A 57,671-nucleotide genomic window follows, 5' to 3' on the forward strand; every position below is an offset into this window, starting at 1 on the left:
AGCTCTTTAGACTCTTTAGTAAAAAGAAGAAAAGGGCTCACATTAGTAGTTTGATTGGTTTCTGAGTTAACTTCATCACTCAATCTATCAATAATTTCTATTAACTCTGCTTCATCAGAAAATTCATAATTATAAGGGATTAGCCTGCTTAGAAATCTGTTTGATGCTTCTACCTTCCCTTTGGTTTGTGGACTTTTTACTTTGCACCTTCTTACTTTGAAATTAAAATCTTTAGCAAACTGTAAAAAGGTGGGGCTAATCTTTTTAGTCTTTGGATTTATTATGGCGCTCATATTATCTATAAGTATTTCTTGAGGAACACCGCCGTAGTATATAAACGTATTTATCAGACACCTTATTACATCTTCTTCTGTTTTAGTCTTACTATATGTAAATTTATGCATCCTTGATGCTGATAATACTGTGTTAAATATATTAAACTTAAACTCCTCTCCATTTCTGGAGACCATCTTTATATCTTCTTTGAAATCACATTGAAGCTGACGACCCAACTCTGTCTCAAAACGGGGATAGCCTATGCTCTTTTTATCACCTATCAAATTGTGCTTTCTCACATAATAATCAAAGTTGGAACGGCTTCCTATATTGGGGTCTTTGCGTAAGATAAATTTATACACCCCCGTTATTGTTGAGCCTGGCAAAGACAGTTTCTCCTTGATTTCTTCACGATATTTGTCAAGGACTGATCCTCTTTTTCTTTTCTTAGCTTTTTTAAAGCCTTTGTCATATTTGGATATCGTTTGTCTTGATACCCCATACTTCCTTGATAATTCGCTGTAGTTAGGTTTCATGCCCAAACTCCTTAGTTGTCGTAATGCTAATTCAAAATCCTTCAACTGAATTACCTCCGACTTTTTTACCGAAGGTAATTCTAATTTTATTTTGTAAAACTGTTAACTTTTACATTTGCATATCTGTTATATTTTATATTAGCATTAACAATTATCTAATGGATGGTGTAATAAGTCAGCTATAGTAAATACTTTTTGTCTGGAAAAGTTGCTTGCAACAAAGTTAAGAGCACTGTATCAAAGAAAAAAGGGAAGAGATTTATTTGACTTATACTATGTTTTAAGGAATAGAGAGGTTGATATAGAAAAGATAATATTCTGTTTTAAAAAATATATGGAACATGACGGTAATAATATTACAAAAAAAGATTTCATTAAGAATTTAGATAATAAATTAAACGATGCTGATTTCATTGGTGATATTTATGCATTGCTTGTGCCAAATATCCAATATAACTGTTCAGAGGCGTATTTTTATATCAAAAAAAATCTGTTAAATTTCTTGTGATAGTTAATATTAATTTTAAAAAAATATTAGAATTCTACTATTGATCATAGATGCAATTTATACTATATTAACAATAAGATAGATGAAAGGAGTGGGTAAAATTAAATTGGGTAACATTTTGGGTAACGGATATTTTTCAAATGTGGTATTTACAAGAATTATCAATAAGATAGTTCCTGCTGTTCGAGTCCGGCCCCGGGCATTTTCACAAAATTAATATACTGTTTATAATAACAATGAACTATAGGATATAGCAGATTTCTCAAAAGTTTATATCAATAATAAATTAATATGAATTGGTTAGTTTATCCTCTAGAGATTATTTCTTTGTTTGCAAACATAGTTCGTCAATCTCAACTTTTAGCTCACCACTGATGGTTTTTAATAAAATCAGTACCCTATCCTTCGGTTTTATCTTCTCAAGAAAAATGGCTTCAAATCCTTTAAAAGGCCCATCAGTAATATAAACCTTATCTCCTTTTTCATAATCTTTATTTAAAACCACAAATCCATCTTTCATCTGATCTTTGATATATTCTATAATCTCTTCAGGTACTTCAGCAGGATCACCTTCATCACCGAGAATGACTTTACTAACTCCCCTTGTATATCTAACCAACCTATAATCTTCAAGTTCAAACCTAACAAAAAGATAATTAGGAAAAAGCTCTCTTGTTACCTCTGTAAGTTGACCAACAACCCTTTTTTTCTCTTTAAATAAAGGTTGAAACACTTCATATCCAGCCCTTTCCAAATAAAATTTGGCCAGTTTTGATGATTTGGGTTTACAATATACACAACGCCATTTTTTCTTCATAAAACCCCCTTTTAACTAATAAAAATGTAAATACCAAAAACTAGAAAAATCATTAAACACATAAAGGCACTTTTATAATCACTTTTCTTTAGGAAATCAACAAACATATATAAAACAACTAGTATGGGTGTAAAAATTATTACGTGTATCGCTAATAAAAAAAATGAAATTGTTTCCAAGTTTAATATTCCCAAAAATATCTTTTTTATACCATACCATTGAATATAAAGGTCAAAACTTTCATCTTTTAAAATAAAAATAATTAAACCCACAATCATTAAGGAAATTGATATATAAACTCCTATTTCATAAATTTTTGCAACTTTTTCTTTTAAAGTTTTCAACGTACCCCCCTATAAAACATTTGAAACGCTATAACAATCAAAAATATTGTAAAAAGAATTTTTATTTTACTGTCTTTTAATTTCGGAAAAAACCTTATCCCTATTTTAGAACCCAAAAATACACCTAAAACAACAAATGAAGCAATTACTGGATTAATAAGATTCGTTTTCAAATACACAACAGATGCCGCTGCTGCTGTAAGAGTCATCATAAAATTACTAGTAGTTGTAGCTACCTTTATAGGTATTTTGGAAACAAGATTCATAGCTGGAACTTTAAATACTCCCCCTCCTATTCCAAGCATTCCAGATAGTAAACCAGCAATACCTGAAATTGTAGATGTCAAAAGTAGATTAACTGGCATATAATAGATTTCTTTATTTAATCTCTCATCAAAATACTTTCCAGAAAAAATACTTTTTTGTTTAGAAAAAAAATTAATTTTTTTTTCCTGACCACCACTTTTTATATTCTTTATATAAAAATAAGCTGTTATTAAAAGAACAGTACCAAATGAAATAAACAAGTATTTTTCACTAATTGAAACTGAAATAATTCCACCTATAATGGCAAAAATTGTTGTAACAATTTCAAGAAACAATCCTAATCTTAAATTAGTTATACCTTTTTTAACATAACTTGCTGAAGCATTACTACTTGCAAATATAACTGAAACAAGGCTCGTGGCAATGGCTACATGAATAGGAATATGAAAAACGAGAGTTAAAACAGGTACAATAATAGAGCCTCCACCAATACCTAAAAAAGCGCTTAAAAGTCCTATTATAAAGCCACTTATAAATAATAGTACAAAGAACATATCAAAACATTTACAACATTTCAGCTAATAAATCAAATAATAACCATTATTCAAGAAGGATAAATAAAAAAATAAGTTCTTCATAACCAAAAAATCGATTAACAAACTATTACAATGCGACATTACTATACATTGAACAATACCTTCCTACTCAAACAAAAATAACTTAAATAATTTAAGTTATTTTAAAAAATTAATGGAATTCAGGTTTATGAGTATCTAAAAAAAGATAATTTTTATCATATTCACGCAACTTTTTCTTACCTATATCATTTTTAAGAATATCTCTTTGTAATCTAGCAACTGACATTCTCTTTTTACCACCAGGATCATATTTAATAAGATTGAAAAAACCTTTCTCAACAGCATTTTTTGCTACAAAATATGCCTGTTCACCAAAGTAAGAACATCTATCCTCAAACTTTTTTACACGAAGCTTTTTTATTTTTTCAGCAATCTTTGCAATCCCAAAAATTCTTTGATACATTAATCCTTTTTTTAAGAGGTTAACCTGTTTATCAAAGTATTTTTTGTCGACATTAAAGGTTTTTAAAAAAAGGTTTCCATCTTCTGAAGCATGATCCAAAAGATATCTTAATGTGTAATATACTTTATTACCATTAATTGATTCTTCTGCATATTCTACTAAAAAATGAGAAAACAATCTGTTTTTACTTACCAATAAAAAGTTATGAGGAACAAAATAATTATGTGCAACAATATCCGCAGAAAGATGCGCAGCATAACCATGCACAAAAGATCTTTCATAATCACTTTTTGCATTTTTAAAAAGTTTAGACACTGTATTCCAACTATGTGTTTCAAGCTGTTTCTTAAATGCAGACAAATCTTTAAAAAGATTAAAAAAATCTGGAAATATATTACCTAGTAAAAAATTAACCGGAAATTCTTTAATCAAACTAAAACTCGTGCTCTCAAGAATTTTTAAGCCTATAGTAACATGTGTTTCAAAACCCCAAGCAAAAGCAGACAAAGGAAAAATCAAAAAAATTAAAATTATTTTTAATACCATACTTAATAACTTATCCTTTCTAAAAAAATATTCAATGTTTAATACTACTTTTCACTTTTTCAGTAAAAAATAAACATTTATAATAAATTTTTATTACTTATTGTAAATATTCTAAAAAATTGGGAAATTTCCATAAAAAAATTAGAATAAGTTATTATTCACAAATTAGTTGGCGCTTTTTTAGTATTAAATAATTAGTCCACTAGAAATTATCTTTCAAAATAATAAGCTAACCTATGTATCTTTCCTGGAGTCACCCCCTTTTTTTATAAAACCTTGCTTGAAATTGTTTATGGGATAACATATTCTGGGTTCAAATTCCCATAAAACCGCCATGGACGGCGGTTTTTTTAGAGGAACTTAAATTTACCTCAGAGCAAAATCGGATGTTTTGCGAGACTGAAGAAAATGTTCTTCCACAAACAATAACGTATAAATATTTGAAATATGACATAAATTAAACTAGCAATAAAAAAATGGGGTGATTCCAATGCATCTTTCTACTTGAAATGACCAGCATTTTAATTATAATAATTAAAAATTTCACATGGAGAGTATAATGAAAAAACGTTACTTTGAATTAAAAAAGATAGTAGTTGAAATGAATGATTCTTACGAATTTTTAACTGTAGGAGAAAGAGAAGATTTAAAAAACTATCAAAAAGAAATGAATATGTTAAAAAGCAAATTAAGTGATAAAGAGTTAGCCTGGGTTGATGAACGCTTTAAAGAATGGTACGAAAAATATATAATGATGGAAACCCTTGTATTTATCAAACCAAAATCAGGTTAAAAAACATTGTCTTCTATATATAAAATTTATCTTTTAATAAAAAACCTCTTTTAAATAAAGACCATGGGGAGGAGCAGTCCTACCTGCCTGAGATCTATCACGACTTTCAAGTATTTTTCTTATTTTAGCTACACCACCTTTATCAAGATAAATATCTATTACTGTACCAACAATATTTCTTACCATATTATGTAAAAACCCATCAGCATTTATTTCTATATTAACAAAAACATCTTCTTTTGAAATCTTAATAAAGTTAATCTTTCTCACTGGATTTTCAGGAACACTTCTTTTAAGACACATAGCACTAAAATCTTTTACCCCAACAAAACAGTTCATTAGTTCTTTTAACTTTTCTACATTTAATTCCTCTTTAATCCACCACGCCCTATTCCTATAAATCGCTGAGCGTATTGGTTGATTATATATTTTATACAAGTATGTTTTATTTTTTGCAGACTTTTGAGCATGAAAATTATAACCTACATCTTCCACTTTTTTTATAACTACATCATCAGGTAACATACTGTTTAATCCCATTAATACTGACATATTTTCAAGATACCTGGAAGCAGAAAAATGAAAAACTTGCCCTAAAGCATGAACACCTGTATCTGTTCTACCTGATCCCACTATTTTTATCTCAGTTTTATAAATTTTTGACAGCGCATCTTCTATGACTTGTTGTACTGTTCTTAAATTTTTTTGTCTTTGCCAACCAAAAAAATTAGAACCATCATATTCTACAACACATTTTTTCCTAACCTGCACAGAAAAACCCCTTTATAAATAATTCAGCAATACTACACATAAAAAGCACAAATAAAAATTAAAGACTCAATAAATAGAAAAAGTAAAACATCCTTTTTACTAGGTTTAGATACTTTCAAAATATTTTCCCAATTCCGATCATACATTAAAGTAATAGACAGTTGTTCAGAATAATAAAATATTCTATAAAAAAGTGGTATTAAAAAATCATCTAAACTTATCAAATTTTTTAAAAAACTCTTTTCTTCACCTCTGATTTTCTGGGCAATTCTAATCTTTTCACTCTCTTCAAAAAGCAAAGGAATAAATCTCAAGGCTATAATACTAGAAACAGCAATATCTTTTATATTTACTTTAAAATACTTCAATGGACGCAATAAAAAATAAATTATTTTAACAAAATCATAAGGTGGAGTAGTCACAGTCAAAAGAGATGAGATTAAAATAATTATGAAAAACCTCAAAGTATATATTATACTAAACTGCAAATTATTAAAGCTTAGCCGAAAATCCCCAGCACTTGTAAAAAAAAGCTGGAAAAAAAAAGTAAACAACAATAAAAAAACAAAAGGTCTAATAGATTTCAATAGTATTAAAATATGTATTTTTGATATTTTTGATATAACCAATAGCAAGAAAATATCAATAAGTAAAAAGTAAATATTATTTGATACCCCTACTAACAAAATCAAGCTCATTCCAACACAAAATTTCAAAAGCGAATGAAAATCATGAGTTACTGAATCTTTAGGCAGATATCTTCCAAAATAAAGCTTATTCATACCAACGACTGTTGCATAAGTAATCCTACACAACCTGTAATCATCACATCCCCAAAAGGGTTTGCAAATTTCACTTTATCATTCTCATAAAATAACTCTTTTCTTCGTGGACCTGTTACAAAAATATCTATCTTATCATAAGATAAGTCTTCTATTTTAAAAAACGTGTGCGCACCATGCCCATTATCATCAAATATTTCATCATGTGATAAACTATAATCAACCATTTTTTTCAAAAAATGTATCAGTTTTTCTGTCGTCAATTGCGACGTATGGTGCTCCAAAAACGCCGAAACATTATAATTACCATCCACAATTGCTGCAAAAGTATGTCCGTTTCCTACATCTACAGTTATTACTGGAAAATTTTCTGTACAAAAAGTAGCCCCCAAAGCAGCAACAACCGATGTATCCGAAATAGCAAAATTTTCAATGCCAAGATCATAAAATTGATTTCTCAGAGAATTCCATCTTGTAAAGTTTTCAGGAATTTTATCTTTAAGTTCAAACTTAGCATCTTTCAAACCATTTTGCAAAAAACTTTTTAAAAAGTCGATACGTACTTCTCTATCAGATACCCCTTTACAAAACCCATGATCCTGCACAGCTATCAACACCTTATCAATACTACAATGACATCTACTTTCAATAAAGTCCAAAACTTCTTTATCAACTTCCTTCAAAAATATATCTGGATTCAATACATCTTCCACAACAATAAAACCATCAGCTTTTACTTCATCGAGATTATCACTAATTGTCCTAGCGGCCTCTTTGGATATAAATACTTGATTATCTTTTAAATGTTTTTTTAACGCTTTATTTATCAAACCACCACCCACTGTGTACCCACCAACAAAGATATCACCTTTTAAACTAGATATCTTTTTTGAAAAATATTTAGTAGGAGATGGTAATATTAGTTTTAAATAATTCTCAGCATTCCTTTCTGTACTATCGTATAATAGTAGGTCAGATGTACCTAAACCTATATCAATTGCTAAAACCTGCATTTATTACGCGTCTTTATCTTCCTTTTTCGCTTCTACCTGTTTTTTATCTTCCTCAGGAGTTATATCCACAGCATTTTCAGCTTCATTTGCTGCCTTTTTAAAATTTTTAATAGCCTTACCAAGTCCCTCTCCTATTTGTGGTAACTTACCTGCTCCGAAAATTACAAGTACAATCACTAATATGATCAGAAGTTCTTGTGTCCCTAACCCAAACATAAATTACCTCCTTATTTTTTAGCATATCTACTCTTTTTATTAAAAATTATCAATATGTTTTCTTTGTTTTTTCTTTTTAATTTCTACAACTACACCCAAAATAATAAAAACTATGATCCACCAGTATGTTATCTTACTATATAACGTTTCTCCACTAATTAAAGATACTTTACACTTTAATATTCCTTTTACGCCAACAGATAATAATCTTATATCACTATTCACAGGATTAATACATGCAGATATCCCCGATTGCGTACCTCTTATCACTGGTTTGTAAAACTCATAACTCCTTACAACATCAATAGCAAAATGCTGTTTTCTACCATTCGAATATCCAAACCAACTGTCATTTGTAAGAAATACTAAAACATTAGCTCCTTTTTCCAAAAATCTTCTTATAAGAAATGTATACGCTGTCTCATAACATAAGGGTGTAGCATATTTTATGCTATTATCATTAAAAATGATATATTCGTTACCAGGTGAAAAATCTTCCGCATCCTGAAAAAAATAATATTCAATAGGTCTTAATAAATTCTTCAATGGAAAATACTCACCAAAAGGGACTAAATGGATTTTATCATATATAAATATTTTTTTATTTTTTAGAAAGAACACACTGTTATAATATTTCTTCTTTATTTCATTTTCATATCTTAAACAGCCAAAAATCAAAGATTGATTTTGCACAAAATTCTTCAAATAATCGATTAATTCTTTTTCATCATTACAAAAAGTTGGAAAAACTGATTCAGGCATAACAATTAAATCGACATCTTTTATCTCAGTTTTTCTCAGCAATCCCAACACATCACTTATAAGATCATCCTTTTTTATAGGATCCCACTTTTCTTTTTGACTATATGCAGGCTGAATTACTACAACTTTTATATCTCTTGTTTCTTTAAAATCTTTTACAAAATAATATCCAGTTAACACAAAACACAACATGAAAAGAACAGTAAAAAATAAAGGCAAATATTTTTTTTCAAAAAGTAGCTTAAACAATGCTAAATTAAATAAAATTATAAGAAAAGAAACTCCATACTCTCCAACAACTGAATATACATATTTAAAAAAAAGGTTATTGTATTGAGTTAATCCTAAATTCAACCAAGGAAATCCAGTAAATAAAAACCCTTTTGCAATTTCTAATATAACAAATATTGACGCTAACAAAAAAATATTAAACTTTTTTTTAACAAAAACAAAGAAAATGTAATAATACAAAGATAAATAGAGAGAAAATGCAATAAGTATTAATAAACCCACGGTTTTAGGTGCATTACCAAAGTCACTAATTGTAATTATAATCCACTTTAACGCAAGTACATAAAATAACAAGCCAAACAGGATGGAAGGAAAAAAAAATTTATTATTATTTCTTATCGTAAACAAAATAGGAATAAACGCTATAAAAGCAAAAGGATAAAAATCATAACCTGGTGTAGCATAAAAAAGTAAAATTGCAGATAGAATAGGAAAAATTATTATTCTGATTGTTTGCATAGGTATGCACTTTGCTTTCGCTGTTCATATATTTTTCTACAAATTACATTAAATTTCTTTTGAAAAATTCCAATCCTTTTAGGCCTACTAACTAGAAAAAAACTTTTATTGTTTCTAATAAATTCGTTTATCTCTCTATCATCAGTTAAATAAAACTGTTTATAATTATCATCATTTTCAAATTGAACTTCCCTTTCTTTCCCATATGCTATAACAGCTAGTTTATTTCTATAAAATGAAATAGAAGGTATAAAATCTTTGTACACTAAAACATTTAATTTTTTTTCTGGATCAAGCTCATTAATTTTAAAAGTCATCAATCTATATCCCTTTATACTGGGGCCTATTGTAGGCAAAATCATATAGATAATAAAAGATAACGAAATTATAGAAAAAGACACAGACTTAACAAATTTTTCATTATTTAAATTTATAATTACTGGTGCAAGCGTTAACATCACTAAAATACCATATAAAACTATAGTCTTTTTGTAAGGAAAAAGCGGTTTATAAAAAAAACCGCTAAACATTAGTACAAATACAATCAATATAAGAAAAACAAGAGAAATATATCTGATAATTTTATTATCATATTCTTTAATCCCAATATAAGCAAAAATAGATGAAATTGGAAATAATGGTAAAATGTATGTGGCAAGTTTGCTTTTAGCTATACTAAAAATCACAAAAGGTACAATTATATATGTAAAAAATACTTTATAGATTGTATTCATTTTATTTAAATTAAACATTCCTTTTAAAAAATAAAAAGAATATGGAAGAAAACCTCCAATAAATACTAAAATAAAAAAATAAAATGGTTTATAACGATGGAATCTATTGGTAGCTACCCTATCTATGGTTTGCACTTTTAAAAAATAATTTAGCAAATCTGGGTTTTTAATGATTACAACTATATACCAAGGCAACGATATACTAATAAATAATATAAAAGCAATTATTACTTCAGATATCTTAAATACTTTCCTATGATTCTTATCAAAAACTTTACCTATATAAAAAGGTAAAATAGTAAAAAGAAAAATTATGGGACCTTTGGTCAAAAAACCAAACCCTAAGGCTAACGCATAAAAAATCACATTTATCAATTGTTTTTTATAATAAATTTGTCTAAATAAAAAATATTGGGCTATTACAGTCCACATAGTTAGATATATATCTGTGGAGCTTATTCGTGAAATTACTAAAAAAAGAAAACTTGAGGCATAAATCAAAGCAATATTAAAACAATCATCATCTTGCTTGAAAAAAATCTTAGATATTTTGAATAAAAAGAAAATAGAAACAACAGCAGCTAATACTCCAAAAAACCTAGCACCAAATCCATTTATTCCAAAAATTTTCAAACCAGCTGCTATCATCCAGTATGTAAAAGGAGGTTTATGAAAGTGTTTTATACCATTGAATCTAGGCTCAATATAATCTCCTGAAACTACCATTTCTCTCGCAATTTCTGAATATCTAGCTTCAGTAGTTTCAAAAAGAGGTATAAATTTTATAGGATAAATAAGTATTAAAAAATAAAGTAACAAAAAGAAATAAACTCTTTTATTTTGATTCATTAAGTTTTCTTTTCCTTTCTTTGTGTATAAAATATAGGTTCCTTGTATATATTAAAAATCCAGTTGATTGCCCAACAATAAACACAATATCTTTACGCATAATTGCATACGTGAGAAGACATACACTCCCAACTAGACTAAAATACCAAAAAGCAATAGGAATAACACTTTTTTTCCTCTTTTCACTATAAATCCATTGAACAAAAAAGCGCATAAAAAAGAAAAATTGACCAGTAAAACCAATTGTTAGCATTAAAATTTCTGTTTTATACATTTTTTTCCTTCACCCTTATTTTTAAGTGCCTCTTAATCATCCATCTCACAGCAACAAGATCATATAACCCTTCTTTCGCTCTTTTTAAGTTAGTATATTTTGATTGTCCAAAGGCTCTAGGTCTGTGATTCACTTTAACTTCAATTACCTTTGCACCTTCAAGCCTCATTAAAGTTGGTATGAAACGATGTAACCCTCTGTACATCTTAATTTTTTTCACCATATCAGCTCTCAGTATTTTTAAAGCACAACCTGTATCTTTAATCGTTTCTTTTGTCAACCAATTTCTAACAAAATTACCTATCTTACTCCCTATCCTTTTAGCCAAGGTATCTTGTCTATTATATCTCCAACCATTTACCACGTCATACTCTCCATAATATTCAAGCATACGCGGTATATCTTTAGGGTCATTTTGGAGATCGGCATCCATAGTAATAATCACATCACCTTTTGCATTCTGAAAACCAGCAAACAAAGCAGCTGATTGACCACAGTTTTTTTCAAAAGAAATATATTTGACTCTATTATCTAAATCTGCCAGCTTTTTTATTATTAAAAGGCTGTTGTCAGTACTTGCATCATCCACAAATAAAATTTCATAATCATAATTCAATGAATTTGCAACTTCTGTTATTTCCTCATATAATCTTTTAATATTTTCTTCTTCATTGTATACCGGTATTACATAAGAAATTGTATTAATCATTCTCATCTCCACAAAATTTTGGTAGATAAATTTTAAAAGTTGTACCAACCCCTTCTTCGCTAATTACTTCAATCTTACCATTATTGGCATCAATAATTTCTCTCACAATAGAAAGCCCCATACCTGTACCTTCTTTCTTAGTAGTATAAAATTCATTAAAAATTTTTTCTTGAACATCTTTAGGGATGCCCACTCCATTGTCAATAAACTGAAAAACTATAGCATCCTCTAAGCATTCAACTACAAGTTTAATACTAGCATCATCTTTACCTTCAACAGCATCAATAGCATTTTTTATTAAATTTATAAAAACTTGCTCCAATTGTATTCTAGATATTTTTATTCTACAACCATTCCATCCACCAATCTTACTGATTTCAAGTTTTATGTAATCTTTATCAAATAAAATTCTTCTGGCATAAGTTTCAATATCCTCCATAAACTGTTCCAAGTTAATAAGCTCAACATTGTTAGGTGAATATTTAGAAAAACGAAGAGTTTGATCTATAATTCCTTTTATCCGTTCTGCATCAACAATTATCCCTTCCACTAATTTTTTTGTATGAGCATCACCCATTTTCTTACAATAATGCAACAACAAGTCAGTATTTATCATTATCGAATTCAGGGGATTTTTTATTTCGTGACTTATAGAAGCCATAAGCTGTCCAATAGTTGTTAATCTATCCACATGTAGCATATTCCTATGCATCGTGTCTATCTTATAATTAGCTTTTTTTAAAGAATGAACCATAAAATTAAAATATTTTGCTAACCTTTCAATTTCATCTCGAGTTTTTAATTTAATATTTATATTAAAATTGTTTCTCGCAACTTCCTTCATTCCATTTTCTATTATTTGGAGAGGATATACAATTAATCTATTAATTAAATATGATAATAGTCCTGTAAGAATAATTGAAAAAATAACTAATGTCACTATTACTTTTGTTACTTCTTCACTCATAAGTTTTGTTATTCTATTCACATCAACATTAATGTTTAATACTCCAATAATTTTCCCATCATCTATATGACACCTATTACAGGTCTTTACGTTCTTGTAAGGTTTATAATAAGAATAAAATGTTAAATGTTTAGTTTTAATTAATTTCAAAGCTTCTCTTTCCAAATAATTATCATATATTGTGTTTATATACTCTTGGTTGTATTTGGTAGCATAACTAGAATAAGAGCAATTAATATCTCCATTTTTACCAAAAATATGTATTCCTAATATATTTTCATCTTTACTTAATCTTTGGATTAGCTCTTTAACAGCATCTTTATCCCCATTTGCCATAAAATTATTTATTGCTCTATCAACCATTAAAGGTAGCGTTTTCACATAGTTTTTCACAATTAACATCGATTTCTTTTTTACATTAGACGCTAAATATATACCTATTAATACATTTAGCACTAAAAGAATAATAAATATTATAAGTGTAATTTTTATCTGTAAATTTACATAACGTCTTTTATTCATTGTTAATTCTAATAGAATTAATTACCTTTTCTTCCAATTCTACTATTATATCATCGGTATTATCAAAGGTCACAATAAATTGATAAAATACATCATCTTGCGTAATTAATCTACCTTTAAACCCCACCATCCTCACTAACTCTTTGATTCATTATTTTCATTTAGTATACTTTTTAAGTCATTAATATTTAATAAACAAATAATATCGTCCCTATTGCTTTTATTTATAACCACACATTTTGCCAAAACTTCAGCACCTGCCTGTTTACATATGTCTTCCACTGAATTTAATGTTGAACCTTGAGCAAAAAAATCGTCAACAAAAACTATTCTATCACCTTTTGACAAAACACTTTTTGCTACAAAAAGCTCAGTTTCAGATTGTTTTGTAAAAGAATAGCTCTTACTATAATAAAAGGAATCCATAGTTATAGGTCGTTTTTTCTTTGCAAAAATAAAAGGTTTTTTTGTTAAATAGGACAAAACAGATGCAATTGAAATCCCACTACTTTCAACTGTTAAAATTTTATCAAAAATTATATTTGATAAACTTTCTTTAAAATAAATTACAATACATTCTAAAACTTCGGGCAAAATTTGATGATTTAAAAAACTTTGCACATTTATAATATCACCATTAATTTCTGCGTTTTCTTTAAAATAGTGATAAAATTTTTTTCTGCAATCTATCAAACTATTACCTTCTATCCTCTCTGTCATATGAAAGCCCCAAACCCTCAGGTTCTACTTTAGCACCCTTTTCTAATCTAATTGTTGCAAAAACAAGAACAATAATAGTAAATAAATAAGGTAACATCTGTAAAATATGAGCAGATACATTAGTACCTATAGCTTGTAACCTTAACTGAAGCGCATTAATTCCACCAAAAAGATACGCACCAAACATTGCACGATAGCAATACCAAGAAGCAAATATAACGAGAGCTACGGCAATCCATCCACGACCTGCACTCATATTTTCAATCCATAGCGGAGTATAAGCCAATGATAAGTATGCACCTCCAACTCCAGATAACCCTGAACCAAACACAGTTGATAGAAATCTTACTTTATAAACATTTATACCTGCAGTATCAGCAGCACCCGGGTTTTCCCCTACCATTCTAATTTTTAAACCAAGTTTTGTCTTAAACAAAACAAAAGACATCACAATAACTGAAATATAACTAAAATATACCAAAATATCCTGATTAAAAAATACACCTATTATTGGGATATTTCCCAATAAAGGGATCTCTATTTTTTGAAATCCATTTAAAGGGATACCTATCATTTTTTTCCCAAAAAGTGACGTAACTCCTATTCCGAACATTGTAAGAGCCAAGCCACTTACGATCTGGTTAGCTTTTAAATAAACCGTTATCAAGCCATGGATCATGCCGGCTAAGGCAGCAAGAATAAAAGCAGCTATAACTCCTAAAAAAAGATTACCTGTAATATGAGAAACATAAAATCCCCCCAAAGCCCCAATTAACATTAAACCTTCTACACCTAAATTTATGACCCCACTTCTTTCTGTTAAAATTTCTCCTAACGTTGCATAAAGAATAGATGTACCTGCTCTAATTGTTGCATCTAACAAAATTTCAATCATCATTGCTATTTTTCTCCAAAACTAATACGGTAATTAACGAAAAACTCAGAAGATATTACGAAAAACAAAATTAAACCTTGAAAAGCATTAATAAAAGCCACTGGAAGTTGATAATTTATTTGTAAAGCATCATTTCCAACAAACAATACGCCCATTATAAAAGAAACCAACAATACCCCTAACGCACTTCTTCTTGCAAGCCATGCCACTATTATTGCTGTATAACCATACCCTGGAGATATTCCATGTTGTAACCTATATGTCACTCCAGCAACCTCACTAAAACCAGCAATACCAGAAAGTAGTCCACTTATAAACATTACAATAATAACGTTTTTCTCATAATTTATACCTGCATATTTAGCAGCATTCGGATTATTACCAATTACTCTAATTTCATATCCCCAAATTGTTTTTTCAATTAAAATATAAAATAATACTACAAAAACAAGAGCTATAAAAAAACCTGTATGCAATCTAGTATCAAAATAATATCCAAGCCTAGCCATATCAGGAAATTGCTTTGTAAGTGGGAAGTTAAATCCTTTAGGATCTTTCCACGGCCCATATACCAAATAATCCACCCACAAAATTGCAATATAGTTCATCAATAACGTCACTATAATTTCATTTACATTCCATTTAGCTTTTAAAAAACCAGGAATCATACCCCAAATACCACTAAATATACCCGCAGACAAAAACATTGCCAGCAACATCAAAAAGTGATTGTTTATTGGATAATATAACGCAATTAAGGATGCTCCAAAAGCTCCAATATAAAGTTGTCCCTCTGCTCCTATATTCCATAGCTCCATTTTAAAAGCCAATGCAACTCCAAGACCACAAAGTATCAGCGGAGTAGTCTTAACTAAAGTCTCACTAAAACCATAAAAAGAACCCAACGACTCCACAAACATATCTTTAAACACATTATAAGGATTCAACCCATTTGCATATAAAAAAATCCCTACAACTATAAAGGAAAGTAAAATTGCAACAAAAGGTGCTATCAATAAAACACCCCTGTTTTGTTCGCTCCTTTTAGTGATTTTAATTCTCACTTTTATGCCCTGCCATTAATAGTCCTATTTCTGTTATTGAAGTTTTTTCAGGATTTACAATTCCAATAATCTTACCTCTAAAAATCACACCAATTCTATCTGACAACTTAAAAAGTTCATCTAAATCTTCTGATATTAAAATTGTTGTAACCCCCTTTTCCCTTTCTTCAAGTAAAACCTTATGTACATATTCAGCAGAACCTATATCAAGTCCTCTCGTAGGATACAAAGCTACAAGAATCTGAGGATGTTGAGACAATTCACGGGCAATAATAACTTTTTGTATATTACCACCGGACAAAAACCTCACGGCTTGATTTAATGAAGCCACTTTTATATCAAAATTTCTTATCTTCTCTTCTGCATTTTCTCTAATTTTTTTAAAATTTAAGAAAAAACCTTTTCTAAATTTATCATCCTTAAAATTCTTTAAAACCAAATTTTCTTCAACACTCATATCAGGAGCTATACCCATTGTCTTTCTGTCTTCAGGTATATGTGCAATACCTGCAATATATTTACTTCTAGCACTGGAATAGGTCATATCCAGTCCATTTATTTCAATTAAACCTTTCTCCACCTTTTTTAATCCCGTCAAAACCTCTGCTAAAGCTTTTTGGCCATTACCAGCCACACCAGCAATTCCAAATATTTCGCCTTTAAAAACTTCAAGACTTAATCCATCTAAATCAGACAACCCCTTATCATTCCTCACATGTAAATCTTGTAGCTTAAGTATAACTTTTTTATCAGCTGGTCGTTTTTTCTTAGTTAATACAATTTCTTCTTTTCTCTCAATCATTAATTTAGCAAGCATATTCTCGTCAAATTGACCTTTATCAAGAGTTTTTATTACCTCACCTTTTTTCAAAATCGTCACTCTATCTGAAATATCCATCACTTCTCTCATCTTGTGAGAAATAAATATTATAGATTTACCATCTTTTCTTAACTCATATAAGAAATCAAATAGCTTTTCACTTTCTTGTGGAGTTAAAACAGCAGTAGGCTCATCTAAAATAAACAATTTACAATCTCTTAAAAGTAACTTTATTATCTCAACCCATTGTTGTTTACCTATTTCTAGCTTCCAAATAGGTTCATCAATAGAGATTTTTAAATTAAATCTTTCTATAATTTCGTTAATTCTTTTTTTTACATTATAGCTATTTAATATCATTGGTGGATTGTTTACAGAAAAAAACAAATTTTCATAAACTGTGTGGTTTCTAACCAACATAAAATGCTGATGAACCATTCCGATTCCAAGTTTTAATGCATCTGCCGGTGAATCGATAGTAACCTTCTCGTTTTCCCAATAAATGTGACCACTATCAGGTCTATAAAGACCTGTTAAGATATTCATTAAGGTACTTTTACCTGCACCATTTTCACCTAATAGAGTATGTATTTCTCCTTTTTTAACATTAAAGGATACTTTATTATTCGCAGTTATTTTACCAAACTTTTTTGTTATTTCTTTTAATTCTAATAAAATATCTTTCATAATTTAATATCAAAAATTTAGGGGAGCCTACGCTCCCCCAGGAATTTTGAATTTTTATTTAGGAATAACTCCCTGCACACCTTCAACGAAAAAGCTCATTCCTAAAAGTTCTTTATCACTAAATATTTTCCCTTTCGGTAATATAACCCTACCATTTTGATCTTTAATTTCACCTTCAAACACTTTGAACTTTCCACTAATAATATCATTTTTTACTTTATCAACAATTTTTTTCACGTCAGCAGGAACTTTATCACTAATTGGCGCTAATTTTACTGCCCCCTTATCCATCCCCCACCATATTTGTTCGCTTTTCCAAGTACCTGTATGAACAGCATTTGCTACATATTTGTAAATCGCAGCCCAGTTCCAAACAGGAGCCGTTAAAAAACCGTTGGGTGCATATTTCCTCATATCTGAATTATATCCTATAACAAATTTCCCCCTAGCCTCTGCAGCCTGTAATGTTGCTGGAGTATCTTGATGCATTGCCAATACATCTGCTCCCACATCTAACAAGCTTTCTGCAGCATTTCTTTCTGTCCCAGGATCAAACCATGTCTGAGTCCAGACCACTTTTACAATAGCTTTTGGATTAACTTTCCTCACTCCAAGAGTAAAAGCATTAATACCTCTGATGACTTCTGGAATCGGATGGGCAGCTACATAACCAATTATGTTGCTTTTTGTCATAGCACCTGCAATCATTCCAGTAAGGTACCTAGGTTGATACATTCGGCCAAAATAAGTCCCTACATTTTGAGCCGTTTTATACCCTGAACAATGCATAAACACCACATTTTTAAATCTTTTGGCCACTTCAAGAGTTGGATCCATAAACCCAAAACTCGTTGTAAAAATAAGATTATGACCTGTTCTTGCTAACTTCATAATAACTCGTAGTGCATCAGCTCCCTCAGGAACCGATTCAACATATGTAGTTTTTTTCACATATGGTAATTCCTCTAAAGCTTTCCTCCCTTGATCATGTGCATACGTCCATCCACCATCTCCAACAGGTCCAACATAAACAAAGCCAACTTTTAAATCCTTACTCCATCCCAAAGATAACAAAAACATGAAAATTAACACAGATAAAAAAAGTTTCTTCATAACTCCTCCTAAACACAAAGATTCTTATTATTCACAAAAACTCTTAACCATCAGTTAGTTACTAATAATGCAACAGCTACCTTAAAACATGTAGTTTATACCAGCAATACTATAAAAATTCCACCAGTTTTTTTTATAAATATAAAAAATATTAAATCATAGAAATTATATCAGAAGAAGTGTCAACCAATCGTTAACCATCATTTCGCAACTTTAACTTACTCAAAAATTATCTAAACTAATATCAAGATAATTCATAAGTAATCTATTCTCTTATACCACTATCATAGTTTTTCACACTACAGCTTTCATAGTGCAACTTTTTAACATCCCCACTCTCTTTCTACTTCAATTTGAGGTAGAATTTTGTATTTTTTTTCAATATCTTTGCCACCAATATCAATTTTAATAATTACATTATCCCCTTCAAAACATTTATTTTCAAGCTTTAAATAGCTGTTATTTCCAGAAGCACTATATATACCTTTGTTAACCGTAATCCCATTCATCTGGAATATTTGTAAACATTTATTGTCGATACTAATTTTAAAATCAGTTTTTTTATGAACAACAATTATTACATTTTCTAATTCATGAATTTCTTGAGGAAATTCAAAATCTTCATTTTCACTTAATCCCAACAAAGGTATTAGTAAAACAAATAATATAATTTTTATACATATAATAATTCGCATATTTCACCCCAAAAAAAGAGGGGAAATTACTCCCCTCAAATTATGCCTTAACTACTTTTACATGTGTATCATAAAAGGAAGCACTACCACCAATTTTGTCTGTTAGACACATGTTTTTCAGTACAGGATCAACAAGCATCGCAGCATTTGGACAAAGTCCAGTCGCTCTTCTTTTATCCCCTTTAATAACTTTTCCATCTACTACAACATCGTATGAGCCGTATGCCCAATGTCCATAGTGCCAGCTAATTGCAACAGTTCCTGGCTTGATCGCTTCACTCACTTTTACTTTACCAATCATCTCAATTTTCATACCATTTTTCAAATCCCATACACCATTAGGGTTAGTTGATGAAATAATTTTTGCTGTATCACCATCATTCAAACCGAGTCTATCTGCATCTTTACTATTCATCCATATAAAGTTTTCATCAAGATACAAGTCTAGCATCCAGTAGTCACCTGAAGTTCTGGACTGTCCACCTGTTATCTCTTTATAACTTATCAAATGTAAATCATACCCATCCTGTTTTAAAGGTCTATCAAACATGTCAGCAGCAGGTACATAAACTGGATAACCATAAAATCTTTTACCTGTCATAGAATCTCTCGTTTGCGCAACACTCTCCACATAAAGACTTATATCTTTTTTGTACTGATAAGCCAGTTTATCACCCTTATGTGCTTTACTTGTATGCTCAAATCTTCCACCTCTGTTCAATACATAAACAATCTTCTTCCAGTTTGGACTCTCCTTCACCTTAGCTACATCAAAAGCAGCTTTTGTTAAATGTTTTCTAGCGTTGAAGAAAATATCAATCTCTTTTGCATCAGCATCTGGAACAGGTGTTCCTTCCATAGCAATATTCTCAGCAAGTTTTAGATAAAAATCTTCTTCTCTGTAATTATCTAAACCAGGGCCAAATCCATCTTTACCAAAACCAGGTAACTTCAGTTGCTCAGCAATTGCATACATCAATGTTTCCATACCAAGATGGACTTCCTGACCATATACCTTAGCTTTATCAGTCATAGGATTTACAACAGGTTGTCTGATTTTGGAAACTTTCACTGTGTTGTCAGGTGTTGGATGTGAAAATCCCCATCTTTCCCATATAGCTTTATCTGGAAAAATGTAATCACAATACATAGTTGTTTCACCAATAACAATATCACTACCAATTAATAGAGGTATCCTATTAACATCTTTAAGCAATTCTATAAACACATGACCAGCTGGAGAAGCAAACGCGGGTGTACCTTTATGTATCATAAGACATTTTACATCATAAGGATAACCATCATATGCTGAAGGTATAATCTCTTGATAAACATTCCCGGTAAAAGGGTAAAATGGTCTTTTAGCTGGATATCCATTGAAAAATGTTGTCTTTTCATATTTTGTTTTTTCACGAGTTACAGGATATCCAAATGTCCCAAGTTTATTTTTAACAAGTTTTTTCATATTAAAAGGATTACCTTTTTTGCCACCATACTCATGCCAATGTCCACCACCTACAGAAAGACCACCAGCCCAATCAACATTTCCTATAAGTAAGTTAAGAGCTATTATTGCTGTTGCATTGTAATACCCATTTGTATGTTGAACTGGACCACGATAAAAATCTATAGCTGCCTTTTTACCATAAGATGTAAATTCTCTTGCTAATGTAATTATTTGCTCAACTGGAACATCACATAAATCAGCCCACTCTTTAAGAGTTCTTGACTTTGTAGAATCATAATAAATCTGAAACGCTGATTTTACCCTTATACCGTTTATTACTGTATCTACAAAAAGATCTCCAAAGACAGCATCCCCTTTCTTCTTACCAGCAACAGGCTTTCCATCTTTCATAACAACAAAATCACCAGATAAACCAATTTCTGATGGCTTAAGGATAGCACCTGGGCCATCTTTTTCTATTTTCACAAGCCATGTTGAATTTGTAAAGGTTGTCTCATTTATCGTATAAGCTGCTTTGTAATTTGCCGCTGATAGATATTTCTTATCATATCTCCTGGTCTCAATAATGTATCTACCCATTGCAAGAGCAAATGCTGCATCAGTCCCTGGCCTTATTGGCACCCAATAATCAGCTTTTGCAGCAGTCTTAGACATACGTGGGTCAATCACTGCAATTTTCATATTTTTTTCAGTATAACCTGCAGTAAGCTTTTCAGATATAGGTGGTGGACCAAAATTGGCTTCAAAACCACCTGTACCAAAATAAATAACAAATTTACATTCCATCAAATCTGGTTTTAAATGATGTTTACCATTAAACATTTCACCAAAACCAATATGGTGAGATTGTTCACAAATTGTGGTATGCTCATAGAAATTTACTGAACCAAAACAATCTTTCATAAATCTCTTCATAAATTCTTTACGGCCATGCTCAATACGACCTGCCATAAAAACAAATTTGTTGTTGTAAGGCCCTGCATCCGGATGGTCAGGATTTGCAAATAAATCCATTTTACCTGCGTACTTTGACTTAAAGTCTGACCAGCTCATTTTCTTTTCTGCAAGAGCTTTAGTATCTTTTGCCATCTGCTTCATAAGTTTTGGATCACGCACTTTGAAAATATCTTTTAAACCTTCAACCCTTCTATTCTCTTCACCTGGCACATCTTTAAAAAGGTATCCACCTTCAACAATTTCTTTTACAGCTTGCTCAAAAGGAATAGCTTTCCACTTATTTTCACCTCTCTTACCAGCTCTTTTTAAAACCTTCACAATTCTATATGGATCATACAATGTTTGCACACCTGCTTGCCCCTTAGGACATATTTTACCATCAATTCTTGCAGCTACATCCACTGGAGTATTGTAAGGTAAATTTTCATACATATTTTGAGCAGAATATGGATTACCATCTATTTTATGTAATACACCATCATAAACCTTACATTTAATATTACATGCTGTGTGACACTGCAAACAAACAGAATAAATTACATGCTCTGGTTTTGCTAACACATATTTTGAAAGTTCACCTTTCTTTGACATCTCATCTAACTTTTTCTGAACACAGCCAAGCTGTGACATAAGCATAACAGAACCACCTAAAAAAGCAGACGATTTTAAAAAGCCTCTTCTATTAACCTCTATTTTATCCACAATAGATTTTTTACTCATAAATTACCTCCACATTAAATATTTAAAATTATTTTATTCATGACATTTTTTACAAAGCTCTATATCATCAGCTACATATTTTGTAGTAGGTTTTGTACCTTCACCCGCAAGGAACGTATAAACATTCGACTCTTTTGCTTTTTGATATACAAGACTTTCCGGATCATTAATATCACCGAAATAATTTGCACCACCCAAACATGTTGTCACACATGTAGGAAGCATGCCCATCTCAAGCCTATGAAGACAATAATGACATTTTCTACAGCTACCTATTGGTAAATTCTCACCAACCCTTCCATATTTATGACCATATTCAAAAATTGGTCCTTTTTCATAGTCCATAATTTTTGGGGTACCTTTAGTATAATAATTACCCTTATCAACTGATATAGCTGAATATGGACAGGCATCAACTGCTGCACCACCACAGCTTTGACATTTTGAATAATCAATGACAACGATGCTATCTTCTCGTTTGTAAATTGCACCAGCTGGGCAAGCTTTAATACATGGGGCATTATCACATTGCATACAAAGTCCAGGCATAAATATTCTCATAACATTTGGGAATTCCCCGTCTTCAGCTTCTTTCACCCAACGATAATTTACACCTTCTGGAGTTTTATTTTCAGCTTTACACGCCACAGAGCACGAATGGCATCCAGTACATTTTCTAACATCCACCAACATAACCCACTTTCTTTTGTTAGCTGGTTTTAAAAGCGCTCTTTCCAAGTCCTTTTGCATACGCAAAATTATAGATTCGCTCATAATTTAACCTCCTGAAATTAATCACTTTAAGAATATGCATATTTCATGCCAAAATATTGCGAATAAAAATCCTTTATTATGAAAGATAATTAAAATCATCATGTAAAGTTTCTTATCATAATCGTTCAATTTCTTTACATTTGAACTCTATCGATTACGTATTGACATATCGTGATACATAGATATATTTGCCGCCATGTCTATGGAAAAATTTTTGAAAGCAATTTCTGACAAAAATAAACTAAGGATTTTAAACCTGATTAATTATCAAGGTCAATTATGTGTGTGTGTGATCTTGAAAATGTTTTAGAATTAAAACAATCAACTTTGTCCACACACCTCTCTAAATTGAAACAAGCAAATATTTTAGTTGATATGAAAGATGGTAAATGGACATATTACAGAATAAATGAACATTTAGAAAAATCAAAAAAAATTATCCTCAATGAAGTGCTAAATAACTTTTTAAAAAGTGAAACTGCACTTACAGATTTAAAAAAACTTTCATCAAATAAAAATAGCTGCATACCTGCAAAAAAGATTTTAGTGGTAGATTATGACAATTCTTTATATAGTCAAATTATTGAAATCGAATTATCAAAAAAAGATAACATAACCTGTGTAAGTGCAGGAATTGCACCTGCTCCAGAGGTAAATCCTTTAATAAAGAAATTATATCCAAAAGAGTATGCAGAATTAAGATTTTTCACCAAAAATGTAAGTAACTTTAAAAAATATTACTTTGATCTTGTCTTAATTTTAAAAGACTTTGATAATATTGAAAATTTAAATATTAAATTTGGTCAAATTGAAACTATCAATTTGAATGATATAAAAAATCTCAAACCAAAAGATATGAGAAAAAAACTGATTGAAAAATGTGAGGTGTATTTATGAAAAAAAAGCTTCTTTTTTTGTGCACAGGAAATTCATGTAGGAGTCAGATGGCAGAAGGATACGGGAGGTTATACCTTGGTGATAGATTCGATGTTTATTCGGCAGGCATCGAAAAACATGGACTCAATCATTACATGATAAAAGTTATGGAAGAAGATGGTGTGGATGTAAGCAATCACTACTCAAAAACTCTAAATGACCTTAGTGACATTGATTTTGATGTGGTAGTTACAGTTTGTGGCCATGCCAATGAAACATGCCCAGCTTATCTTGCAAAAGCAAAGATCATTCACAGAGGATTTGAAGATCCTGTAAAGGCAATAGGAAGTGAAGATGAAATTCTTCAAGTTTTTAGAAAAGTTAGAGATGAAATAAAAAATTATATTAAAAACGAACTGAGTAAATTGATATAGGAGAAAAGTCTTATGGAACTGGTATCAAAGAAACTATCTTTTACTGACCGCTATTTAACATTATGGATTTTCATTGCAATGATTTTTGGTGTAGGGGTTGGTTATTATGTCCCATCTGTTGTAAATATTATAAACAAATTTCAGATTGGCACAACCAATATCCCGATTGCTATTGGATTGATTCTTATGATGTACCCACCCTTTGCAAAAGTTAGATATGAAGAATTGCCTGATGTTTTTAGAAATTTAAAAATCCTCTTTATCTCTCTATTACAAAACTGGGTTATTGGTCCGATTTTAATGTTTTTTATAGCTATTACTTTCCTTAGGAATTACCCTGAATATATGGTTGGACTGATAATGATTGGCCTTGCAAGATGTATAGCTATGGTAATTGTATGGAATGAGCTTGCGAAAGGAGATACAGAGTACGCAGCTGGACTTGTTGCTTTCAACTCAATCTTTCAGGTGCTTTTTTACTCTGTTTATGCATGGATTTTTATAACCATTCTTCCCAAATATTTCGGGTTGCATGGAGCAGTAGTAAATATAACTATATCGCAGATTTCCAAAAGTGTTTTTATCTATCTTGGTATACCATTCATCGCTGGAATGCTCACAAGATTTATAGGTGTAAAAATTATGGGTAGAGAAAAGTATCATCAGGTTGTAATACCAAAAATCAGCCCTCTAACTCTTATTTCTCTGCTTTTTACAATTGTGGTAATGTTTAGCCTCAAAGGGAAATTAATTGTGCAGCTACCAATGGATGTGATAAGAATAGCAATTCCATTACTTTTATATTTTGTAATAATGTTCTTTGTATCATTCTATATAGGGAAAAAGATAGGTGCTGATTATAGCAAAACCACAACCCTTGCCTTTACATCTGCAAGTAACAATTTTGAACTTGCTATAGCTGTTTCTGTGGCTGTCTTTGGAATAAACTCCGGAGCTGCCTTTGCTGCCGTAATAGGACCTCTTGTAGAAGTGCCTGTTATGATTGGACTTGTAAATGTGGCTTTATATTTTCAAAAACGTTACTTCCAAAATTTATAACGTATATGATATTATGATGCAAGCATGCATTATAGTGTGCTCGCATCATATTAGTCTAAAAAAACATCAACTGTTAGCAGATTTTATTCCATATTTTTTGAGTTTTGCATTAAGAGTAACTCTGCTTATACCAAGTAATTCTGCTGTATTACTCAAATGATAATTTGTCATTTTTAGTGCCTTTCTAATCAATTTTTCTTCCACTTCTTCAACACTCTTTTCCAGAAGTTTGTATTTATATTTACCTGTAAAATACTCTGTAATATCTTGAACATCTTTTTTTTCAATTTCACCATCAATCTTCATATCTTCCACTTTTATTAGATTATCCCTTGTAATCAAAACTGCTTTTCTAATCACATTTTCTAGTTCTCTTACATTTCCTGGCCAATTATATTCCTTTAATATTTCAAAAACTTCATTTTCTATGCAGCATATTCTTTTATTTAATTCCTTTGAATATTTTTTTGCAAAATAAATTGCAAGCTCCTTTATATCGTCTTTGCGCTCTCTCAATGGAGGCAAATGGATATTCACCACATTTAACCTGTAAAACAAATCCTCTCTAAATTTCCCTTCTCTAATCATTGATTTTAAGTTCTTGTTTGTAGCAGCAATAATTCGGACATTTACATAATGGAACTTACTGCAACCAAGTTTTTCAATTGTACCGTCCTGTAAAACTCTTAAAAGTTTTGCCTGCAAATCTATAGACATATCTCCAATTTCATCAAGAAATATTGTGCCATTATGTGCTAACTCAAACTTCCCAAGTTTTCCTTTTTCTGCACCTGTAAATGCACCTTTTTCATAACCAAAAAGCTCACTCTCCAATAGCTCTTCAGGGATGGCTGCACAGTTAATTGGAATAAAAACAGATTCACTTCGTTTACTATACTGGTGAATTATTTTTGCAATAAGTTCTTTACCTGTTCCACTATCACCTGTAATTAATACTGGATAATCGGTCCTTGCCACATTTGCTACCAAGACCATCACATCTTTCATAACAGGTGAAGAACCTATAAAAATTTTTTCATGATATTCATAATCATCTATCTTACAACTATTTTCAGGACAACATTCTCCCAAGTCAGTTCTTTTCAATTTATTTATAATTTTAATCAACTCATCGGGATCAACAGGCTTAACAAGATATTCAATAGCTCCCATTTTAATACTATCAAGAATCAAATTACTGGTTCCATAAGCTGTCATAACCACCACAGGGAGATTAGCATCTATCTTTTTAGCTTCCTCCAACACATCTAAGCCATTTATTTCTCCAAGCTTGTAATCAAGAAACATAATATCAAACTTGATACTTTTTAGATGATTTAATGCCTCATCCATATTCAATGCAGTATATACATCAAAATGATCACCTAAGACTCTTTTCAAACTATAACACAGAGCATTATCATCATCCACAATAAGAACTTTAGCAGACATATGCATCCCTCAATCTTATTATAAATTTTGCACCATTTTCCCTCCCCCTTTCAAAAACTAACTCCCCATCCATTGCAGTAATAATCATATCACAAATAGCTAACCCAAGACCAGTCCCTGATGATTTAGTTGTATAAAATGGCATAAATATTTTACCTTCACTTTCTATAGAAATACCTTCACCATTATCCTCAAATTCAATGATTATATCACTATTATCTCCTGTAACTTTCATTATTATTTCGTTTGCCTTAGCTTCAATTGAGTTATTTATAAGATTTAGTAACACCTGAAGCAACTTCTCTTTGTCAGTGTAAATCTTTTTTAAATCATAAAGAATCTTTAAAGAAACATTATCAAATCTTTTCATTACATATTGTCTCAATTCATAATTTATACTTTCTACTTCTACTTCAGCTTTTCTAACATCTATAGGTTTTGAATACTCCAAAAATTCATTTATTCTTTTCACAAGCCTATTTGCTTCACTTTGAATAACTTTTAAATCTTCAGAACAACTATTGTTTGCGGCAGAACATTTTTTCAGCTGATAAACAATAAGATTTATCGTCATAATAGGGTTTTTTAGTTCATGAGCAAGACCTGCAGCCATCATTCCTATTGACGCAAGCTTTTCATTTTTTCTAACCTTTCTTTCCTCTTCATAAAGTTTATTCAAAGCTGCGGCCAATCTTTCTGACATATTGTTTAATGTATCTGATAATTTTTTAATCTCGTATGAAGCATATTCTGGCACAGAGGTTTTAAAAGGCAATTTATCATAATCTAGTTCATTTATCTGATTTATAAAATTGTTCATAGGTCTAATCAAAATTTTTGTTAGATAAAGCCCTAACATAACCCCAAAGAAAATAATCGCAAAATTAATCATTGCTAAATTTAAAAGATTATTCTTAATTTCATTAATTATAAACATTTGATCTATTAAAAATACCAAATATCCAATAGGCTCGTCTTTTATCTTTATTGTTTTTACCCTTTTAAAATTTACCTTATCAAAATCCTGAAGTGTCTTTGCATCTCTTTTAACCTTTGAATCCAAAACATATCTTTTGTTATTATCAAAAAGGTAAATATCACTTATGTATGGAGAATTCTCTGTTATTTTTTTTAAAGTCTCAAAAATAGTATAAACATCATCATAAAGTATTGCTTCAGTTAAGTTATACTCATTGATTTTAAAGTTAGAATCGATAATGTGTTCAATATTATTTTTCAAAAAACTGTTCAAATAAACAAAAAGGACTATTAAATTTATAATTACAGTACCTGCACCTAAAAAGCCAATGAGTAAACTAACTCTGTGTTTTAATCTTTGTGGTAAAAAGCGGAATAATTTTCGTATCATTGTTAATCAGCCAACTCTAATTAGCTCCTTTCAAACAATAATTCTAAGGGATTGCGTCAAAACTTAGTCCGTATAAGGACAGCTCCCTAATAAATAAAACCGTTTCATGCTTCTTTTGCAAGAAATGATATTTTTCAAAACCATAAAAAGTGTAAAGCTAATTGTTTAACGTATTTAAAAACTCCCGCATAATTAAAACTTTTTTTAAAAGTTTATAATCAGGTTCAACAAATTTATCTATTTTTAATTTTTTTAGAATCTTAACACCTTCTTCATTTTGATGCATATTAAGTAATACTGTTTTTAGTCTTTGTTTGATATTTTTATCAAGATAAGTTGAAACAACAAAAGGTGGAGACAAAAACTCATCAGATTCATGTACTATCTTGATATTTTTAACTTTTTCTGGTTGTGAATGTGACACATATTCAAAAACAAGGCTATCCACAGCAGCACCATCCACAACACCTTCGTTGACAAGATAAATTGATTTATCATGACTGTTTGTAAAATAAATACGAAAAAAAAACTGCTCTGGTTTTATTTTCTCTTTTCTTAAAATCAAATATGTAGGATAAATATAACCACTATTTGACAATCTATCAGTAAACGCAAAAACCCTTCCTCGTAATTCATCAATATTATTTATCCCATAATTTTTATTTACAATAATGTATGATTTATATGTACTTTTACCGTTTACTACTGGAACAGCAGCAATCTCGTATTTTTTATTATTTAGATAAATCAATGCTCCGGTACAAATAGATGCAAAATCAACTTGGCCAGTTTCAATAAGTCTATTCATATCAGCATAATTCCTTCTAAAAATAGCATTTATCTTTACTCCAAGCTTTTTCGCAATATAATTGCCAAAATCTTTGTACAAAAAATATGTTTCATCAGGAGAAATCATTGAGGCTATCCCAAAATTTAGCTCTGCATTAGAAATTAATGGAATAAACAAAAAAACACATATTATTAAATTAAGAAGATTTTTTCTCATTTTACTTTCTTATATAATTTTCCGGAATATAATCACAGAAAGGCTCTTCTTCCATATAATCACCTGTTACAGCGTAAGCTCTTGCCCTACACCCACCACATACTCCGAGATATTTACATTTTCCACATTTACCTTCATAAGATTTAAAATCCCTTATATCATTAAACAGTTTTGATGTATCCCATATCTCTTTAAAACTTTTTTCAAAAATATTTCCTGCACTAATAGGAAAATATGAACAAGGGTATACATCACCCTTAGCACTAATAAAACAAATGGACTGTGCAGCTATACACCCCTTACCACCACCTGTGGAAAATTTAAGACTTCTTCTTTTTGTATCTTTGCCTTCCTCTTTACTTCTTTCGTGCCAAATTCTGTAATACTGCGGTGCACAAGTAGGTCTAACTAGAATATCTTCTTCATCCCTCTCCATTTCATAATGCCAATTAAGTATATCCTCATAATCCTCTTTACTTACAAGCTCTTTCATTATCTCTTCACCTCTACCTGTAGGAACAATCAAAAACATATACCAGGCAGTGGCACCGATTTTCTTCGCAAGTTTATAAACATTCTCTATATCGTGCTGATTCCTTTTTGTAAAAGATGAATTTATAATAAAAGGAATTTCGTATTTTTTAAAATATTCTGCAGCCCTCATAACTCCATCAAAAGCACCTGGTTGACCTCTAAAATCATCATGTATTTCCTTTGTAGAACCATCAAGACTCAATGATACAATTTTAATACCACTCGCCTTAATCTTTTTACATACTTCATCGTCCACCAATACACCATTTGTAGCCATACACATACGAAAACCAAGTTTCGTACCATATTTTGCAATATCAAAAACATCTTTTCTTAAAAGAGGTTCCCCACCTGAAAGAACAATAACTGGATTTGCAAAGGTTTTTATATCATCAAGGAGTTTATAACATTTATCTAGAGTAAACAATCCTTCAGGCGAATGAATATCAGAGGATGAACGGCAATGAACACAGTTTAAATTACACTTTTCTGTAATCTCCCAAGCCATCCATTTTAGTTCCCAATTATTTTTCATTATTCTCTCCATAAATTTTATATTTTTCGATAATATAATTTATATTCCCAACAACATCAATAATATTTAAGCCTATCTCTTTCGAAATCTTACTAACTATATTTGAAACACTATTTTTAACACTACATTTATGCTCGATATCTTCATACCCCATAATTCTTGCATATTTTTCAATATCTTTTTTATTGACAAAATGAAGAGGTCTCACAATAAAAAACATTCCTTTAAAGTAACTTCTACAAATTGGCAAAGATTCTAATTTTTTATAATAAAACATATTCCATAAAAACCTTTCAGCAAAATCATCTGCATGATGGGCAAACAGTATGTATTTGATCCCTTTTTCTTTACAAAATTTGAAAATATATTCACGCCTAATTCTTGAACATTGATAACAGTCAATGGGAAAACGAATTCCTTTATCTACCTCAATATTTATAACGTTTTCCAATGCTAATTTTGTTTTTATATCACCCGAAATCCCAACATGTACAGGATAAATCTTTGCTGATATCTCATTTTTTTTATAATATTCTTCCATAACTTTCCATAGAACCCAAGAATCAACACCACCTGATACACCGACAACCAGATCGTTTCCAACAAACGAAACAATCTTATTAACCTTTAAAATACTTCCTATAAGCCTTTTTTTAATCTTTTTAAATATCAAAGACAATAAAACCCTCTAAGAAACCCTCGTCTTCTTTTACACAAAACATGTGTTTTGTAACCGCTTTAATTTCAATCTCAATAAAATAACTATTTTTATAAACATCAAAAAATGCTCGATTTTCTCCAAAAATATTTAATTTGAACAAACTTTTTTTGATATACAGGTAAAATATCAAATCATTTAATAAATCATACACAAAATCCTCAAAATCATCAAAATCTTTTTCTACTACTTGGTTCGATTTTAAACCTTCGTCAAAATTAATATTTTCATCAAAAACCAAATAATAAAAACCTTCAATAAGATTATCAATAAAATCTTTTCTATTTTCACCAAATACTTTTAGTCCAACATCAGCCGTAGTTTCGATAATTTCAAATTTTTTCACATCAATACACAAAAAGATAATTTAATCTATATACAAAATATCCAGTAACATTCAATCTTTTTAAACCGTAAGAATCTGGTAAAGGAATACCTTTCATCTTTTTCAAAGCTCTAACCGCCTCTTTATCAAGATAAGGATAACCGCTGCTTTGCAGTATTCTAATGTTTGTTATAGTACCATCCTTTAAAATAGTAAACTTAATTTTTACAGTACCCTCTTCTCCTCTTTGAGCTGAATTTCTAGGATAATGCCATACCTGATATAATCTTCTTTCAAACTTTTTAAAATAAGAAGCATATTTATACTTCATCATTCTAACATCTACATCATCTTCACCTTCCTTTGAACCAGCTTCACTCTTTTCGGCATATTTCGAAATAATGGATTTCGGATTTAAAATACTGGCAACCTGATCTTTTGTTAATTTTTTATCTTTCCCCTTATCAAATACCTGCTTTTTTTCTTCTCTTTTTTTCTCTTTTTTCTTCTCTACAGTTTTCTGCTTATTTAAATTTAGTCCTTTCTTCTCCTTTTTCTTCACCATTTCTTTACTTTTTTCAGGTATCTTTTTCTTCTTAGGAATTACAATCTTTTTTTTCTTTTCAGGTAATTTTTTCCTTTCTACAATATTGTTATCTTTTTTAGGAATTTTTTCTGTTTTTTTCTCTATCCCTTTCTTTTTTAAAATTTTATCTTTTTCAGATAAAATTTTCTTTTTCTTCTTATCATTTTTTTGAGGTATATCCTTTTTTTTCTTAACAATATCCACAAAAATAGGCTTTTCATTTTTGATTTCAGGCTTTTTTATTTTTATGAAATAAAATAGGGACATATGGATAGCAATTGAAACAATTAAAAAAATTAAAAACGTTTTTCTCATAATCTATCAGTATATACGAAAAAATAAAAAGATTTAAGTTCAAAAATAAAAGAGGCGGCTATATAGAGCCGCCTCTTTTAATCAACTAACTTTGGTGCTCCTTTCAAAATATCCTCACTAATATTATCCTCAAACTTTTTCATATTTTCTATAAATTCTCGCGCAAGTCTTTTTTTAGTTTCGTCATAAGCATTTTTATCATTCCAAGCCAATCTTGGGTTTAAAACATCTTCAGGCACATCAGGAGCATATTTTGGAACTAAAAATCCAAAAATATCATCCTCTACAAATTCAACATTTTTTAATTTTCCATCAAGAATAGAGTTGACAATGTTTCTTGTATGCTGAATCTTAAATCTTGTTCCTACACCATAAGGACCACCAGTAAGACCTGTGTTAATAAGCCAACAATCTACATCATATTTTTTAACCTTTTCGCCAAGAAGTTTTGCATACACTGCAGGGTGGTAGACCATAAATGGTGCACCAAAGCATGCACTAAAAGTGGTTCTAGGTTCTTTTACACCCCTTTCGGTTCCAGCAACTTTAGCTGTGTATCCAGAAATAAAATGATACATTGCTTGATTAAAAGTGAGCTTTGCCACAGGTGGTAAAACACCAAAAGCATCATAGGTAAGAAAAATTATATTTTTAGGATGACCACCTTTTGAGTCTTTTACAACCCTAGGAAGATGTGAAAGAGGATAACTTGCTCTTGTATTTTCCGTGAGTGAGTCGTCATCAAGATCTACTCGTCTTGTTCTAGAATCAAGAGTTACATTTTCAAGTATTGTACCAAATTTCCTAGTACATTCATATATTTCAGGCTCAGCTTCCTTTGAAAGCCTTATAACTTTAGCATAGCAACCACCTTCAATATTGAAAACCCCCTCATCACTCCAACCATGCTCATCATCACCAATCAAATAACGGTTTGGATCAGTGGAAAGAGTAGTTTTCCCGGTTCCTGAAAGGCCAAAGAAAAGTGCTACATCATCAGAATTTCCAACATTTGCTGAGCAATGCATTGACAAAACATTTTCTTTTGGGAGCAAATAATTCATAACCGTAAAAATAGATTTCTTTATCTCACCTGCATAGCTTGTACCACCAATTAAAACAAGACGTTTTTTAAAATTTATTATGATGAAAGTCTCTGAGTTTGTCCCATCAATCTCAGGAATGGCATGAAATCTAGGAACATCAATAACAGTAAAATCTGGAGTAAACGACTCATGAATATTCAAGTCAAATTCCCTTATAAACATATTTCTAGCAAAAAGATTGTGCCAAGCATATTCAGTTATAACTCTTACCTTTAATCGATGTCTCTCATCAGCACCTGCATAGCATTCTTGAACATATACTTCTTTATTTTGCAGATATGCCTGTAATCTATGAAATAATCTCTCAAAGTGTTCCTCACTAATCGCTTTGTTACCACTTCCCCAATAAACATCTTTCCTCACATCGTCAGTATCAACTATAAACTTATCATTTGGCGATCTTCCTGTGTGGTGACCAGTTCTTACCACTAAAGGACCAAGATGAGCAATTAGCCCTTCTCTCCTTTTTACAGCTTCTTCATATAACTGAGGTGTGGTAAGATTCCAATGAATCCTCGCAAGATTCACAAGACCATGTTCTTCCAGGCCTGAAAACTCTGTTTTTGACATGACATCCTCCTGCACGATTTTTTGTTGAAATATAACTGTTTTAAACTATAATCGGAAAAATGAATATGGACAACAATTTTTTTACAATTGAAGTTGATGAAAAATTTGTAAAAAAAGAAAAAGAAAAAGCAAGACAATTGCGTAAAAAGCAGTGGTGGAAAAACAAAATTGCAAAAGGTATATGTCACTACTGTGGAAAAAAGGTTGACCCTAAAGAACTTACAATGGACCACATAGTCCCTATTATAAGAGGTGGCAAAAGTACAAAAGGGAACGTAGTACCAGCATGCAAAGAATGCAACAATAAAAAGAAATACATGCTCCCCATTGAGTGGGATGAATATCTGAAAAAACTAAAAAATAATGGAGAGATAGATGACAGGTAAAGAGATTAGAGAAAAGTTTTTAAAATTTTTTGAAAGCAAAGGGCACACAATTGTTCCATCATCATCATTAGTGCCCCATAATGACCCTACGCTTCTTTTTACAAACGCAGGGATGAACCAATTTAAAGATGTTTTTCTTGGCAGAGAAAAAAGGGATTACACAAGGGCATGCTCTTGTCAAAAAGTTGTAAGAGCAGGTGGTAAGCATAACGACCTTGAAAATGTTGGGCGTACGGCAAGGCATCACACTTTCTTTGAAATGCTAGGAAACTTCTCTTTTGGTGACTATTTCAAAGAAGGTGCCATAGAATACGCCTGGGAATTTTTAACAAAAATTTTGGGACTTCCGGCAGATAAACTTTATATCACAATCTACAAAGATGATGATGAAGCTTTTAAGATATGGCACGAAAAAATCGGTGTGCCTGCAGATAGGATTTACAGAATGGGTGAAAAGGACAATTTTTGGTCAATGGGTGATACTGGGCCATGTGGTCCTTGTTCGGAAATTCTCATAGATCAAGGAAGCGATATAGGCTGTGGAAGACCGGACTGTGACCCGTATTGCGATTGTGATAGACATCTTGAGCTGTGGAATCTTGTTTTTATGCAATACAATCGTGATGAAAACGGAAATTTAAATCCTTTACCAAAACCAAGTATTGACACTGGAATGGGATTGGAAAGAGTAACGGCAGTTGTCCAGAAAGTTAAAAGTAATTTTGATACAGATCTTATTAAGCCAGTAATTGAATATGCTGCCAAAATTTCTGGCAAAAAATATGGTGAAAACGATGAAATAGATACATCTTTGAGAGTTCTTGCTGATCACGCAAGAGCCACTACATTTCTAATCTCAGACGGTGTTCTCCCTTCTAACGAAGGTAGAGGATATGTATTGAGAAGAATAATGAGAAGAGCTATGCGTCACGGAAAAATGCTCGGATTTAAAGAACCATTTTTTTATAAAGTGTGTGAATATGTATCGGATTTTATGAGCGATCCGTATATCGAGCTGCTTGATAAAAAATCTTATGTCTCAAAAATCGTAAAGTTTGAAGAAGAAAGGTTCAATAAGACCCTTGAAACAGGACTTCGCATTACCGAAGAACTACTGGAAAAATATAAAGATGAGAAAGTAATTCCTGGAAATGAAATATTCAGATTGTATGATACTTACGGTTTCCCTGTGGATTTGTTAGAAGATATAATGGAAGATAACGGATTCAAATTAGATATGTCAGGCTTTGATTCTGAAATGAAAAAACAGCAGGAAAGAGCTAAAAAGGCCTGGACAGGTAGTGGTGATATTCAAGTTGCCGATGTTTATAAGAAACTTATCTCAGAAATAAAAAGTGAATTTATCGGTTATGACACATTGAAATCTGATGGAAAAGTTCTTGCCATAATAAAAGACGACAATATATCAGAAACTGCAGAAAAAGATGAAAAGGTTGAAATAATTCTTGACAAAACCCCATTCTATGCAGAAAGCGGTGGTCAAGTAGGTGATAAAGGGATCCTTTATGCTGAAAATCTGAAAATTGAAGTTTATGACTGTAAAAAAATCGATACATTGATTGTCCATCATGCAGTGATAAAAAATGGTACATTAAAAACCGGTACAACTGTAACAGCAGAAGTTGATGAAGATTTAAGAAAAAATACCGAAAGAAATCATACAGCAACTCATTTACTACACAAGGCTCTACAGGAAGTACTTGGTGATCATGTTAGACAGGCAGGCTCTCTCGTATCACCTGATAGACTCAGATTTGATTTTACTCATTTTGCACCAGTAGACGATAAAGAAATTGAAAAAATTGAAAAAATTATCAATGAACAAATTATTGCAAACAAAGCTGTGAGAAAAACTATCAAGCCTATAGAACAAGCTATAAAAGAAGGTGCTATGGCTCTTTTTGGTGAGAAATATGATAAAGAAGTACGTGTAGTCGAAATACCTGAATTTAGTAAAGAGCTTTGTGGTGGTTGTCATGTTGAGCATACCGGTGATATAGGGTTATTCAAAATAATTAATGAGACAAGCGTAGCTGCAGGTGTAAGGAGAATCGAAGCTGTAACAGCCTTAAACGCAGTAAAATTCGTTAATAATATCATCAAATCTGCAAAGGTAACAGCCTCTTTATTAAAAACCTCCATAGACGAAACACCTAAAAAAGTGGAAGAACTTATTGAAAACCATAAAAATTTACAAAAAGAATTAAATCAAATCAAAGATAAGCTCAACGCTTCCAAAGCTGATGAGCTTTTAAATAACGTTAAAGAAATTAACGGTATAAAAATTTTAACAGTAAGAATGGACAATACAGAAATAAATTCCATTAGAAATTTTATAGATATGGCAAAAGCCAAACTAAAAAGTGGAATAGTTCTTGTAGGTTCTGTCAGTGGAGAAAAAGTTACCTTTATATGTGGCGTTACTAAAGATTTAATTAATAAATATAAAGCCGGAGATATCGTTAGAGAAGTTGCCAAAATAGCCGGTGGTAGTGGAGGTGGTAAACCAGAGTTGGCTCAAGCAGGTGGCAAAAAACCAGAAAAAATACAAGAAGCTTTAAACCAAATTTATAATCTAGTTTAGTTTTCAACTAATAACCAATTCTTTATTATCTTAATAAACTATTTTTAAACTGTAAGGAGGGATTCACCCTCCCTCTCTTTTACTCTTTGAAAAACTAACTTAGGAATATATCCTTGAACATACTACAGAAAGGTAAAGAAAAAATTAAAGGAAATATTAGACTAAAAAAATCAGGTGAAGTTAGGAAAACTGCAAAAATCTAAAATCACACAATCTTATAAAACAATATTTTATAAAAATAGTTCTTGCATATTTAATTTAACTAACATATAGTTAGTGAATTTTTAACATATATACTTTTATACTTTACATAGGAAATCATAATGTTGGTAGAAGATTTTATAAGAATTTTAAACAATTCAAATATTATTGGGTATTATATTTATCAAAACAACGGTATAATCGTAGAAGCCAATGATTGTATGGCAGCAATTCTCGGATTTAACAAAAAAAGTGAATTATTAGGTAAAAATATAAAAGATTTTTTGTATGAAAATAGAAGTGAAATGGAAACAATTATTCGTAAAAGAACTCAGGGAGAAAAACTCCTCAAAGAATACCATAAATATACATTCATAGGAAAAGATGGAGCTTTAGTATATACTGATGCAATAACATACACAGTCTCTTATAAAAATAAATTCTCAGGCTTTGCTCTCGTAGTTGATAAAACAAAGGAATTTTCATATTTGAAACTATATAAGTTTCTATCTTATATTAATAAATTAATCATCGAATCATCAGACGAAAAAGAAGTTTTGAAAAAAACCTGTGATATCTTAGTTGATATTATAGGATACACAGTTGTTGGGTTTGGTATAATAGATAGAAAAACTAAAAATTTGAATATGCTCTACAGTAGATCTAAAAATATTGAGGCAGCTTTTGATTTAATAAAACTTCATATAAATGTAGAAACCACCTCAAACTCAAGTCAAGGTACTGTATTCCATGCATATAAAAAAAACAAAATCGTTACTTTCAATAATGTACAAAATCGTAAAAATATGCTCACTTGGAAAAACTTTTTTAAAAAATATAATATCCATTCGGCATGCTCTATACCTATAAAAAAAGATGGTAAAATTAAATATATTTTGCTTATTGATGATAGCTATAAAGACTCCTTTGATGATAAACATTTATCTTTAATGACAAGGATAAAACTTGATTTAGAGTTTCTAATACAAAAAGTAAATAGACTAAAAAAAATAGAGCTTCTTGATAAAGCAATAGAATCATCCCACGAATGGTTCATTATAACAGATAATGACGGCTATATTACATACTGCAACGATTCAGTTGAGCAAATAAGTGGATACAACAAAAGTCAATTAATTGGTAAAAAAACAAATATTTTTAAATCTGGACTACATGACCTATCTTTTTATAAGAATCTTTGGGATACAATAAAAAGTGGTAAAATTTTTTCTTCCCGAATAATTAACAAAAGAGAAGATGGAAGCTTTTATCATCTTGAGAAAATCATAGTGCCCATCAGAGAACATGGAGATATAGTAAATTTTGTTGATTTATCAAAAGATGTAACTCAACTTGTTTATCAAGAAAAAAAACTAGAGTTTCAGCTAAAAATCTACAACACTCTTTATAATATGCTAAGTATGTATATCGAACTAATTGATACCAAAGATTTTACAAAAAAATTACTCAAAATAATTTCTGAAAAATTAGATATTCCCCTAGTCATTTTGTTTAAACAGTATAAATCTGAAAAGACAGATTTAAGTTTTTATATTAAAGAAAATTCTGACTTAAATGAATCAGTGATTAACAATTTGACAAACTATATATTAACACAAAACCTTTTTAATAAGGAGATTATTTGTATTAAAAATCTTGATATAAATTATTTTTCTATAATTCTTTCCTTAAATAAAAACGATTTTTTATTTGAAGGGTTAATATTAATTATACCTTGGGAATACGAAAACTTTACAGATTTTTTCGAACTTTTATTGAAAGAAGTAAAACTTTTAGTAAACCACTTAGAACAAAAAAATAAATTGAGTATCATTAATAATGCACTTAAAAACAGTTTTGACATGGTAATCATAACAGATCCAGATTTTAATATTTTACAAATTGAAGAGAATATGAGAGAAAAGTCTTTTATCAAAAATACGAAAAAGTTACAAGGCAAACATATTAGTGAATTCTCAGATATATTTGAAGATAGCATAGTTTATAAAAATCTAAAAACTACGATCATTAAAGAAGGATCTTTATCTAAGTTTGTTAACTTCTATGACATCAACGGAAACATTAAGAAATTCTACACAACTATAGTTGCCCATTTTGAAAATAAAATCCATAAGAACTTTATCTTTTTATGCAATCAATTGTCAAATGAAACAAAACTAATCGATGAGTTAGACAAATTCCTAAACTACGACTCTACAACAGGATTAATTAATGCAAAAAGTTTCCAAAAGAATGTTGTTGATTATTTAGATTCAATTTTTAATAAAAATACTATTTTTGGAATAGTTATCATAAACCATCTAAATTTTGGAGAAATCAATAGAGCTTTCGGTTTTAATGCAGGAAATTTAATCATTAGTGAAATAGGTGAACGAATAAAAAAAGTTTTAAGAAATTATGATATAATAGCTAAACTAGAATCTGATAGATTTGGCATTCTTTTAAAAGATTTAATCAATGAAAACGATATAATGATTGTCATTAATAAAATAAAAAATGAGTTATTAAATCCCTTTCACATAAAAGAAAGTACAATTCAACTCAACTTTACTTTTGGAGTAGTTATTTACCCAAAAGATGGTAAAAATTATGATGAATTAATACATCGTACCCATATAGCTTTATTGGATGCAAAATTTAAAAAAGATAAAATAGGATTTTATTCAAAAACATTGGAAATCAGCTCAAAAAAACGGTTAGAGTTAAAAACTCATTTGAAAAAAGCTTTAGATAATAATGAAATAAGAGTTTTTTATCAACCATATGTTGATAAAGATGGAAACATCGTAGGTGCAGAATCTTTACTTAGATGGTTTAAAGATGGAGAATTAGTTCCAACTGGAAGTTTTATAGAATATTTAGAATCTATAAATTTAATTATTGATATAGAACATTTTGTTTTTGAAGAAGTTATTAATTGCACAAGAAAAATACCTATTCCTTTTAAATTTGCTATCAATATTTCCAAACAGACTTTAACAAACTCATCAACTATAACTAAGTTATCATCTTTATTAAACAATAATGATATTAGAAAATCTAGTTTAATATTTGAAATTGTAGAGCGTATTTATGTGGATGATTTTGACGAAGTCGTAAAAGTCATCAATTCTATCAGCAAGTTAGGCATCGATTTTTCTTTAGATGATTTTGGTACTGGATTTTCATCTTTAACATTGTTAGCTAATTTACCATTAAAATCCTTAAAAATAGACCTAATGTTTGTTAGAGAAATCCCACATAATGATAAAATATTAAATTTAATTAAATCAATTATCTTTATGGCAAAACAGCTAAATTTAAAAGTCATAGCTGAAGGAGTAGAAACTAGCGAACAATTCAAAATATTAAAAGAGCTTGGATGTGATTATTTTCAAGGTTTTTACTTTTACAAACCTATGTGTAAAGAAGATCTCCTCTCAATATTAGAAAACATTTGTAATAAATAATTTAAACAGGAGTTTATTATGAAACTATATTATTTCTTTTATGTTTCTATAATATTTTTGATTTTAATTGGAAATCTTATTAAAAGTATATATTACCAAATAGGTTATGACATTTTGGTGTTATCATTTTTTTTTATGACTTTTTCCTATTATAAGAAAAAAAACAAAAAACATAATTATAATTATAACAATAATGTAATAGCAGAAAAAATTAATACAGAAATCTTTGAGTTATTAAAATCTCAGACGATAATTACTTTAAAAAATAAAGAAGTAAATAATATAACAAAAGAGCTATTAAAAGACATTGCCTCAAAAATTGAAAAGGAAACTGTTACTGTAATAAACAGATTCTATAATATACTTGAAGAACTAAGCTTAAATACAACTAATATCGAGAAAAGAACTAAAGAAATAGAAGGAAAAATCATCCATAAATTGCACGCTTTAATCCAATTTAAATTACAAAATCAGTTGTGTAAAAATAACCATGAATGTATTAAGTCAGGAGTATGTATAAATATGAAGAATAAAAAAATGATATTAGACGAAATAAAAAAACAACAACTTGAAGAACTAAGCAAAATGATAACTCCTGAAGAAGTAAATGAAAGTATTGAAAGTTTTTCAAATGCTGTCAATCAATTTAAATTAATAGAATCTATGACCAAAAAAATCACTGATATTGCTGACAAAACAAATTTATTATCACTAAATGCCTCCATCGAAGCTGCAAGAGCAGGAGAACACGGAAAGGGGTTTGCCGTTGTTTCAGATGAAATCCGTAAACTAGCAGATATATCGGGTAAAGTTGCAAAAGAAATCAGGAATGTTATCAAAAAAACAACTGATAGTATAGCTGTTTTTGAGAAAAAGTTTGAAAAAGTTAGTGGTAATAGTTTAAAAGTAAGAAGCGATTTTAAACAGCTAAATGAATCATTGATTAATCTAACGATGTCTTTAGAAGAAATTTCAGAAACTACAAAATTCTTAATTTCTGATAACAGCACAATATACCAACAAATTAATGATATTATAACAAGTTTACAATTTGAAGACCTCACAAAGCAAATGACTTATCATGTAATAGAATTAGTTGATGAAAGAAATAAAGAAATCGATAACTTTATGGAACTAAAACTACAATCCTTATTGAAGGATATAATAAGTGATGAAAACATTGATTCTTTAAAAAAAGAAATTATGGATATCTTGACATCTAAAGCTACAGTAGAAGATGAAAAACGTATAGCTAAAAAAATATTTACAAACTCAGAAGAAAAAAAACAAGAAAAAGATGATGAAAAAATCGTGTTTTTCTAAACTAATAAAAAGCAGTTTCTCAATAAATAAACTTTTATACCAATAAATTTAGCCAATCTATATTTTTACATTTTTTTATTAAGAAATATGCTTATCTTTTAAATATTCTATTGCTAATTCAAATTCTAAAGGCTTAGAATAATAAAAACCTTGAGCAATATTACATCCAATAGTTTTTAAATAATCAACTTCTTCTTTAGTTTCACAACCTTCTGCCACAATAGATAGCCCTAACTTTTCAGCTAATAACTTTGTAGAAAGTACTATACCTTGATTTTTCTCATTTTTTTGTATATTCCTAACAAAAGTTCTATCAATTTTCAGCTCTGTGAAAGGAATTGCCTTTAACTGTGCTAGCGATGAATATCCTGTCCCAAAATCATCAATGGAAAGTTTAAACCCCTTCAGTCTAAATCGTGTTAATGAACTTAAAACTTTATCCATGTCATTAGCCAAACCACTCTCCGTAATCTCCAAAACAACTTGGTTAGGAGAAATACCACTTATATTAACTTTATTAACGAGTTCATCAAAAAACTTATCATACTCCAACAAATTAACAAATATATTTATAGACACATATATATTTGAACTTATTTCACAACTCCTTTTCATAAATTCAACTGCTTTATCAAATATTTGCATAGTAAATAAATATTGCATTTCTAAATCAGACTCAATTATAGATATAAACTTAAAAGGTGATACTATACCATCCTCTTTATGAAACCATCTTGCTAAAGCTTCAAAACCAACAATTTCATTATTAAACAAATTAATCTGTGGCTGAAAGTACAAAAGAAACTCTTTATTCTTTATTGCAAATAATATTTCATCTTTATTATATAAATTATCCTTTTCAATGCTTTTATGAGTTTTAGATGATTCAATCTTTTCTAACACAACACTCTTAAAATTCTCCATCAATCTACGCAAAACAGAAAAATTGAATGGTTTTGAAAAAACACCTAAAACTGGAATATTATAATGCTTTACAAGATTCTCAACACTTTCTAATATAGAATTATCCATACCGCTAATAATGGCTACGCTTTTAGCAAATTTTTTACTATTCAACTCTTCTAAAAATTTTACACCATCAATACCTGGTACATTTAAATCTGTTAAAATAATATCGAAAATCAACCCATCTTTTTTATATTTATTAAGCTTTTTTATAGCTTCTAATCCATCATTGGCGCCATCAACAAACCCCACACCTGCATTCATTACCACATGTTTAATTACATCAAACTGAATAATATCATCTTCTAAAATAAATACATTAAAGATATCACTCATATGTTTCCTCAACTACTTAAAAACTACGTTGCAAACAGTATTTAAAATAATAACTAAACTTATAGTTTAACACAAACAAATAAAGAATTACTCTATTTTCTAATATAATTCCTCAACAACGCATTGTCAAACACTTTAACTATTACTCAACACATTTAACACATAATGAACCAATATATCTGGATTTACAGGCTTTTCTAAAATAACTGAGACATCAGTTTTATCGCTTTTAAGTTTATCTATTGTGTCTAAATCTGCTGTTAACATAATAATAGGTAACTTTTTATAATCATAGAGCTTTCTTATTCGGTCAACAAATTCAAAACCATCCATTTTCGGCATATTAGCATCCAAAATTATAACATCAATTTTCTTATCAAGCTTTTTAAGCCCATCAAAACCATTTTCAGCTTCTATAATATTAGCATTATAACTTTCAAGTATATCCTTAACAATTATCCTGTTCATTAAATTATCATCTATTATCATTATATTATAATTATTCAGATTATAGTTCATTTCTTTATAAATCCATATTTACACACAATTACATTTATTTTATAATAATAGAAATAAAAAAAAAAAAATCAACAAATAAAAAACTATCAAGCATAGTTCATAATAACGTATTTAAAATCTGATTTGTCCTGTTGAAAACAATACATGGTACATGCTAAAAACTATAGTAATCGAATATTAGTAACTAAGTTTAATAATTCATTATACACAACAGTAAACATTATTAACCCTTTTTCCAAATAAACTTTAAAAAAATGATAACTTGACTTTTATTTTTAAACAAATAAAGTTCTAAACAATGGACACATATGTAATTACATTTGCAAATAAAAAAGGTGGTAGTGGGAAAACAACTGTTACTTTAAATATAGGAGCTATCTTAGGAGAGAGAGGATATAAAGTATTATTGATAGATCTCGACCCACAGGCCCATCTATCTTATTGGAGTGGAATAGATTTCAATAAAGATTTCTACTCAATTTATGACTGTTTATTAGATAAATGTCCAATTTCTGAAACAATATATACTCCAAGGCATAGATTGTATAATATTATTCCAATATCAAATAAGTTTGATAAAAATATTATTTCCGCATTGATAAACATGAAAAACTCCGAATTTAGATTAAAAAGAAAACTCTTAAACTATAAAAGAAAATATGATTATATACTTATAGATACATCTCCTACTCTTGCATTAATGACATTAAATGCTTTAATAGCATCAAACTTTGTAATAGTACCGGTTATACTAAATTTTTTAGCAATAGAAGGATTTTCTCAGCTAATGAGTAACTTATACAATATTAATAAACTTTATAACCCTTATCTTCAATTACTAGGAATTATCCCAAACCAGTTTGACATCAGAAGTAATCATGCCAAAAAAATGCTTTCAGATATTTCGGAAAATTTTGATAAAAAAATAATATTTCCTAAACTGCGAAATGATATAAAGCTAGCTGAAGCACCAGAATACAGACTCCCAATAAATTTATATGCTAAGAAAAGCAAAGCAAATATGGATTTTAATCTAATTGTTGACTACTTATTAGATGTTTTAAAACAATACTCTTAAAAAAAAGTTAAAGTATTTTTACTTTTATCCGAAGTATGATATATAATTTAGAAAAGTATTTTACTTTATACCACACAAAATTTATATGGAGGTTTGAATGAAAAAATTAGCAAAACCTAGTGACAAAAAAAGTACGCTATCTAAGAAAAAAACTATCAGTGATTCCACTATAAATAAAGAAGCAAGAAATGTAGCTAAAGAAAGGGCAAAAGCTAGGATACTAGCAAGGCAACAACAATTATCAGAAAGAATTGCAACAGCTTCAGAACAACTATCAGCCGCAGTTGAAGAATCAATGGCTGCTGCTGAACAACTTTTAAAAAATATGGAGCAAATTTCAGCAGGTGCTGAAGAATCAAGTGGCGCATGCGAAGAAGCAAGAGCAGGTGCAGTACAAATAGATAAATCTGTCATTGTTATAACAGATAAAACTGAAAAAATTATATCTGATATCGAAGAAAATCAAAAAATACTGACAAGTGCTGTTGCAAATATCCAAGAATTATTAAAAGGAATTAATGAAAGTGTAGAAGCTGGTAAAGAAACAATAATAATGATAAATGAACTTAATAAAAAATCTAATGAAATTGGTAATATTGTGCAGGCTGTTGTAAGGATTGCAGACCAAACAAACTTGTTAGCACTCAATGCTGCTATCGAAGCAGCAAGAGCTGGAGAACATGGAAAAGGGTTTGCTGTAGTAGCAGATGAAGTCAGAAACTTAGCTGAAGTCTCTGGTAAAAGTGCAAATGATATTAAAGACGTTGTCAGTAATATCCAAAGATCGGTGAGCGAAGTAGTCAAAGAAATTGACGAGTCCGGGAAAACAGCAGAATTGCTAGCAGAAAGTGGTAATTCAGTTTCAGAATCATTAAATGAATTGATTACAGCATTTCAACAAATGATAGATGCAGGAAATAACCTAAAAAAAATAGCTGAACAATTAAAAGTTAATTCAAAAAAAATGTTGGAAATGATGGAGCAAGTTGCCACTGCTTCTGAGCAAATTTCAGCTGCATGTGAAGAATCAAGAAAAGCGACAGAAGAGCAAGTTAAAGCCTTTGAAGAAATATCTGTAGCAGCAAATGAATTATCTGAGATGGCAGACGATTTAAAAAATTCTACAGATGCAAACAAGTCGTCAGATGAATTGGTAGCAGCAGCTCATCAATTATCAGCAAACATTGAACAATCAGCTGCAGCTGCACAAGAAATGGCTGAAGGTATTGAACAAATAAAAGAAGGAGCTTCTCTACAAGCAGAAACAGTTGGAGAAGCGCTGGAAGTAACTGAAGAAGCTTTAAAAAGCATAAAGCAAGCTAAAACCGATGCTGAAATATTAATTAAAAACATAAAAAATAGTATGGATCTTTTAAATAAAAATAACGAAAAAATCATTGGTTTAGAGAATGGTATAGAAAAATTTATGGTAATAAATAATGAATCATTTAAGAAAATAAAAGAACTTGAAACTTATACCAAAAAAATTGATAAAATAGTAGATTCTATTTCAACTGTTACTATACAAACAAATATGCTTGCTGTTAGTGGCTCCATTGAAGCTGCAAGAGCTGGTGATTATGGTAAAGGTTTTTCTGTAGTTGCCAGCGATATTAGAGTTTTAGCCAATGAGTCTGCTGAAAATGCTGATAAAATAAAAGATATGGTTAAAGAACTTCAAGAGCAAGTTACTTTAAGTCTACTAAATGTTGAACGTTCTACAAAAATTGCAAAAGGTGAAGTCCTAAAAGCAAAATCAACAAATGAATCACTTAAAGCAGCATCTGACTCACTTATTATATTAAATGATGACGCCATAGATATTGAAAAACTAATTGACCAATCAGTTACTGCTTTAGAGCAAGCAAAAGTTGGGGTTGAACAAATAGGGTCAGGTGCAGAAGAAGCTGCTCAAGCCGTCCAAGAAGCCGCAACGGCATCTGAACAACAAGCTAAAGGGCTCGAAGAACTATCTCGTGCAATTGAAGAAATAACAAGTATTGCAGAAGAAATGCAAGCTGACATGATTTAATAAAATTTGAAACTCTTATTAGAGGTGCATATGATAAATGAATTCAACCAAATAATTTCTTTTAACATAAAAGGTGAAATTTATGGTGTAAATGCAGACTGTGTAAATGGAATAATTCGAGTCCCTGAGTATACTAAGGTACCTAAAACTTCTCCTGAATTACTTGGAATTATTAATTTAAGAGGTGAAATAACACCAATTATAGATTTAGCTTTAAAATTAGGCTATGAAGAACCAGTAAATATTACTGAAAATTCTAGGTCTATTATCGTAGAATATAATAACGAAAAAGTAGCAATAACTGTTGAAGAAGTAAAATCTGTTATTAGCAAAGATGCTTTTGAATCTGAAGATTTACCACCAGTTATTGATTCAAAACGTGAAAAAAAGTATATTAGCAGAGTTATAAAAATTAAAAAAGATAACTCTCTCGTTCAATTACTTGATATCGAAAAAATGATGGATATTGATTGCCAGATAGATAAATCAAGTTCTTTTAACAATCAGCAACAACAAAAAAAAGAAGAAACTGATATCCAACACATTGAAGAAGAAAAATTTATAAGTTTTTGGATTGAAGATGTTGAATATGCTGTAAAAATTGACCAAATCAGAGAAATTTTAAGATATCAAGACATCACTGAAGTTCCTGGTTTACCTAATTACTTTTTGGGTCTTTTGCCGTTAAGAAATGAAACTATCCCCGTAATTTCAGCAAGAAAACTATTTAAAAAAAATGATAAAGACTTAACTGATGATACGAGAATTTTAGTTTTAGAAATTAACAACATGAAAATTGGGCTTCTTGTAGACAAAGTCAGTGAGGTTTTATCTGTTGAAAAAAAATATATTGAAGATATTTCAGGACTATTCTCCCATACAAACACAAAAGAAGTCAATAGTGTAATAAAACTTGATAAAGGAAAAAGAATATTACTAATTCTAGATTCGAAAAGAATTTTCAATGAAGAAGAACTAACTAATATTATAAGTAAAATCAGTGAAAATCAAAATGAGGGAGAAAAATCAATGGAAAATTTATTAGAAACAAAACCTGATGACATAGTGCAAGTAGTTACATTTAAAGTAGAAAATGAAATTTATGGATTTTATATTGAAATGGTTCAAGAAATTAATAGATACACCAATATTACAAAAGTACCAAAAACTCCAAAATTTATTGATGGAATAATTAATTTACGCGGCGAAGTAATACCTTTAGTGGATATTCGTAAAAGATTTGATTTAGAACCTAAGGAAAGAGATGAATTTACAAGATTGATTATTGTAAATATAGATGATTTAAAAGTAGGGTTTATTGTTGATTCTGTAGAAGAGGTTTTAAGAATTTCTAAAGATAAAATAGACAATGTACCAGCAGTTCTCTCAGCCTCTATAGATAGTAATTTCATCACCAATGTGGTAAAAGACCAAAACAAAATGATAATGATTTTAAACGCTCAAAAAATGTTTAGTATAGAAGAATATAAAAAACTTGAAAAAATTAAAGAATCCAGAAATATATAATAAATAAGTGTGCTTTTAAAAAATTTATGAGGGACATATGAGTAAAATTAAAGTCTTAGTTGTTGATGATTCAGCTTTAATGAGAAAAAAAATTAAAGAAATGTTAGAAACTGACTCAGAAATTGAAGTGACAGGTATTGCTAGAAATGGTGAAGATTGTATTACAAAAGCAAAAGAGCTTAATCCGGATGTTATAACACTTGATGTAAATATGCCAATAATGGATGGAATAACAGCATTGAAAATACTTGTAGAAGAAGAAATTTGTCCTGTAATTATGGTAAGTTCCCTCACTCAAAAAGATGCAGAAATAACATTTGAAGCTCTAGAAATAGGAGCTTTTGATTTTGTCCCAAAGCCTGGCGGTACAATTTCATTGAACATAGACCAAATTAGAGATGATCTAATAAGAAAAGTCAAAGCAGCCGTAAAAGGAAAATTTAAAACTCTAAAACGTAAAGTCGATAAGACTAAAAGATCTATTGTAAAAAGTAGATTTTTCAAAAAAAGTGATCCCAAATTAGGATTTAAAGCTGTATGTATAGGCATATCAACAGGTGGACCAAAAACAATTTTTGATGTATTACCTCATCTACCAAAAGATATTAATGCAGCTATTTTCTTAGTCCAACACATGCCACCTGGTTTTACAGCTTCTTTTGCCAAAAGACTCGATAATTATTGTGAGATAAAAGTGAAGGAAGCTGAGGCTGGAGATATAGTTGAACCAGGCATATGTTACTTAGGTAAAGGTGGATATCATTTAACCATCTTTCAACGACTAAACAAAAATATCGTACTTAGATTACCCAACAAGCCAGAACATCTTTTTAAACCTAGTGTAGATGTTATGATGGACTCTGTTGCTAATACCTTTCAATCTGACACAATTGGAGTGTTAATGACAGGGATGGGAGATGATGGTGCTGATGGTATGGTGAAAATAAAAAAACTAGGTGGTTATACCATAGCAGAAAGTGAAGAAACTGCAATTGTATTTGGTATGCCAGCAGAAGCAATTAAAAGAGGTGGAGCAGATATTGTGCTTCCTAGTTATGAAATTGCTGGTGAGATTATTAGAGCATTAGAGCAAGGATGCTAAGCTTATAGTTTAACCTTGAGACATATTTCTTTATAAACTCAATTATGAGGAGCGTGTCAACATGAAAGTTGAAGAATTAAAAACGAAAATCAAAGTTACTTTCCCTGATGAATGCGAAATTTTTGTTGTAGAGAAAGCAAAAGAAAAATTATTAAAATCATTAGATAACGAGAAATTGATTGAAATTGATTTAACTAAAATAAAGAGTATTGATACAACATTTGTTCAGCTAATTTTAAGTTATCTAAAAACACTAAAAAATGAAGAAAAGAAATATAATATAAAAGGTATATCAGAAAAGGCTATTCAGGTTTTTGAGTTATATGGAATTAATTTGAATGATTAATATTGGGAGGTTTTAATGACTAAAAAAATTTTGGTTGTAGATGACGCTGTAACGATGAGACGGTTGGTAACAGCAACACTAAAATCAGCAGGTTTTGAAGTTGTAGATGCTGCAAATGGTAAAGAAGCATTAATGAAACTTGAAAAAGATAGATTCAACCTGATAATTACAGATTTAAATATGCCTATAATGGACGGAATAACTTTTATTAAAGAAGTAAAAAAGAATCCTAGACATAAATTTACTCCAATAGTTATGTTAACCACTGAATCAGGTGCAGACAAAAAAGATGAAGGAAGAAAAGCAGGAGCCAAGGCCTGGATAGTTAAACCCTTTAAACCAAACGATTTACTTGGAGTTGTAAAAAAAATTGTACCTTTTTAATAGTGTTACTGAGTAAATATTAAAGGTAAAGTGATAATCAGTTTTTTTCGAATATAAATATTTATCATTGCTTTTGGAGGCTTTATGGATGTAAATGACATTAAAAGAAAACTTAAAAGTGAAGATGAAAATGAAAGAATTTTTGCATTACAAGATGTATTAATTGAAAATATATCAGATCTTGTACCTGAAGTTGTAAAGTTGGTTGAAAATGACAGTTCTCAAATTGTAAAAGAAACAGCTGTTGATGTTTTAAAAAACATAAATATTGCCAATTACTATGAATATATATCAAAAATGTTTGAATCCACAGATGCTTACGTAAGAAATGCTGCTATTGAAATTTTTGGAGCTAAAGGTGAGGAAGTAGTTCCATATCTAACATCAATAATGGATCATAAAAACAAAGAAATAAGAAAATTAATTCTTGATAGTCTTGTTGCCACAGGATCAGAATATGCTTATCCTGCTCTCGAAGCAGCTCTTAATGATCATGCATCGAATGTTAAAATCACAGCAGTTGAGTATATTGGTACATTGCAACACACAAATGCAAAAAATAAAATCTTAGATATTTTCCTTAAAGCTGAAGAACCAATGCTTAAAATCGCCTGCCTTGAAACATTGACGAATATTGGAGATAAAGAAACTGTAAACAGTGTTTTGAACTATTTTGATTTAAATGAAGGAAAAATTGATAATTTTTATAAACCTTTCATTTTTAAAATGATTGGATATCATGGTGATTGCACTCATATTGATAATTTATTAAACTATTTGAATTACAAAAATTTATCATTTATTAGAGAAATTTTAGGTGCATTAAATAAGCTAATAAAAAGATGTAAGATATTAAGTATTCCAAAAGAAGCAATCTCTTTTTTGAAAAAGATCATAAATAGTAATGACTCAGATATCGAAACTAAAGTGGAAATAGTTAATATTTTATCATCTCTTCAATTTGACAATAAAGAAAAATTCTTTGAAGACCTATGCGATAATAAAGATAAAGAATTAGTTATGATCGCATTTGATGTATTGTTTAGTTTAAATAAGGAAAAAGCCATAAAATTGTTAAATAAAAAAATCAAAGTATCAACTTCAGATGAAAAAGAAGTACTATTAAACATAAAAGAGGAATTGATGGGTGAAAAAAAATGATAGCAATATCTACCTCTGAGCTAAAAGATTTAATAAATTTAATTTACAAAAAAACAGGTATCAAATTTGAAGAAAAAAAACTTTATTTTATTTCAAAACGTATCGAAAAAAGAATGGAAAAAAAGGGTTGTACCTCAGTCAGAGAATATTAGATATTTAAAATTTAGAGATAAAAGTGGAGATGAATTCCAAGAATTAATGAATTTACTTACTATTAATGAAACATATTTTTTTAGAGAGTTCCCTACATTACAAGCATTTGCCGAACATTGTTTACCTAAAGTAATTGATAACAAAAAAAAATCAGTAAATAACAAAATAAATATATGGTCTGCAGGATGTTCTACAGGAGAAGAACCTTATACACTTGCCATAATATGCAAAGAAATGATTGATAATTTTGAAGAATGGGAAGTAAGAATACTAGCAACAGATATAGATAAAACTGCATTATCACGTGCTAAAATTGGTAGATATAGCAATAGAAGTATAAGTAAAGTGCCTGAAGAATATTTTGAAAAATATTTTTATTACGACAATGGTTTTTACTGTATTGCTGATGAGATTAAAACACTTGTTACATTTGAACATTTAAATTTGATGGATACTTTAGCTTTGCGGAAAAAACGCGGATTTGACTTTATATTCTGCAGAAACGTTCTAATTTATTTTGATGAAATATCAAGAAGACAGGTAGTAAATCATTTTTATATGGCATTGAACAAAGGAGGTTATATTTTTCTAGGTCATAGTGAGTCTGTTGGAAGAATTACCTCAGCATTTAAGCTCAAAAAATATGGAGAACATCTTGTTTACATTAAGGAGTGAAAGATGAAATTAAAAATTTTGGTAGTAGATGATTCAGACCTTGTAAGACATTTTCATTCCAACATTTTAAAAGCAAGCGGTTTTGATACTGACACTGCTGTTGATGGTATGGATGCCTTAGAAAAAGCTTTAGCCAATAACTATTCATTAATTTTGTCAGACTTAAATATGCCAAAAATGGATGGATTAACTTTTATAAAAGAACTGAGAAAAGCTGGTAATGAAACTCCTGTAGTAATTATTACAACTCAAGAAGAAAATGAAAATAGAATTGCAGGACTCAAAGCAGGGGCAAATCTTTATATCGTAAAACCAGTAAAACCACAAGACCTTATTACAAATGTAAAAATGTTATTGGGAATATTATCTTAAATTGCATTAGTATGACGTAAACTATCATAGTTGTTGTTGTTAGGAGGACAACATGAGTGAATTTAATATGGAAGAATTTGCAAGAGCATTTTTAGAAGAAGCAACCGAGTTATTAGAACAAGCTAACAATGATGTTTTGAAAATAGAAAGCAACCCAGACAACGAAACTTTAAATTCATTATTTAGAGCAATACATACAATAAAAGGAAGTGCTGGCGGTTTTGGATTTGATGAAATCTCAAATTTTAGCCATCATTTAGAAACATTGTTGGATAAAATGAGATCAAATGAAGTGGAAATTACTCCTGGAGTTATTGATATAATTTTAGAAGGTCTAGACATAATTTCTGAAATGATCAGTGCTGCAAAAGATAATAAAGAATACAACTTAAATCAAACTGATATTATAGAAAATATAAATAAAATCTTGAAAAAAGATAATATTGAAGATTTCAGAGAAAAAGAACCGGCGTTAGAAGAAAAAAAATATGATATAACAGTAAATAATATTAGTGACAATAGAATTAAAGATTTTCTACTTACAAATAAAAATATTGAATCTCCTTGTTATCAAGTCAAACTAGCAATAGATAGTGAATTTTTAGAAAATGGTTACGATCCTTTAGCATTTATTATAAATTTAAAAAAAGAATCAAAAAAAATGTTAGTTATAACAGATACAGATGTTATTCCAGAGTTAAATGAATTTGATCCATTAAATCTTTATATCAATCCTGTTATTTATACTTTTACAGATTTGAACAAAAATGAAATTAAGGATATGTTTTTTGATCCTGAATGTGTTAAAGTTGATATTATATCTTTACAATATGAAGAAGAGAAAAAATTTGATGATGGAAATCTTGTTAACTTTGAAGGGCTTGACAAAGATTTGTTAATAGAACTACAAGACAGTATTGAGGATTATTTCAGTTCAATCGAAAACATTATTATTACTTTAGAAAAGGAAAAAAATATAGATAAAGCCAAGATAAATGAACTTTTTAGAGTTTTTCACAATATAAAAGGTGATGCTGGTTACGTAGGATTTAATTTCATTGAAAATTACGCTCATATGATTGAAAATATTCTAGAAATGTTTAGAAAAGAAGAGCTTGCTTTTGATGAAAAAGCAACAGACTTAATTTTAAAAAGTATTGATGAAATAAGGCTTGTTTTGAACCATGCCATCAATGGTAAGCAAATAGTGATTCCAGCAAATTATAGATATTTAGAAAAACTATCTAACACATTAGAAAAAGATTCAGCAAAATCTTCAGATATTGAAGGTATTGATATCTTCTTACAACAAACTGAACAAATGATGGAAATTATAAATCTTGCCACTGAAGGTGAAACAATAGATAAGAACATGTTAATTCGAGGAATTACTGGATTAAAAAATGCTGCATCATTCATGAAATTTTCAGACTTACTTAATTTAATAGAAAAATTAGACGAAAAACTAAAGAATAACCAAGACATAAAAGAAGATATTACAACCATTAAAGACTATTTAAACAAACTCAACTCACCACCAAAAAAACTTGGTGAAATTTTAATTGATGAAGGTGCTATCACAGAAAATGATTTAAAAGAAGCATTACAAGAACAAAAGCCAATAGGAGAAATATTAGTCGATAAAGGTAAAGTTGATAAAGAAAAAGTTGAAATTGCATTGAAGAAACAGAAAGTTATGGAAGAATCGTATAAAAAGAAAACTAGTGATATCGGATCAATTCAAAAACATTTTGAATCAAAAACAATGAAAATCGATCAAACAAAAATAGACAAATTCACTAATACAATTGGTGAAATGATAGTTGCAAAAAATAGTTATGAATACCTTGTTAACAAACTAGCCAAAAATTATAATTTACCAACAAACATAATAAAAGAATTTAAGGATAATGTTTATTTGATATCAAGAATTGCTCAAGATCTTCAATCTGATATAATGTCTTTAAGAATGATTCCAGTAAAACAAATCTTTCAGAAATTCCCTCGAGTTATTAGAGATATTTCAAGAAAACATGGGAAAAAAATAGACCTTATTATAACAGGAGAAGATACAGAAATTGACAAAAAAGTCGCTGATTTACTAAATGACCCTTTGATACATATTGTTAGAAATTCCTGCGACCATGGGATAGAAACACCTGAAGAAAGAGTTTCTAAAAACAAACCTGAGGTAGGTACGCTTGTATTAAAAGCTTTTCAAGAAGGTAGTTTTGTATACATTGAAGTTAGTGATGATGGCCGAGGAATAGATAAAGATAAAGTTTATAAAAAAGCATTAGAAAAAGGACTTATTTCACCAGATGAAACTCTAACAGATGATGAAATCATAAATCTTATCTTTAAACCAGGTTTTTCTACAGCTGCAAAAGTAACAGATGTCTCTGGCCGTGGTGTTGGAATGGATGTTGTCAGAACATCTATCGAATCTCTTGGAGGAAGTATTGATATTAAAACAAAAAAAGATGAAGGAACAAGGATAATTTTAAAGATACCTATGACCATCGGAGTCTCCACTGCTTTATTGATAGATAATAACGAAGAACAATATGCCATACCGATCGAAGATATTATTGAAACATTAAAGGTTTCAGCAGAAGAGATAAGAGATTTACATTATGGCTATGGTATTTATTACAGAAATCATGTTTTGCCGATATATTCTTTATCTGAAATTTTGGGAGAAGAAAAAACAAATTTTAAAGGCGAAATTAGTATAATAGTTTTAAAAACAGAAAACAGACAATTTGGTTTAATCGTAGACAACTATAACAATATCATCGATATTGCAGTAAAACCTGTTCCTAAATATTTATCTCACTTATCATATATAGGAGGTATTACAATTTTAGGTAGTGGTAAAGCTGTTATTCTTATTAACCCAAATAAACTTATAAATTAACCATTTAAAGAACAACACGCTATACGTAAAAACACTGAACGATATATTGTACAGTATTAAAATATCAAAAAAATTCTACTTGAGATAAATCTTCTTCGTTTGCTTTAATTTGGTATATATCATTCTCAGTATATCCTTTTATAAACTCATTAGATGATCTAATACTGTCAGTTATATTGTCATTAATTCTATTAAGTTCGTTATTGAAATATTGTATCATATCTATAAGAATATTTTTTATTTCCTTTTCATATTGTTCAAAAAGTTTACTATAATCCTTTCTATGGAATATAGCTTTTAATTCTTTCAACTGACTTTCTAATTCGTTATTACTTTCTACTAAATCATTAATTTTCTTATCAACATTCATTTTTTCATAATCAGAATAAGATGATCTACTTTTTTCCAAAATAACATCAATTTCATCACTCAGTTGTTTCCAAATATTTATAGTACTAAAAAGAATCTCAATAAGTTCTTGTAGTTTATTATGGGTTTTGTTCATTGAATCTACCAGACTATATAATGAATCGTTACCAATTTTAGCTATTTCAATAGAAGTAACTACAATTAAGATGTTAAAAGATTTACTAAATTTCTTCAAATCTAAAATATTACTTTGAGTTATCATTAACGTTTTTGATACTTCATTTATATTTTTAGATATGTCATTTATAATATTAAATAAGTGATCACTCTCTTTAAAAGTTTCACTAAAAATCCTCTCTGTTATAACAGTCTTACTAAGAATATTTTGGGTGTCAGAATTTAGATTATAAATATATGAACTCAACTCATCCTTGATGTTACCTAAGATTTCGACAATATCATCTTTAATACCGTTTAAAATTTCAACAGATCTTTCAAAAATCTTTAACTTTCTTCCCTGTTGATAAGAAGATTCATCTTTATAATCTAAATTGCTCAATGCTTCCTCTATTTTAGCAATTTGCTGGACAAAAATATCATGAAACTGTGAATATTCTATTAATTTTGATACATCTGTAATAATAGGTATATTTTCGATCTTCTTTATATTATCTTCATCAATAAATTGAAAATTATCTTGCACAGAATCCAATATTTTCAGTGTGTTTGTAAAATCTTCATATATTTTGTTAAAATTATCTCCTACTTCTTTTAACAAAAATTTTGCCTTATCAGAGTGCTTTTTTATCTCTTTACTAATATATGCAATAGTTGCTCCTTTTTCACCTAAATTCAATGTTTTACATATAGTGTTATATGACAGTATTTCTAAATCATCCGTAATTCCCATAAAAGTAGAAGTAGCAATTTCTATATCTTTTTTCAGTTTATTAATATCAATTTCACTTACTTTCTCCATTAATGATTTTTGAATTTCTTTTATTATATTAGATAAATCAGATACAAAATGATTAATATTTGAATCAATATAATTATTTAGCTCCACTATCTTTTTAAATTTCTTATCATTATAAGTTATTATTTCGCTTATCAAAGCAACTATTTCTGTAAAAATATTATTTATGCTATTTACTAATCCTTGAAAACTCATACTTTAACCCTTTTAAAATATCTATTAATTTAGATTTGTTTATTGGTTTATAAACAATCTTATCAAAACCAATAGATTTTAAGCTACTCTCCTGAACTATATCTGCCGTAAAAGCAATAAATTTTAATCTCTTATTACTACACATAGATTTAATGTCATCTAATAAACTCTCCCCCCTTTCTCCATTTTCTAATACAAGATCTATAAAAACAGCGTCAGGAATATCTTCTTCACATTCAACATTTTTTAACTCATTTCTGGCTTTAGCAGCCGATAAAAAAACTTTGTATTTGACGCCCA

The 57,671-nt window shown here is 29.6% G+C and carries 54 protein-coding genes and 1 pseudogene (1 of these 55 running past the window's edge); 20 read left to right on the forward strand and 35 right to left on the reverse strand.

The window, feature by feature from the left end; all coding sequences use genetic code 11:
- On the reverse strand, positions 1-857 hold an 857-nt coding region (gene istA / locus OWK30_RS05675; protein ID WP_423324422.1), incomplete at its 3' end, for an IS21 family transposase.
- Positions 858-993: 136 nt separating this feature from the next.
- On the opposite strand from istA, the gene OWK30_RS05680 reads away from it, so the two are divergent.
- Positions 994-1,320, forward strand: a complete 327-nt coding sequence (locus OWK30_RS05680; protein WP_423324619.1) for a nucleotidyl transferase AbiEii/AbiGii toxin family protein — start codon at positions 994-996, stop codon at positions 1,318-1,320.
- Positions 1,321-1,639: 319 nt separating this feature from the next.
- Here the strand turns inward: OWK30_RS05680 and nusG are convergent, their stop codons facing one another.
- The 4 genes from nusG to OWK30_RS05700 all read right to left on the reverse strand — a co-directional run bounded on the left by nusG (position 1,640) and on the right by OWK30_RS05700 (position 4,335).
- A complete protein-coding gene (gene nusG, locus OWK30_RS05685; protein WP_423324424.1) occupies positions 1,640-2,137 on the reverse strand; it encodes a transcription termination/antitermination protein NusG in 498 nt (165 codons plus the stop codon).
- 11 nt (positions 2,138-2,148) lie between these two features.
- Positions 2,149-2,481 (reverse strand): DUF1634 domain-containing protein, encoded by a 333-nt coding sequence (locus tag OWK30_RS05690; protein WP_423324426.1) that lies wholly within the window; start codon positions 2,479-2,481, stop codon positions 2,149-2,151.
- Entirely contained in the window at positions 2,478-3,302 is an 825-nt protein-coding gene (locus OWK30_RS05695) for a sulfite exporter TauE/SafE family protein (RefSeq protein ID WP_423324428.1), read from the reverse strand. Before OWK30_RS05695 ends, OWK30_RS05690 begins: the two co-directional genes overlap by 4 nt.
- A 193-nt stretch (positions 3,303-3,495) precedes the next feature.
- Positions 3,496-4,335 (reverse strand): zinc dependent phospholipase C family protein, encoded by an 840-nt coding sequence (locus tag OWK30_RS05700; RefSeq protein WP_423324430.1) that lies wholly within the window; start codon positions 4,333-4,335, stop codon positions 3,496-3,498.
- Positions 4,336-4,894: 559 nt separating this feature from the next.
- Between OWK30_RS05700 and OWK30_RS05705 the strand changes: the two genes are divergently transcribed.
- Positions 4,895-5,128: a hypothetical protein gene (locus OWK30_RS05705; RefSeq protein WP_423324432.1), complete on the forward strand. Its 234-nt coding sequence runs from the start codon at positions 4,895-4,897 to the stop codon at positions 5,126-5,128.
- 33 nt (positions 5,129-5,161) lie between these two features.
- On the opposite strand, the gene truA is transcribed toward OWK30_RS05705, so the two are convergent.
- The 18 genes from truA to OWK30_RS05795 form a co-directional block, all read right to left on the reverse strand.
- Positions 5,162-5,899 (reverse strand): tRNA pseudouridine(38-40) synthase TruA, encoded by a 738-nt coding sequence (truA, locus tag OWK30_RS05710; protein WP_423324434.1) that lies wholly within the window; start codon positions 5,897-5,899, stop codon positions 5,162-5,164.
- 32 nt (positions 5,900-5,931) lie between these two features.
- Complete coding sequence (locus tag OWK30_RS05715) at positions 5,932-6,681, reverse strand: energy-coupling factor transporter transmembrane component T family protein (protein WP_423324436.1); 750 nt, start codon at positions 6,679-6,681, stop codon at positions 5,932-5,934.
- A complete protein-coding gene (locus OWK30_RS05720) occupies positions 6,678-7,694 on the reverse strand; it encodes a DUF1786 family protein (RefSeq protein ID WP_423324438.1) in 1,017 nt (338 codons plus the stop codon). Before OWK30_RS05720 ends, OWK30_RS05715 begins: the two co-directional genes overlap by 4 nt.
- A 3-nt stretch (positions 7,695-7,697) precedes the next feature.
- Complete coding sequence (tatA, locus tag OWK30_RS05725; protein WP_423324440.1) at positions 7,698-7,910, reverse strand: twin-arginine translocase TatA/TatE family subunit; 213 nt, start codon at positions 7,908-7,910, stop codon at positions 7,698-7,700.
- A gap of 39 nt (positions 7,911-7,949) precedes the next feature.
- The gene (gene lnt, locus OWK30_RS05730; protein WP_423324442.1) at positions 7,950-9,422 is read right to left on the reverse strand and encodes an apolipoprotein N-acyltransferase; all 1,473 of its coding nucleotides are present in this window, start codon (positions 9,420-9,422) and stop codon (positions 7,950-7,952) included.
- Positions 9,404-10,975: an ArnT family glycosyltransferase gene (locus OWK30_RS05735; protein ID WP_423324444.1), complete on the reverse strand. Its 1,572-nt coding sequence runs from the start codon at positions 10,973-10,975 to the stop codon at positions 9,404-9,406. Before OWK30_RS05735 ends, lnt begins: the two co-directional genes overlap by 19 nt.
- A gap of 16 nt (positions 10,976-10,991) precedes the next feature.
- Positions 10,992-11,279, reverse strand: coding sequence for a lipid-A-disaccharide synthase N-terminal domain-containing protein (locus OWK30_RS05740; RefSeq protein ID WP_423324446.1), 288 nt, complete (start codon positions 11,277-11,279; stop codon positions 10,992-10,994).
- Positions 11,272-11,994: a glycosyltransferase family 2 protein gene (locus tag OWK30_RS05745; protein WP_423324448.1), complete on the reverse strand. Its 723-nt coding sequence runs from the start codon at positions 11,992-11,994 to the stop codon at positions 11,272-11,274. Before OWK30_RS05745 ends, OWK30_RS05740 begins: the two co-directional genes overlap by 8 nt.
- Complete coding sequence (locus OWK30_RS05750; RefSeq protein ID WP_423324450.1) at positions 11,981-13,477, reverse strand: sensor histidine kinase; 1,497 nt, start codon at positions 13,475-13,477, stop codon at positions 11,981-11,983. The genes OWK30_RS05745 and OWK30_RS05750 overlap by 14 nt, the downstream gene beginning before the upstream one ends.
- Entirely contained in the window at positions 13,470-13,607 is a 138-nt protein-coding gene (locus tag OWK30_RS05755; RefSeq protein ID WP_423324452.1) for a hypothetical protein, read from the reverse strand. Before OWK30_RS05755 ends, OWK30_RS05750 begins: the two co-directional genes overlap by 8 nt.
- A 5-nt stretch (positions 13,608-13,612) precedes the next feature.
- On the reverse strand, positions 13,613-14,197 hold the full coding sequence (locus OWK30_RS05760) for a phosphoribosyltransferase family protein (RefSeq protein ID WP_423324454.1): 585 nt from the start codon (positions 14,195-14,197) through the stop codon (positions 13,613-13,615).
- Entirely contained in the window at positions 14,175-15,095 is a 921-nt protein-coding gene (locus tag OWK30_RS05765; RefSeq protein ID WP_423324456.1) for an ABC transporter permease, read from the reverse strand. The genes OWK30_RS05760 and OWK30_RS05765 overlap by 23 nt, the downstream gene beginning before the upstream one ends.
- 2 nt (positions 15,096-15,097) lie before the next feature.
- Positions 15,098-16,156, reverse strand: coding sequence for an ABC transporter permease (locus OWK30_RS05770; protein ID WP_423324458.1), 1,059 nt, complete (start codon positions 16,154-16,156; stop codon positions 15,098-15,100).
- Positions 16,146-17,663: an ABC transporter ATP-binding protein gene (locus OWK30_RS05775; RefSeq protein ID WP_423324460.1), complete on the reverse strand. Its 1,518-nt coding sequence runs from the start codon at positions 17,661-17,663 to the stop codon at positions 16,146-16,148. The genes OWK30_RS05770 and OWK30_RS05775 overlap by 11 nt, the downstream gene beginning before the upstream one ends.
- Positions 17,664-17,717: 54 nt before the next feature.
- The gene (locus OWK30_RS05780; protein ID WP_423324462.1) at positions 17,718-18,776 is read right to left on the reverse strand and encodes a BMP family ABC transporter substrate-binding protein; all 1,059 of its coding nucleotides are present in this window, start codon (positions 18,774-18,776) and stop codon (positions 17,718-17,720) included.
- A 323-nt stretch (positions 18,777-19,099) separates the two neighbouring features.
- On the reverse strand, positions 19,100-19,471 hold the full coding sequence (locus OWK30_RS05785; protein ID WP_423324464.1) for a hypothetical protein: 372 nt from the start codon (positions 19,469-19,471) through the stop codon (positions 19,100-19,102).
- Between the two features lie 40 nt (positions 19,472-19,511).
- Entirely contained in the window at positions 19,512-22,616 is a 3,105-nt protein-coding gene (locus tag OWK30_RS05790; RefSeq protein WP_423324466.1) for a molybdopterin-dependent oxidoreductase, read from the reverse strand.
- A gap of 33 nt (positions 22,617-22,649) precedes the next feature.
- Complete coding sequence (locus OWK30_RS05795; protein ID WP_423324468.1) at positions 22,650-23,390, reverse strand: 4Fe-4S dicluster domain-containing protein; 741 nt, start codon at positions 23,388-23,390, stop codon at positions 22,650-22,652.
- A 279-nt stretch (positions 23,391-23,669) separates the two neighbouring features.
- On the opposite strand from OWK30_RS05795, the gene OWK30_RS05800 reads away from it, so the two are divergent.
- From OWK30_RS05800 to arsB, 3 genes are read left to right on the forward strand one after another with little or no spacing between them, the layout of a single operon-like run.
- On the forward strand, positions 23,670-24,287 hold the full coding sequence (locus tag OWK30_RS05800; protein ID WP_423324470.1) for an ArsR/SmtB family transcription factor: 618 nt from the start codon (positions 23,670-23,672) through the stop codon (positions 24,285-24,287).
- On the forward strand, positions 24,284-24,700 hold the full coding sequence (locus OWK30_RS05805) for an arsenate reductase ArsC (protein WP_423324472.1): 417 nt from the start codon (positions 24,284-24,286) through the stop codon (positions 24,698-24,700). The genes OWK30_RS05800 and OWK30_RS05805 overlap by 4 nt, the downstream gene beginning before the upstream one ends.
- Positions 24,701-24,712: 12 nt before the next feature.
- Positions 24,713-25,759, forward strand: coding sequence for an ACR3 family arsenite efflux transporter (gene arsB, locus OWK30_RS05810; RefSeq protein ID WP_423324474.1), 1,047 nt, complete (start codon positions 24,713-24,715; stop codon positions 25,757-25,759).
- A gap of 66 nt (positions 25,760-25,825) precedes the next feature.
- On the opposite strand, the gene OWK30_RS05815 is transcribed toward arsB, so the two are convergent.
- From OWK30_RS05815 to pckA, 8 genes are all read right to left on the reverse strand, one after another.
- Positions 25,826-27,211: a sigma-54-dependent transcriptional regulator gene (locus OWK30_RS05815; protein ID WP_423324476.1), complete on the reverse strand. Its 1,386-nt coding sequence runs from the start codon at positions 27,209-27,211 to the stop codon at positions 25,826-25,828.
- Positions 27,201-28,580, reverse strand: coding sequence for an ATP-binding protein (locus OWK30_RS05820; RefSeq protein WP_423324478.1), 1,380 nt, complete (start codon positions 28,578-28,580; stop codon positions 27,201-27,203). Before OWK30_RS05820 ends, OWK30_RS05815 begins: the two co-directional genes overlap by 11 nt.
- A 157-nt stretch (positions 28,581-28,737) precedes the next feature.
- Complete coding sequence (locus OWK30_RS05825) at positions 28,738-29,586, reverse strand: substrate-binding domain-containing protein (protein WP_423324480.1); 849 nt, start codon at positions 29,584-29,586, stop codon at positions 28,738-28,740.
- Position 29,587: 1 nt separating this feature from the next.
- A complete protein-coding gene (locus OWK30_RS05830) occupies positions 29,588-30,655 on the reverse strand; it encodes a radical SAM protein (protein ID WP_423324482.1) in 1,068 nt (355 codons plus the stop codon).
- Positions 30,645-31,334 carry a PP-loop family protein gene (locus tag OWK30_RS05835; protein WP_423324484.1) on the reverse strand — a complete coding sequence of 230 codons (690 nt, stop codon included), beginning with the start codon at positions 31,332-31,334 and terminating at the stop codon, positions 30,645-30,647. Before OWK30_RS05835 ends, OWK30_RS05830 begins: the two co-directional genes overlap by 11 nt.
- Positions 31,318-31,719: an archease gene (locus OWK30_RS05840; RefSeq protein WP_423324486.1), complete on the reverse strand. Its 402-nt coding sequence runs from the start codon at positions 31,717-31,719 to the stop codon at positions 31,318-31,320. The genes OWK30_RS05835 and OWK30_RS05840 overlap by 17 nt, the downstream gene beginning before the upstream one ends.
- Position 31,720: 1 nt before the next feature.
- Positions 31,721-32,599: an energy transducer TonB gene (locus OWK30_RS05845; protein ID WP_423324488.1), complete on the reverse strand. Its 879-nt coding sequence runs from the start codon at positions 32,597-32,599 to the stop codon at positions 31,721-31,723.
- 77 nt (positions 32,600-32,676) lie between these two features.
- Positions 32,677-34,275 (reverse strand): phosphoenolpyruvate carboxykinase (ATP), encoded by a 1,599-nt coding sequence (pckA, locus tag OWK30_RS05850; protein ID WP_423324490.1) that lies wholly within the window; start codon positions 34,273-34,275, stop codon positions 32,677-32,679.
- A 65-nt stretch (positions 34,276-34,340) separates the two neighbouring features.
- On the opposite strand from pckA, the gene OWK30_RS05855 reads away from it, so the two are divergent.
- The 4 genes and pseudogenes from OWK30_RS05855 to OWK30_RS05870 form a co-directional block, all read left to right on the forward strand.
- Positions 34,341-34,661: an HNH endonuclease gene (locus tag OWK30_RS05855; protein WP_423324621.1), complete on the forward strand. Its 321-nt coding sequence runs from the start codon at positions 34,341-34,343 to the stop codon at positions 34,659-34,661.
- Positions 34,651-37,266 carry an alanine--tRNA ligase gene (gene alaS, locus OWK30_RS05860; protein WP_423324492.1) on the forward strand — a complete coding sequence of 872 codons (2,616 nt, stop codon included), beginning with the start codon at positions 34,651-34,653 and terminating at the stop codon, positions 37,264-37,266. Before OWK30_RS05855 ends, alaS begins: the two co-directional genes overlap by 11 nt.
- 323 nt (positions 37,267-37,589) lie before the next feature.
- Positions 37,590-40,937: an EAL domain-containing protein gene (locus tag OWK30_RS05865; protein WP_423324494.1), complete on the forward strand. Its 3,348-nt coding sequence runs from the start codon at positions 37,590-37,592 to the stop codon at positions 40,935-40,937.
- 570 nt (positions 40,938-41,507) lie between these two features.
- Positions 41,508-42,260, forward strand: a pseudogene (locus tag OWK30_RS05870) (methyl-accepting chemotaxis protein); the annotation flags it as partial.
- A gap of 78 nt (positions 42,261-42,338) precedes the next feature.
- Here the strand turns inward: OWK30_RS05870 and OWK30_RS05875 are convergent.
- Together OWK30_RS05875 and OWK30_RS05880 are read right to left on the reverse strand one after the other, a co-directional pair.
- The gene (locus tag OWK30_RS05875) at positions 42,339-43,562 is read right to left on the reverse strand and encodes an EAL domain-containing response regulator (protein WP_423324496.1); all 1,224 of its coding nucleotides are present in this window, start codon (positions 43,560-43,562) and stop codon (positions 42,339-42,341) included.
- 135 nt (positions 43,563-43,697) lie between these two features.
- Positions 43,698-44,081: a response regulator gene (locus OWK30_RS05880; protein ID WP_423324498.1), complete on the reverse strand. Its 384-nt coding sequence runs from the start codon at positions 44,079-44,081 to the stop codon at positions 43,698-43,700.
- A gap of 298 nt (positions 44,082-44,379) precedes the next feature.
- On the opposite strand from OWK30_RS05880, the gene OWK30_RS05885 reads away from it, so the two are divergent.
- The 11 genes from OWK30_RS05885 (at position 44,380) to OWK30_RS05935 (ending at position 55,831) form a co-directional block, all read left to right on the forward strand.
- Positions 44,380-45,159, forward strand: a complete 780-nt coding sequence (locus tag OWK30_RS05885; RefSeq protein WP_423324500.1) for a ParA family protein — start codon at positions 44,380-44,382, stop codon at positions 45,157-45,159.
- Between the two features lie 97 nt (positions 45,160-45,256).
- Positions 45,257-47,191 (forward strand): methyl-accepting chemotaxis protein, encoded by a 1,935-nt coding sequence (locus OWK30_RS05890; RefSeq protein ID WP_423324502.1) that lies wholly within the window; start codon positions 45,257-45,259, stop codon positions 47,189-47,191.
- A 30-nt stretch (positions 47,192-47,221) separates the two neighbouring features.
- The gene (locus tag OWK30_RS05895; RefSeq protein WP_423324504.1) at positions 47,222-48,718 is read left to right on the forward strand and encodes a chemotaxis protein CheW; all 1,497 of its coding nucleotides are present in this window, start codon (positions 47,222-47,224) and stop codon (positions 48,716-48,718) included.
- 37 nt (positions 48,719-48,755) lie between these two features.
- Positions 48,756-49,820 (forward strand): protein-glutamate methylesterase/protein-glutamine glutaminase, encoded by a 1,065-nt coding sequence (locus OWK30_RS05900; RefSeq protein ID WP_423324506.1) that lies wholly within the window; start codon positions 48,756-48,758, stop codon positions 49,818-49,820.
- A gap of 61 nt (positions 49,821-49,881) precedes the next feature.
- Positions 49,882-50,166, forward strand: a complete 285-nt coding sequence (locus OWK30_RS05905; protein ID WP_423324508.1) for an STAS domain-containing protein — start codon at positions 49,882-49,884, stop codon at positions 50,164-50,166.
- A 15-nt stretch (positions 50,167-50,181) separates the two neighbouring features.
- Positions 50,182-50,550 carry a response regulator gene (locus tag OWK30_RS05910; protein ID WP_423324510.1) on the forward strand — a complete coding sequence of 123 codons (369 nt, stop codon included), beginning with the start codon at positions 50,182-50,184 and terminating at the stop codon, positions 50,548-50,550.
- Between the two features lie 84 nt (positions 50,551-50,634).
- Complete coding sequence (locus tag OWK30_RS05915; protein WP_423324512.1) at positions 50,635-51,711, forward strand: HEAT repeat domain-containing protein; 1,077 nt, start codon at positions 50,635-50,637, stop codon at positions 51,709-51,711.
- Positions 51,708-51,863, forward strand: coding sequence for a hypothetical protein (locus OWK30_RS05920; protein ID WP_423324514.1), 156 nt, complete (start codon positions 51,708-51,710; stop codon positions 51,861-51,863). Before OWK30_RS05915 ends, OWK30_RS05920 begins: the two co-directional genes overlap by 4 nt.
- 46 nt (positions 51,864-51,909) lie before the next feature.
- Positions 51,910-52,539, forward strand: coding sequence for a CheR family methyltransferase (locus OWK30_RS05925; protein WP_423324516.1), 630 nt, complete (start codon positions 51,910-51,912; stop codon positions 52,537-52,539).
- A gap of 3 nt (positions 52,540-52,542) precedes the next feature.
- On the forward strand, positions 52,543-52,911 hold the full coding sequence (locus tag OWK30_RS05930) for a response regulator transcription factor (protein WP_423324518.1): 369 nt from the start codon (positions 52,543-52,545) through the stop codon (positions 52,909-52,911).
- A 52-nt stretch (positions 52,912-52,963) separates the two neighbouring features.
- The gene (locus tag OWK30_RS05935; RefSeq protein ID WP_423324520.1) at positions 52,964-55,831 is read left to right on the forward strand and encodes a chemotaxis protein CheA; all 2,868 of its coding nucleotides are present in this window, start codon (positions 52,964-52,966) and stop codon (positions 55,829-55,831) included.
- Positions 55,832-55,895: 64 nt separating this feature from the next.
- On the opposite strand, the gene OWK30_RS05940 is transcribed toward OWK30_RS05935, so the two are convergent.
- Both OWK30_RS05940 and OWK30_RS05945 read right to left on the reverse strand, forming a co-directional pair.
- Positions 55,896-57,371, reverse strand: coding sequence for a hypothetical protein (locus tag OWK30_RS05940; protein ID WP_423324522.1), 1,476 nt, complete (start codon positions 57,369-57,371; stop codon positions 55,896-55,898).
- On the reverse strand, positions 57,346-57,671 hold the 3' portion of the coding sequence (locus OWK30_RS05945) for a response regulator (protein WP_423324524.1). Its footprint extends 67 nt past the window's final position; 326 of the gene's 393 nt are visible here — the last part of the coding sequence; the start codon falls outside the window, past its right edge; its stop codon occupies positions 57,346-57,348. The genes OWK30_RS05940 and OWK30_RS05945 overlap by 26 nt, the downstream gene beginning before the upstream one ends.

The sequence above is a fragment of the Deferribacter abyssi genome (assembly GCF_049472655.1).
Taxonomy (GTDB): Bacteria; Chrysiogenota; Deferribacteres; order Deferribacterales; family Deferribacteraceae; genus Deferribacter; species Deferribacter abyssi.

Bases quoted from the DNA above. Each gene is read 5' to 3' on its own strand.
- OWK30_RS05925 (WP_423324516.1), top strand. From the start codon at position 51,910: ATGAATTTACTTACTATTAATGAAACATATTTTTTTAGAGAGTTCCCT.
- OWK30_RS05825 (WP_423324480.1), bottom strand. From the start codon at position 29,586: ATGAGAAAAAATCTTCTTAATTTAATAATATGTGTTTTTTTGTTTATT.
- arsB (WP_423324474.1), top strand. From the start codon at position 24,713: ATGGAACTGGTATCAAAGAAACTATCTTTTACTGACCGCTATTTAACA.
- OWK30_RS05715 (WP_423324436.1), bottom strand. From the start codon at position 6,681: ATGAATAAGCTTTATTTTGGAAGATATCTGCCTAAAGATTCAGTAACT.
- OWK30_RS05890 (WP_423324502.1), top strand. From the start codon at position 45,257: ATGAAAAAATTAGCAAAACCTAGTGACAAAAAAAGTACGCTATCTAAG.
- OWK30_RS05935 (WP_423324520.1), top strand. From the start codon at position 52,964: ATGAGTGAATTTAATATGGAAGAATTTGCAAGAGCATTTTTAGAAGAA.
- OWK30_RS05875 (WP_423324496.1), bottom strand. From the start codon at position 43,562: ATGAGTGATATCTTTAATGTATTTATTTTAGAAGATGATATTATTCAG.
- nusG (WP_423324424.1), bottom strand. From the start codon at position 2,137: ATGAAGAAAAAATGGCGTTGTGTATATTGTAAACCCAAATCATCAAAA.
- OWK30_RS05940 (WP_423324522.1), bottom strand. From the start codon at position 57,371: ATGAGTTTTCAAGGATTAGTAAATAGCATAAATAATATTTTTACAGAA.
- OWK30_RS05745 (WP_423324448.1), bottom strand. From the start codon at position 11,994: ATGAGAATGATTAATACAATTTCTTATGTAATACCGGTATACAATGAA.
- OWK30_RS05795 (WP_423324468.1), bottom strand. From the start codon at position 23,390: ATGAGCGAATCTATAATTTTGCGTATGCAAAAGGACTTGGAAAGAGCG.
- OWK30_RS05820 (WP_423324478.1), bottom strand. From the start codon at position 28,580: ATGATACGAAAATTATTCCGCTTTTTACCACAAAGATTAAAACACAGA.
- OWK30_RS05760 (WP_423324454.1), bottom strand. From the start codon at position 14,197: ATGACAGAGAGGATAGAAGGTAATAGTTTGATAGATTGCAGAAAAAAA.
- OWK30_RS05895 (WP_423324504.1), top strand. From the start codon at position 47,222: ATGATAAATGAATTCAACCAAATAATTTCTTTTAACATAAAAGGTGAA.
- OWK30_RS05765 (WP_423324456.1), bottom strand. From the start codon at position 15,095: ATGATGATTGAAATTTTGTTAGATGCAACAATTAGAGCAGGTACATCT.
- OWK30_RS05790 (WP_423324466.1), bottom strand. From the start codon at position 22,616: ATGAGTAAAAAATCTATTGTGGATAAAATAGAGGTTAATAGAAGAGGC.
- OWK30_RS05805 (WP_423324472.1), top strand. From the start codon at position 24,284: ATGAAAAAAAAGCTTCTTTTTTTGTGCACAGGAAATTCATGTAGGAGT.
- pckA (WP_423324490.1), bottom strand. From the start codon at position 34,275: ATGTCAAAAACAGAGTTTTCAGGCCTGGAAGAACATGGTCTTGTGAAT.
- OWK30_RS05815 (WP_423324476.1), bottom strand. From the start codon at position 27,211: ATGTCTGCTAAAGTTCTTATTGTGGATGATGATAATGCTCTGTGTTAT.
- OWK30_RS05915 (WP_423324512.1), top strand. From the start codon at position 50,635: ATGGATGTAAATGACATTAAAAGAAAACTTAAAAGTGAAGATGAAAAT.
- lnt (WP_423324442.1), bottom strand. From the start codon at position 9,422: ATGCAAACAATCAGAATAATAATTTTTCCTATTCTATCTGCAATTTTA.
- OWK30_RS05900 (WP_423324506.1), top strand. From the start codon at position 48,756: ATGAGTAAAATTAAAGTCTTAGTTGTTGATGATTCAGCTTTAATGAGA.
- OWK30_RS05750 (WP_423324450.1), bottom strand. From the start codon at position 13,477: ATGAATAAAAGACGTTATGTAAATTTACAGATAAAAATTACACTTATA.
- OWK30_RS05855 (WP_423324621.1), top strand. From the start codon at position 34,341: ATGGACAACAATTTTTTTACAATTGAAGTTGATGAAAAATTTGTAAAA.
- OWK30_RS05865 (WP_423324494.1), top strand. From the start codon at position 37,590: ATGTTGGTAGAAGATTTTATAAGAATTTTAAACAATTCAAATATTATT.
- OWK30_RS05695 (WP_423324428.1), bottom strand. From the start codon at position 3,302: ATGTTCTTTGTACTATTATTTATAAGTGGCTTTATAATAGGACTTTTA.
- OWK30_RS05830 (WP_423324482.1), bottom strand. From the start codon at position 30,655: ATGAAAAATAATTGGGAACTAAAATGGATGGCTTGGGAGATTACAGAA.
- OWK30_RS05880 (WP_423324498.1), bottom strand. From the start codon at position 44,081: ATGAACTATAATCTGAATAATTATAATATAATGATAATAGATGATAAT.
- OWK30_RS05740 (WP_423324446.1), bottom strand. From the start codon at position 11,279: ATGTATAAAACAGAAATTTTAATGCTAACAATTGGTTTTACTGGTCAA.
- OWK30_RS05930 (WP_423324518.1), top strand. From the start codon at position 52,543: ATGAAATTAAAAATTTTGGTAGTAGATGATTCAGACCTTGTAAGACAT.
- OWK30_RS05720 (WP_423324438.1), bottom strand. From the start codon at position 7,694: ATGCAGGTTTTAGCAATTGATATAGGTTTAGGTACATCTGACCTACTA.
- OWK30_RS05800 (WP_423324470.1), top strand. From the start codon at position 23,670: ATGTGTGTGTGTGATCTTGAAAATGTTTTAGAATTAAAACAATCAACT.
- OWK30_RS05905 (WP_423324508.1), top strand. From the start codon at position 49,882: ATGAAAGTTGAAGAATTAAAAACGAAAATCAAAGTTACTTTCCCTGAT.
- tatA (WP_423324440.1), bottom strand. From the start codon at position 7,910: ATGTTTGGGTTAGGGACACAAGAACTTCTGATCATATTAGTGATTGTA.
- OWK30_RS05755 (WP_423324452.1), bottom strand. From the start codon at position 13,607: ATGGTGGGGTTTAAAGGTAGATTAATTACGCAAGATGATGTATTTTAT.
- OWK30_RS05920 (WP_423324514.1), top strand. From the start codon at position 51,708: ATGATAGCAATATCTACCTCTGAGCTAAAAGATTTAATAAATTTAATT.
- alaS (WP_423324492.1), top strand. From the start codon at position 34,651: ATGACAGGTAAAGAGATTAGAGAAAAGTTTTTAAAATTTTTTGAAAGC.
- OWK30_RS05780 (WP_423324462.1), bottom strand. From the start codon at position 18,776: ATGAAGAAACTTTTTTTATCTGTGTTAATTTTCATGTTTTTGTTATCT.
- OWK30_RS05700 (WP_423324430.1), bottom strand. From the start codon at position 4,335: ATGGTATTAAAAATAATTTTAATTTTTTTGATTTTTCCTTTGTCTGCT.
- OWK30_RS05910 (WP_423324510.1), top strand. From the start codon at position 50,182: ATGACTAAAAAAATTTTGGTTGTAGATGACGCTGTAACGATGAGACGG.
- OWK30_RS05775 (WP_423324460.1), bottom strand. From the start codon at position 17,663: ATGAAAGATATTTTATTAGAATTAAAAGAAATAACAAAAAAGTTTGGT.
- OWK30_RS05785 (WP_423324464.1), bottom strand. From the start codon at position 19,471: ATGCGAATTATTATATGTATAAAAATTATATTATTTGTTTTACTAATA.
- OWK30_RS05885 (WP_423324500.1), top strand. From the start codon at position 44,380: ATGGACACATATGTAATTACATTTGCAAATAAAAAAGGTGGTAGTGGG.
- OWK30_RS05705 (WP_423324432.1), top strand. From the start codon at position 4,895: ATGAAAAAACGTTACTTTGAATTAAAAAAGATAGTAGTTGAAATGAAT.
- OWK30_RS05845 (WP_423324488.1), bottom strand. From the start codon at position 32,599: ATGAGAAAAACGTTTTTAATTTTTTTAATTGTTTCAATTGCTATCCAT.